This window comes from Actinomadura sp. RB99, assembly GCF_014706005.1.
Classification (GTDB): Bacteria; Actinomycetota; Actinomycetes; order Streptosporangiales; family Streptosporangiaceae; genus Spirillospora.
Genome location: NZ_JABMCA010000003.1, coordinates 113,293 through 169,854 on the forward strand (window position 1 = coordinate 113,293; position 56,562 = coordinate 169,854).

Sequence of the window (56,562 nt, forward strand, 5' to 3'; positions counted from 1 at the left end):
CGGAAGCAGCAGCCCGCGCCTCCGCGCATAGGCCCGGACCATTCTCAGCCGGCTGCCCGCATAGAGCACCGATTCCGCGGCGGACCAGCGCGGCCGCGCCAGCCGGAGCCGGGCCGTGAACATTTCCGGCCCGGCCCCGGGGTCGGCGAACACCACGACCCCACCGGCGGCGACGACGCCCAGCGCGAGGACGAGTGATTCCGGCGACGGGCGGACGGAGAACAGCACTCCGTCGCCTTCCGCGAGGCCCGCGGAAAGGAGTCCGTGGCGGACGGCGAGAACCCGGCGCCGCAATTCGCCGTACGTGAGCCGCGCGCCGTTCCCGGACACCAGGGCGACATCGCCCGGTGTGCGCGCCGCCTGGTCGAGCAATTGCCGGACGAGCGTCATGCGACGGCCTCCGAACGGACGGCGAGATGGCGGTAGGTCGGGATCAGGACGCCGCGGGCGGCGGCGCGGCTCGTGATGCGCAAGGGGGCGGCGTCCAGGAGCGTCCGGGCGACCCGCCGGATCTGCGCCATGGCGAGGGGGTAGCCGATGCAGAAATGCGGGCCGGCGCCGAACCAGAGGCGCCGGAGTTCCGGCGGGTGCGGGCGTTCGAGGTCGAAGGGCCCATGGTCGCGGCAGCAGTTGTGCGTGGCGATGAGCACCCGGTCCCCCGGGCGGATCGCGACGCCGCCGACGACCGCGGGGCGGTGCACGCTCCGCAGCATCACCGGCGTCGGCGTGGTCACGCGCATCGCCTCGTCGATCGCCCGGTCGAGCAGCCCGCGCGCGGCGGCGACCCTCGGCAGCTGCCCCGAGTCGGCGAGCAGCGCGATCAGGCGGGGCAGCAGGGTCGCGACGGTCTCGGTGCCGGTGAGGAAGAAGGCGCCGGCGGCGCCGCGCGCCTCGTCCTCGGAGAGGCCGAGGGTCCGCATGCGCCCCATGACCGTGGACTCGTCGCCGCCGGCGTAGGACTTGACGGCGATGGCGCCGAGCGGGTCGAGGACGGCGCGGGCCCGTTCGACCTGCGCCGGGGTGAGGCGCCGCGTCCGCAGCGACACCATCGACACGATCCGCTCGCCCTGCTCGAACAGGTGCCGCCAGTCCGCCTCCGTGCCCGCGTCCAGGCCGATGACCTCGCTGATGACGGCGCCCGCCATGACGCGCGCGGCGTCCACGAGGTCGACGGTCGCGCCGCGCGCGAGGCGGTCGGCGAGCCGCGCCAGCGGGTCCGCGAGCACGCGCGCGCACAGCGCGTCGGTGTAGGACGGGGTGAACAGGTCGGTGAGGCGGCCGCGGAGGGCGCGGTGCGCGTCGCCCTCCATGTTCAGCAGGACGGACGGGCCGAGCACGGGCGTCCACAGGTCGCCCGGCGAGCCGGGGCCGTCCTTGCGGAACGTCTCGCCGTCCATCAGCACCTCGCGGGCGAGCGGCGCCGCGTTCACGACGACGCCGAGCCCCGGCACGCGGACGATCGGCCCGCGCCGGGCGAGCCCTCTCAGCAGCGGATACGCGAAGGGATGCGCGGTCAGGTAGAGCCGCCGCTCCCAGTCCGGGAACCTCATCGGATGTCCACGACCTCGGGCATGTAGCGGTGATCGGCGTACCAGCCGAGGGTCTTGACCAGGCCGAACGCGCGCAGCCGCCGCACCGACCCGTACACGGCGACGTCCTTGCGGAGGCCGTAGGCGTCGGTCAGGTAGCGGACGCGGTTGACGAGGGCGCGGTCCTCGTGGACGTCCTCGATGCGGGTGCGCGGGAACCCGCCGGCCCGCTTGTACAGGTCGGCGGTGATGGCGACGTTGCAGCCCGGCATCATCACGTACGGGCCGAGGTACAGCGGGTCCTGGTTGCCGGGGCGGAACCGGCCGAACGTGGCCGCGATCCCGATGACGGCGGGAAGCAGCCGGCGCTCCCAGAGCTTCAGCGGGAACTCGTCGGTGCGGGGGCGCAGCGGGCCGGACACCATCTCGAGCCCGTCCGCGAACGCCCGCTTCACCGCGGCGATCCAGCCGGGAGCGGGCAGGCAGTCGGCGTCGGTGCGGGCGATGTGCGTGGCGCCGGCGGTGATGGCGTGCCGGAAGCCGGTGTCGGCGGCGGCGCCCGTCCCCTTCTCCGGTTCCGGGACGATCCGGACGTCCATCGCCGGATGCTCCTCGGCGAACGCCCGGACGGCGGCGGCGGTCCCGTCGCGGCTGCCGTTGTCGACGACGGCGAGCGTGAAGCCGGGGTCGGTCTGCGCGGCGAGCCGGTGCAGGGTCGCGCCGATCGAGCGCTCCTCGTCGAACGCGGGGACGACGACCCACAGGTTCATGACGCCCGGCTCGGCGGCCGGTGTGGTCGGGGGTGTGGCCGGCGGCGTGGTCGGGGGCGTGGTCGGAGGCATGCCGGTCACAGCTCCGCGAACATGACGCCGAGGCTGACGCCGCCGGCGAGGCCGATGAGGGCGACGCGGTCGCCGGGACGGCAGCGTCCCTCCGCGATCGCGGTGTCGAGCTGGAGCGGCAGGCTCGCGGACGCGACGTTGCCGTGCTCGGGCAGCGTGACGACGAGCCGGTCGGGCGGGACGCCGAGCGTCGCCCGCAGCACCTCCAGATACGGCAGGGTCACCTGGTGGACGGCCACGACCGCGAAGTCGTCCCAGGTCAGGCCGGTCTTGGTGAGGGCGTTGGCGAAGATCTCCGGGCCGGCCGCGAGGAACGCCTCCTTGAGCCGCCGCCCGTCGCCGCTGAAGTAGGCGTACTCGGGGTCGCGCGGGTGCATCGACCCGCCGGCGGGGAGGGTGCCGATCCCCCAGGCGCTGGAGACGGCGGCGAAGTCGCGGTAGAAGATGCCGCCGTCGGGCGCGGCCTCGACGAGCATCGCGGCGCCGCCGTCGGAGAGGGTGTAGCCCGCGAACGCGTCCGCGAACTGGGCGCGGTCGCGCACCGTCCAGCGGATCGCGCGGGACGGGCTCTCGCCGGTGCAGACCAGCACCCGCTCGTGCTGGCCGGTGCGGATCAGGGCGTCCGCCGTCTGGAGGGCGTTGAGGAAGCTGTTGCAGGCGTTCTTGACGTCGAACACCGGGCAGGACGCGCCGAGCTTGGCGGCGGCGATGTGCGCGGTGGCGGGTTCGATCAGGTCCTGCGACGCGGAGCCGAAGATGAGCAGGTCGAGGGCGTCGGCGCCGAGGCCGCGCCGGTCGAGCGCCTTGCGGGCGGCGGCGACGGCCAGGTCGGACGCCTGCTCGCCGTCGGCCATGACATGGCGAGCCCGGATCCCGGTCATCCGCTCGACGATCGTGGGGTGCGGCCGGTAGCCGGGGCTCTCGGCGGCGACGCGGGCCTCGACCTCGGCGCTGGTGACCACGCGCGGCGGCAGGTGCGCGGCGACGGCGGTGATGCGGGCTCTCATGGGCTGGTCCCCCGGTCCTCGTCCTGTGTGGGAAAGCCAGGTTCGCGGGCCCCGGCCGCGTCCGGACAGGGAGACCCTACGGAAGACCGACCAGGCGTTCTAGCCTGATTCGCGGTGAGTAGTCGCGCTCATCCCGAATGAGTACTTTGCCGGACCAGCCGGTTCCGGCCACGGCGGCACGGCGTCGGGTACAGGGCATGACGTCAGACGAGGCAGGACGCCAGGCACAGGGCGGGACGTCGGATACCGGGCGGGACGTCAGCCGGCGGGCACGTCCGGCATGCTCGGCACGGCGGGCGCCGCGGCGCGCGGTATCTCCGACACGGCGGGCGGGGCCGAGGGCAGCGGGGAGACGATGATGGTCGCCGCCGGGCCGACCGGGTTCCCGTCGTCGCTCCGGCGCGAGCCCGACTGCCACCACCACAGCGCGATCGAGATGGCCACCAGGACGAGCACGCCGCCGATCACCTGGATGACCGCCCGGCGGTGGCTCGGCTCGCCGCGGTACCGCCGCCGGGCCCGCCAGGCCCGGACGCCGAGGCGGCCGCGCAGGCGTCCGGCGGGGCGCCCGGCGCCGCGCCACCGCCGCGTGCGGCGGGGCGGCTGAGCGCGCTCGCGTGCGGAGGGTTCGGTGAACGCGGCGTTCCTGACGAACTCCTCGTCGAACACGGGCTCGTCGAATTCAGCGGGCATGGACGTCTCCGGCGCGGGGGGAGTGCACGCCCCAGGCTAATGGACGGCCGCGGCACCCGAACGCCCCGGTCCGGAGCATCGAACTAGAACACGTTCTCAATTCAAGGCCGCGTGGCGGTGAGGAAGGTCACCACGGCGAGATCTTGAGTTCCGGCACGGGACCATGGCAATAGAAGCGCCACTGGATTTCGCCTGCTGAAATGGGAGGCCAACTCCGCATCAACGGGACAATCGCCGAGCGAGACACTTGTTTAGACTTGAGTCTCATTTGCTCTTGCCGGGCCGCTGAAACGGGTTCTACGGTGAGCCGAACCGGACGTTCTCGCGCCGTGTATCGGGAGGAACCGCGCATGACCGCCACCGCACCGGAGACCGCTGTCCCCGCCGGGTTCGACTTCTGCTGCCCGGACCTGATGGCCGAGCGGGTGCCGCTCGCCGAGTTCGCCGCGCTGCGCCGCACGGCCCGCCCGTGGTGGAACGCCCAGCCCCGCGGCCGCACCGGCTTCGACGACGACGGCTTCTGGGTGATCAGCAGGCACGCCCACGTCAAGGAGATCTCGCGCGACGCCGAGCTGTTCTCCGCCAACGCCAACGGCGCGGTCATCCGGTTCAACGAGACCTTCGGGCGCGACGAGCTGGACCTGCAGCGCGAGAACCTGCTGCTGCACATGGACGCGCCGCAGCACGCCAAGCTGCGCCAGATCGTCTCCCGCGGTTTCACGCCCCGCGTCGTCAAGGGCCTGCACGACGCGCTGCGGGAGCGCGCGGAGCGGATCGTCGCCGACGCCCTGCGCAAGGGCGGCGAGGGCGACTTCGTCACCGAGGTCGCCGCGGAGCTGCCGCTGCAGGCGATCGCCGAGCTGATGGGCGTCCCGCAGGAGGACCGCCGCAGGCTGTTCGACTGGTCCAACCAGATGCTCGCCTACGACGACCCCGAGTACGACGCCGACCCGGCCTGCGCCGCCGCGGAGATCATCGGCTACTCGATGAACCTCGCCGAGCAGCGCCGCGGCTGCCCCGCGCACGACATCGTCACCAAGCTCGTGCAGGCCGACGTGGACGGCCGCGGCCTCACCGACGACGAGTTCGGCTACTTCATGATCCTGCTCTCGGTGGCCGGCAACGAGACCACCCGCAACGCGATCACCCACGGCATGATCGCCTTCCTCGACCACCCCGCGCAGTGGGAGCTGTTCAAGGCCGAGCGCCCGGAGACCGCCGCGGACGAGATCGTCCGGTGGGCGACGCCGGTGACCGCGTTCCAGCGCACCGCCGTCCGCGACACCGAGCTCGGCGGCGTCGAGATCAGGGCGGGCGACCGGGTGGCGATGTACTACTCGTCCGCGAACTTCGACGAGGAGGTGTTCGACGACCCGGGGACGTTCGACATCACCCGCTCCCCCAACCCGCACCTCGGCTTCGGCGGCACCGGCGCGCACTACTGCATCGGCGCGAACCTGGCCCGGCTGGAGATCGGCCTGATGTTCGACGCGATCGCCGACCACATGCCGGACATCGCCCGGACCGGCGAGCCCCGCCGCCTGCGCTCCGCCTGGCTGAACGGCGTCAAGGAGCTGCCGGTGCGCTACCGCCCCTGATCCCGATGGGCGGGACGGGGCTTCCGACGGAAAGTAGAACTCGTTACAGTCGGAGGCGAATCCCGTTCTAGAAGGAGACCGCATGGGTACCCCGGTGATCGTCGAGGCGGTGCGCACGCCGCTCGGGAAGCGCAACGGCTGGCTGGCGGGACTGAAGCCGATGGCCGTCCTCTCCCACACGCTGATCGCCGCCGTCGAGCGCGCCGGCATCGACGCCGCCGAGGTGGAGCAGGTCTTCGCGGGCTGCGTGACGCAGGCCGGCGAGCAGGGCTCGCACATCGGCCGCTACGCCTGGCTGTACGCGGGCCTGCCCTGGCAGACCGGGGTCACCACGATCGACGCGCAGTGCGGGTCGGCGCAGCAGGCCGTGCACCTGGCCGCCTCGCAGGTCGCCGCCGGCGTCGTCGACGTCGCGATCGGCTGCGGCGTCGAGGTGATGAGCCGCGCGCCGCTCGGCACCAACGTGCTGCCCCACAACCCGCGTCCGGACGACTGGTCGCTGGACATGCCGAACCAGTTCGAGGCGGCCGAGCGGATCGCGCAGCGGCGCGGCCTCACCCGCGACGACCTCGACGCGTTCGGCGCGCGGTCCCAGCAGCTGGCCGCGAAGGCGTGGGCGGACGGCCGGTTCGAGCGGGAGATCGTCCCGATCGAGGCGCCCGTGCTGGACGCCGAGGGCAACCCGACCGGGGAGACCCGGACCGTCACCCGGGACCAGGGCCTGCGCGAGACGACGAAGGAGGGGCTCGGCAAGCTCAAGCCCGTCCTCGGCGAGGGCGCGCTGCACACCGCCGGCACCTCGTCGCAGATCTCCGACGGCGCCGCCGCGGTGGTCGTCATGTCCGAGGAGAAGGCGTTCGAGCTCGGGCTGCGGCCGCGCGCCCGGATCCGGGCGCAGGCGCTGGTCGGCGGCGAGCCGTACTACCACCTGGACGGGCCGGTCCAGTCGACCGAGCGCGTCCTCGCGCGGGCCGGGATGACGATGGGCGACATCGACATCAGCGAGGTCAACGAAGCGTTCGCGTCGGTCGCGATGTCCTGGGCGTCGGTGCACGAGCCGGACATGGACACCGTGAACGTCAACGGCGGCGCGATCGCGATCGGCCACCCGGTCGGCGCGACGGGCGCCCGGCTGATCACCACGGCGCTGCACGAGCTGGAGCGCCGCGACGCCCAGACGGCGCTGATCACCATGTGCTGCGGCGGCGCGCTGTCGACGGCCAGCATCATCGAGCGGGTCTGACCGGCGGCTCCTTCGACGCGCGGCACCCCCGCCGCGCGGTACCTCCGACGCGCGGCACCCCCGCCGCGTGGAATCCCCGTCGCGCAGCACCTCCGACGTGTGGGGACCCCGGAGGCGGAGCGCCGTTCCGCGTTCCGCTAGGGTCCCCACAACCGACTCGCCCGACCGGATTGGGCGCGAAAGGCGGTCCCGTGGAGCCGGTACCCGAGGATCTCGGCGGGGGGCTTTGGAGCGTTCCCGTCCCCATTCCGGGCAACCCGCTGGCCTACACGCTCGTGTACGCGGTGGAGAGCCCGCAGGGCCCCGTCCTCATCGACGCGGGCTGGGAGCACGAGGACGCCTGGACCGCCCTGCGCGACGGGCTCGGCACCTTCGGGATCGACGTCGCCGACGTGCGCGGGGTCGTCGTCACGCACTTCCACCCCGACCACGCGGGGCTCGCCGGGCGGGTCCGCGAGGCGTCCGGCGGGTGGATCGCGATGCACCGCGCGGACACCGAGATCGTCCGGCTGTTCCACACGAGCCTCGGGCACGAGGAGCGCCGCTCGTTCGAGCTGACCTCGATGCGCCGCGCCGGAGCCGACGAGTCCGAGCTCGCCGCCGGGATGGACCAGCCGCGGGTGGACCCGCCGGCGATCCCGGACCGCGCGCTGGACGACGGCGAGCTGGTCGACCTGCCGGGCCGGAGGCTGCGCGTCATCTGGACGCCCGGGCACTCCCCCGGCCACATCTGCCTGCACTTGGAGGATGGCGACCGGATGTTCACCGGCGACCACGTCCTGCCGCGCATCACCCCGCACATCGGGCTCTACCCGTACGACACCCCCGACGTGGACCCGCTGTCGGACTTCCTCGGCTCGCTGGACAAGATCTCCGCGATGTCCGCGGACGAGGTGCTGCCCGCGCACCAGTACCGGTTCACGGGCCTGTCCGGGCGCGCCCAGGAGATCATCGGCCACCACGAGGAGCGCCTGGCGGAGGTGACGGCGCTGCTGTCGTCGCGCCCCGTCACGCTGTGGGACGTGACCGCCGGGCTGACCTGGCGGCACCCGTGGGAGCAGATGCCCCTCGGCGTCCGCCGCATGGCCGCCGGCGAGGCGGCCGCGCATCTGCGCACCCTGGAGAACCGCGGCGTCGTCCGCCGCGAGGGCACCGACGACCCCCTCCGCTACGTCCTCCGCTGACGAAGACGTCCGATCGTCAGGAACGCAGGCTGATGCGGCGGCTCTCCAGCCAGCGCTGATCGTCCTCGGTCCACATCAGCGACTCGGGCTCGGCGCCCGCGAGGCGTTCGAGCTCCGCCGCGGTGAGCGACTCCGGCTCCGTCCACGGCTGGGGCCGCGGCAGCGCCGCGCGCCGCGCCCTGCGTCTGCGGAGCGCCGTCTTCACGACGTCGACGGCGGCGTACACCAGGATCCCGCCGACCACCAGTGCGAGAAACATCGCGGGACCTCCCATCCCCGGAAGCGGGCGTGCGTACAAGAAGTGACATTCCCGACCAAGCGGCACTACACCGCCCCATGTAGGTAAACGTCCGGCGCGCGGACCTCGCCGCAACGTGACAGGTCGATGCGATTCGGGTCACTCCACCGTCTGGACCCTTGATGAGACTGGAGTCTCATGTTAGAACGTGTTCTATATCCGGATGCCAAGCAAGCGTTCGATCACAAGATCATCCGACCGGCGTCCGACGCCGGTGACCGGCCCCGCGCGGCGCGACACGGAGCCACCGTCCCGTCCTCGAAGTGACCAGCCCGCACCGGCTCGAAGGAAACCCATGGCCACTGAGACCCGTACCGCTCCCACCCCGGCCTTCGTCGCCCCCGAGATCGACATCATCGATCCCGGCGTGTACGAGCGGGGCGGCATCCCGCACCGCCAGTTCGCGTGGCTGCGCGACAACGACCCCGTGCACTGGCACGCCGACCCCAACGACGGGGTCGACGGCTTCTGGGCGGTGACCCGCCACGAGGACGTGGTGCGCGCCTCGCGGCGCCCCGACCTGTACTCCTCGCACGAGCGGTCGGCGATGTTCGAGGAGTTCAGCGACGAGGACATCGCGCTGTACGGGCAGATGATGCTGTTCCAGGACCCGCCGGACCACACCCGGCTGCGCAGCATGGTCAACAAGGGCTTCACGCCGCGGATGATCGGCAAGCTGCAGGACCACATCCGGGAGATCTGCAACCGGCTGATCGACGAGGCGGCCGAGCTGGGCGAGTGCGACTTCGTCGAGCACTTCGCGGCGCCGCTGCCGCTCTACACGATCTGCGAGCTGCTCGGCGCGCCGCTGGAGGACCGGGAGAAGATCTTCGCCTGGTCCAACAAGCTGGTGGCCTTCAACGACCCCGAGTACATCGGGGACCGCACCGAGTCGCAGCTGTGCGCCGCCGAGTTCGCCGGCTGGGCGGGCGAGCTGGCCGCCGCGCGCGCCTCGACGCCGCGCGACGACATCGTGACCAAGCTGCTCACCCCGGACGCGGACGGCAACCGGATCACCGACGAGGAGTTCCAGCTCTTCGTGATCATGCTGTCGATCGCCGGGAACGAGACGACCCGGACCGCGACGGCGGGCGGCATGCAGGCGTTCTTCGAGCGCCCCGACCAGTGGGAGCGGCTGAAGGCGGACCGGAGCCTGCTGCCGACGGCGGTCGAGGAGATCGTCCGCTGGGTCAGCCCGATCAACCAGTTCCGCCGGACGGCGATGGAGGACGTCGAGATGGGCGGCAAGCTGATCCGCAAGGGCGACAAGGTCGTGCTGTTCTACAGCTCGGCGAACCGGGACGAGCGGGTGTTCGAGAACCCGTTCGGCTTCGACGTGGGCCGCGACCCGAATCCGCACATCGGGTTCGGCGGCGGGGGCCCGCACTTCTGCCTGGGCACCCACCTGGCCCGGATGAACCTGAAGATGATCTTCGAGACGATCCTGGACCGGATGCCCGACATCGCGCCGGCCGGCGAGGGCCGCCGGCTGCGCTCCAACTTCGTCAACGGGCTCAAGGAACTGCCCGTCCGCTTCACCCCGTCCCCCCGCCGAGGTTGATGATCGAGGTCCCACCGGACAGAGAGGTCCTGGCGCGATGACCACCACCCCCGAGATCGACCTGGTCGCCCTCGACGCGTACGAGCGCGGCGGCGCCCCCCACGAGCAGTTGGCATGGCTGCGCGAGCACGATCCGGTGCACTGGCACCACGGCGACCCGGACCGGGACTACCCGCCCTTCTGGGCGGTCACCCGGCACGCCGACGTGGTGCACGTGTCCCGGCATCCGGAGATCTTCTCCTCCTACGAGCGGCTCGCGCTGTTCGACGAGCCGGCGGAGGAGCACCTGGCCCTGCAGCGGCTGATGATGCTGAACCAGGACCCGCCGGAGCACACGCGCAAGCGCGGCATCGTCAACAGGGGGTTCACGCCGCGCGCGATCGGCGCGCTGGCCGACCACATCAGGGAGATCTGCCGGGGGCTGGTCGAGGAGACGGTGGCGCGCGGCGAGGAGGCGGACTTCGTCCGCGACCTCGCCGCGCCGCTGCCGCTGTACGTCATCTGCGAGCTGCTGGGCGCCCCGCCGGAGGACCGGGAGAAGATCTTCACCTGGTCGAACACGCTGATCGGCGGGGACGACCCGGAGTTCCAGCGGACGCCGGAGGAGGGCCAGGAGGCGGCGACGCAGCTGTACGCGTACGCCAACGTGCTGGCCGCCGACCGGCGGGAGAACCCGCGCGACGACATCGTCACGCGGCTGCTGCAGCCGGACGCCGACGGCCAGGTGCTGGACGGCGACGAGTTCGAGCTGTTCGTGATGCTGCTGTCGGTGGCCGGGAACGAGACGACCCGCAACGCCGCGACCGGCGGGATGCTGGCGCTGCTGGAGCACCCGGAGCAGTGGGCGCGGCTGCGCGCCGACCGGTCGCTGGTCCGGACGGCGGCGGACGAGATCGTCCGCTGGGTCACGCCGGTGAACCTGTTCCGCCGGACCGCCGTACGGGACACCGAGCTGGGCGGGCGCAAGATCTCCGCCGGGGACAAGGTCGTGGTGTTCTACTCCTCGGCCAACCGGGACGGGGCGGTGTTCGCCGACCCGTACGCCTTCGACGTGGGCCGCGACCCGAACCCCCACCTCGGGTTCGGCGGCGGCGGCCCGCACTTCTGCCTGGGCTCCCATCTTGCCCGGCTCGAGCTGAGTGTGCTTTTCGAAACACTTTTGGACACTGTGCCCAATATTGAACTCGGCGGTAACGTACGGAGGCTAAGGTCTAGTTTCATCAACGGCATAAAGGAGATGCCGGTGCGTGTGCGACCGGCGTCCCGCGACTGACGGGAGTGGTGCGTGGGCAGGGGCTGGCGTGGGTGAGGCAGACGAGCCGGGCGGACCGTTGCGGGTGGCCCTGCTCTCCTACCGGAGCAAGCCGCACTGCGGCGGCCAGGGGGTCTACCTCCGGCATCTGAGCCGGGAGCTGGTCGACCTCGGGCACACGGTGGAGGTGCTGTCCGGCCAGCCGTATCCGGAGCTGGACCGCGACGAGATCACCCTCACCAAGATCCCGAGCCTGGACCTGTACCGGGACGAGGACCCGTTCCGCACGCCGGCGCGCGAGGAGTTCCGCGACTGGATCGACGTGCTGGAGTTCGCGCACATGAAGACCGGCGGGTTCCCCGAGCCGCTGACGTTCAGCATCCGCGCGCTGCGCGAGCTGAAGCGGCGCCGCCGCGACTTCGACGTCGTGCACGACAACCAGGTCCTCGGCCTCGGCAACCTCGGCATCTCCCGGCTGGGCCTGCCGCTGGTGACGAGCATCCACCACCCGATCAGCGTCGACCGGCGGATCGAGCTGGAGGCGGCGCAGGGCGTCAAGCAGAAGCTCGGCAAGCGCCGCTGGTACGGGTTCGTCACCATGCAGTCGCAGGTGTCGCGGCGCATCGGCCCCGTGCTGACGGTGTCGGAGTCGTCCAAGGTCGACATCGTCAAGGACTTCCGCGTCGACCCGCGCGACATCGAGATCCTGCCGCTCGGCGTCGACACCCGCATCTTCCACCCGCGCGGCGAGCGCGTCCCCGGCCGGATCGTCGCGATGGCCAGCGCCGACGCCCCGATCAAGGGCGTGGACGTGCTGCTGCGGGCGGTCGCCAAGGTCGCCACCGAGCGGGACGTGCACGTCATCGTGGTCAGCCGCCCGCAGAAGGACGGCCCGACCGAGAAGCTGGTGCGGGAGCTGGCGCTCGGCGACCGGGTCCGGTTCGTCAGCGGCATCAGCGACGACGAGCTCGGCGAGCTGCTGGCCTCCGCCGAGATCGCGGTCGTCCCGTCCCGCTACGAGGGCTTCTCGCTGCCCGCCGTCGAGCACATGGCGTCCGGCACGCCGCTGGTCGCGAGCCGCGCCGGGGCGCTGCCGGAGGTCGTCGGCGACGCGGGCGTGCTGGTCGCGCCCGGCGACGTCGAGGAGCTGGCCGCGACGCTGCGCCTGCTGCACGACTCCCCCGAGGAGCGGGCGCGGGTGGGCGGCGCCGGGCTGGCCCGCGTGCAGGAGCGGTTCGCCTGGCCGGCCGTGGCGAAGGCGACCGTCGAGCACTACCGCGCCGCGATCCGCGAGCGGAACTACCTGCGGCTCGCCGCGTCCAAGCGGGCGCGCCGCGGCTGAGACGGGCGGCACCCGCGAGGGGCCGCATCAGGCAAGGCTGTAGTCGAGAAGCGCTGTAGTCGAGAAGTGCTGTGGGAACCCCATCCGGGCCTCCCCGTACGGAAGGAGCACGACCCTGCTGACCGTGGATTTCCAGCGGTTCCGCGTCACCCCCGGGGACCGCATCCTCGACATGGGATGCGGGGCCGGACGGCACGCCTTCGAGCTGTACCGCCGGGGTGCGCACGTCGTGGCCTTCGACCTCGACGCGGACGAGCTGGCCGGCGTCGAGAAGATGTTCGGCGCCATGCGCATGGAGGGCGAGGTCCCCGAGGGCGCGGCGGCCGAGACCGTGCAGGGCGACGCGCTGGAGCTGCCGTTCCCCGACGACCACTTCGACAAGATCATCGCCTCCGAGGTGCTGGAGCACATCCCCGACGACATGCGGGCGATGCGCGAGCTGCTGCGGGTGCTGAAGCCGGGCGGGCAGCTCGCCGTGACGGTGCCGAGCTGGCTGCCCGAGCGGGTCTGCTGGGCCCTGTCGGAGGACTACCACACCGCCCCCGGCGGCCACGTGCGGATCTACACGCGCGCGGAGCTGGAGGCGAAGTTCAAGTCCATCGGCTTCAAGGTCGGCGGCCACCACCACGCGCACGGGCTGCACGCCCCGTACTGGTGGATCAAGTGCGCGGTCGGCGTGAACGACGACGGCAACCCGCTCGCCAAGGCCTACCACCAGATCCTGGTCTGGGACATCATGAAGCGGCCGCTGGCGACCCGGCTGGCCGAGCGCGCGCTGAACCCGGTGATCGGCAAGAGCGTCGTCGTGTACTTCGCCAAGCCGTCGGCGCCGAGCACGCCGGCGTCCCCGGCCAGGGAGACGGCGGATGCCGTCTGAGACCGCTCCCCCCTCCGTCCCGGGGGTCGTGACGGCGGACGGCATCGTCGCGACGGCCCGCAGCATCGCCCGCCAGCAGGAGGCGTCCGGCGCGATCCCGTGGTTCTCGCCGGTCGGCGGCGTGCCCGGCCACGTGGACGCGTGGAACCACGTCGAGGCGGCGATGGCGCTGACCGTCGCCGGGCTCGGCGAGGAGGCGCGCCGCGCCTACGCGTGGCTGGCGAGCGTGCAGCGGCCGGACGGGTCGTGGCCCGCGAAGTGGGTGCTGGGCGAGGTCACCGAGCCGGGCGGCGAGTCCAACCACGCCGCCTACGTCGCGGTGGGCGTCTGGCACGAGCTGGTGTGCACCGGCGACGACGACTTCGCGCGGCGGATGTGGCCGGTGGTCCGGCGGGCCGTCGACTTCACACTCGGCCTGCAGACCCGGCGCGGCGAGATCATCTGGATCCGGCACGAGAGCGGCGCCGCGTCCGACCACGCGCTGCTGACCGGCTGCTCGTCGATCTACCAGTCGCTGCGCTGCGCGGTCGCGCTGGCCGAGCACCTCGGCGAGCCGCAGCCGGAGTGGGAGCTGGCCGCCGACCAGCTCGGCCACGTGGTGGCGGCGCATCCGGAGGCGTTCGCCGACAAGAGCCGCTGGTCGATGGACTGGTACTACCCGGTGCTCGGCGGGCCGGTGCGCGGCGAGGCCGCCGCGCGGCGGCTGGCGGAGGGCTGGGACGACTTCGTCGTGCCGGGTCTCGGCTGCCGGTGCGTGTCGGACCAGCCGTGGGTGACGGCGGCGGAGAGCTGCGAGCTGGTGATGGCGCTGGACGCGGCGGGCGACCGGGACCGGGCGCTGGAGCTGTTCACCACCATCCAGCACCTGCGGCACGAGGACGGCTCGTACTGGACGGGCTGGCAGTTCGAGAACGAGCGGCACTTCCCCGGGGACCGTTCCACCTACACGGCGGCGGCGGTGGTCCTGGCGGCGGACGCGCTGGCGGACGCCTCGCCGGGGGCGCGGCTGTTCAAGGAGATCGCCGGGCGGCCGCTCGGGCCGTGCGCGGCGTCCGACCCGCTGGCGTGCGGCTGCGCGCCGGTGGCGGTCGCCAACCCGGTGCGGACGCGCCTGTGACGGCGCCTCCGCGGGCCTAGAACGGGTTCTCGCAGACGTGGGGCCGCACCGGTGCGTCCGGTGCGGCCCCACGTCCGTTACGCGGCTTATGAGGCGTCTGTGGCCTCGGCGCCATCTGCGGCCTCGGGGGCGTCCGCGGCCCCGGTGGTGGCGCCGGGCCGGGGCGCGGCGGCCGGGTCCGCGCCGGAGACGCGCTCCAGGACGCGGAGGGAGCCCTGCACGCGGCGCTCCTCGAACGCGCCGCTCGCCAGGGCCCGCAGGTAGACGTGGTAGGGGGCCTGCCCGCCGTCCTTCGGGTCGGGGAAGACGTCGTGGATCACCAGCGCGCCGCCGACCGCGACGTGCGGCGCCCAGCCCTCGTAGTCGCCCTGCGCGTGCTCCTCGGCGTGGCCCCCGTCGATGAACAGCAGCGCGAGCGGGGTGCGCCAGAACGCCGAGACCGTCCGGGACTGCCCGACGACGGCGACGACCTGGTCCTCCAGGCCCGCCGCGCCGACCGTCCTGCGGAACGCGGGCAGCGTGTCCATCCGGCCGGTGCTGGGGTCGACCAGGGACGGGTCGTGGTGCTCCCAGCCCGCCTGGTTCTCCTCGGAGCCGTGGTGGTGGTCGACGGTGACGACGACGGTGCCGGCGTGCCGGGCGGCGGCGCCGAGGTAGATCGCCGACTTGCCGCAGTAGCTGCCGACCTCCAGCAGCGGCCCCGCGGCGGCGAGCCGGGCCCCGTACTCCAGGGCCGTCTCGTAGAGGACGCGGCCCTCGTCGTCCGGCATGAAGCCCTTGGCGCAGCGGGCGGCGCGCAGCAGGTGCGCCGGCATCGCGGGAGGGCCGTCCGGGCGGTCCGCGGCCGAGGTCGTCCCCGGGACGGTGGACGCCTCGCGCAAATCAGACGGGGTTTCGGTCATCCGCGCACCTTATCCGACACCGAATGAGACTCGGGTCTCGCCCCGGTGTTGCCGCACCATACTGGAACGTGTTCTACTTTTCCGGGCGGGCGGCCGGGGCCAGAACCCGGTTCGGTAGGTTGGGCGCCGAGCACCGGGCCGGCGGGGCCGCGCCGCCGCGCGGACCTCCCCGGGACCGCACCCGCCCATCCGGGAACGCGAACGGAGAAGCCGATGAGAGTACGAGTCGACCCGCTGGTGTGCGAGGCCAACGGCGTCTGCGTCGGGCTCGCCCCCGAGGTCTTCGACCTCAACGACGACGACGAGCTGGAGATCCTCAAGCCGGACGTGCCGGCCGAGGAGGCCGACCGCGTCCGGCACGCGGTGCGCTCCTGCCCGAAGGCCGCGCTGACGCTCGAGGAGTAGCCGCACCGGCGGCCCGCCCGCGCCCGCCGCCGCGCCCGCGGCGGCAGGGGCGGGACCGCACCGGCGGTTCGTCAGCGGTCCCGTTCCCGTGCCATCCTGCTTCGTGCCCTTCGGACGACTAGACGATCGTGGAGTGCGGGTGGCGTACGCAGCTGCAGCGGGCCCTCTCCGGACGGCCCGGACGCTCGCGTCCGTGCTGGCGGCGGCGCTGGCCGTCCCCCTCGCGCTGCCGCCGGCCGCGCACGCCGCCGCGCCGCTCACCGGCCGCCGCATCCACGACGTCCAGGGCGCCGCGCACGTCTCGCCGCTGAACGGCGCCGCCGTCGCGGGCGTCCCCGGCGTCGTCACCGCCGTGACCGGCAACGGCTTCTGGATGCAGGACCCGCGCCCCGACCGCGACCCCGCGACGTCCGAGGGCGTCTTCGTCTTCACCCGCACCCGGCCGTCCGCCGTCCCCGGCGACGCGGTCCGGGTGAACGGCAGGGTCCGCGAGTACCGGCCGGGCGGCGGGTCCGCCGGGCTGACCCGCACCGAGATCGACGCGACCGCGACCAGCGTGGCCGCGCACGGCGCCGCGCTGCCCGCGCCCGTCGTGATCGGGCCGGGCGGGCGCCGCCCCCCGGCCGCCGTCATCTCGGCCCGGCGCGGGGACGTCGAGAAGGGCGGCGCGCTCGACCCGAAGCACGGCGGGCTCGACTTCTACGAGTCGCTGGAGGGGATGCGCGTCCGGATCAGCGATGCCGTCGCGGTCGGGCCGTCCAGCGACGGCCAGGTCCCCGTGCTGCCCGCCAACGGCGCCGGCGCCGGGACCCGCACCAAGCGCGGCGGCATCCTGCTGCGCGACGGCGACGCCAACCCCGAGCGGATCGTCCTGGACGACGCGCTCGCCCCGCTGCCCGCGATGAACGTCGGCGACCGGCTGCCCGGCGCCCACGACGGCGTGCTCGACTACTCCTACGGCGACTTCACGCTGCTGCTCACCGCCGCCCCACGGCGCGCCGACGGCGGACTGCCGCAGGAGGCCGCGTCCCCGCAGCGGTCCGGCGAACTCGCCGTCGGCACCGCCGGGCTGGCCGACCTCGGGCCCGACAGCCCCCCGCAGCGCTTCCGCGACCTCGCCGGCGACATCGTCCGCGGGCTGGACTCCCCCGACCTCGTCGCGGTCAGCGGGCTGCAGGACAACAGCGGCCCGCACGACGACGGCACCGTCGCCGCCGACCAGACCGTCGCACAGCTGATCACCGCGATCAGCGAGGCGGGCGGCCCCGCCTACGACTGGCGCTCGGTGAACCCGCGCGACCGCGCCGACGGCGGCGAGAAGGGCGGCAACAGCCGGATCGGGTTCCTGTTCCGCACCGACCGCGGGCTGGCGTTCGTCGACCGGCCCGCCGCCGCCGACCCGCTGGGCGACACGCCGCCCGCCGCGCAGCCCGACCCGTCCGTCACCTCGGCGAGGGCGGTGCGGCGCGCGGACGGCACGGCGTCCCTGTCGCTGTCCCCCGGCCGGATCGCGCCCCGGGACACCGCCTGGAGCGGCGCGCGCAAGCCGCTGGCCGGAGAGGTCACGTGGCGGGGGCGGCGCATCATCGTCGTCGCCGACGACTGGTACCCGCGCACCGGCGACGACCAGCCCCTCTTCGGCCGGTACCAGCCGCCGTCCAGCCCCACCGAGTGGCGCCGCGACGCGCAGGCCCGGGTGGTCGCCGGGTTCGTGAAGTCCGTGCGGGCGGCGGGCCGGAAGGCCGACGTGATCGTGACGGGCGGGCTGAACGACCGCGGGACGTCGCTGCCCGTCCAGGCGCTGACCAAGGGCGCCGGGCTCGCCGACCTGCCCGCCGCGCTGCCGCCCGGCGACCGGTACACCGCGGTGACCGGCGGGAACTCCGAGGACCTCGACCACATCCTGCTCAGCCCGTCGCTGGCCAAGAGCAGGCACCGGTTCGACGTGGTGCACCGCGCGTCGGAGTTCGCGGCGCGCGCCGGGGACCACGACCCGACCGTGGTGCGCATCGCCCTGCCCGGGAAGTGACCGCACCCGGGAAGTGACCGCGCCCGTGGGTGACCGCGCCCGTGGGTGACCGCGCCCGTGGGTGACCGCCGGTGGGTGACCGCGGTCACCCAATTCCGGCGGTACCGAAAAGATCGTCAGTGTGCGATCCGGAAACCCGCCGGTGTTTTTCTCTCAGGGGGCGGGGCAGCGATCGATCGTCACACCCCCTCCGGGAGGAGACGTCCCCCATGGCGTTCCGATATCGGTCGCACCACATCAGCCTGGTCGGCCTGATCTATCTCATCATCGGCGTGTTCGTCGCCTGGGACCGCGGCTACATCGACGTCCCGCTGCTGCGCCAGGTCGGCAGCGCGCTGCTGGCCGTGTTCCTCTGGTTCCTCATCCTGCTGGGCGTGGACCTGCACATCCACGCCTGACCCGGGACCGGCACGGGCCGCCCGCGCGTCCCCCCGCCGTCGGGCGGCCCGTGCCCCACTCCGGCGACAGGTCTCCGTGCCGCCGGGGTCATAGACCTCAAAACGCCCAAAGGGCTACGTTCCACTCATGACGAAAAAGGACTGCAGTTGCGGACATGGCGGCGGATGCTCGTGCCCGAAGGGCTGCTCCTGCGGCTGCAACGGCTAGGACTTCGCTCCCCGCACGGCACCGGCCGCCGGCACGGGCGCCCGCCACAGCAGCGGCGTCTCGGCGCCGTCGCGGACGCCGGTCCCGGTGGCCAGGACCGCGGCGCCCGCCGGCGTCATCGCGGTGAGGCGCCGCTCGGCGCGTCCGCCGAGCCCTCGCGCGGGCACCCGCGCCCACGCGCTCCCGTCCGGTGAACCGAACACGGCCGCGCCGCCCGGCGCGGTCGTGACCGCCGCCACGAAACCCTTCGGAGTCGCGGTCACCGCGGTCGCCTGCCGCGCGCCCGGCGGCGTGCGCCGCGCCCAGGTCCTGCCCGCATCGGGCGACACCATCAGGCTCGCGCCCGCACCGGCCGCGACCAGCGCGTTCCCGCGCGCCGCGACCTGCGTGAGCGGTCCGCCGCCCGGCGGCACCGCGGCCGTCGGCGTCCACTTCGCGCCGTCCGGCGACGTCCAGACGGCCGGCTTCCCGCCGCGCCCGCCGACCGCCACGTAGCCGGAGCCGGTCGACGCGACGTCCACGAGGTTGCCGCCGGCCACCGCCGCGCGCTTCCACGTCCTGAGGTCCGGCGACCGCCACACGGCACCGCCGCCGACCGCCACGTACCCGGCGGAACCGGACGCGACGGCGGCGAGCGGGCCCGCGGGTACCGTCGCGCGCGCCCAGACCGTCCCGTCCTTCGATGTCATCGCCAGCGCGCCGGGACGCGCGCCGTCCGCGCGGCCGACCGCGAGCCAGCCCTGCCCGCCGAACGCCACGTCCGACAGCCGCCCGGCGGCCGCCGGCACCCGGCCGCGCGTCCAGCCCCGGCCGTCCGGCGAGCTCCAGACCGCCGCACCGCCGTTCGTGCTGCCCACCGCGACCGCCCGGCCCGGCCCGGCGGCGAGGGACCGGATCGCCAGCTCGGTGTGCACCGCGCCGGGCACCGCCGCCAGGTTCGCGCCGGACAGGTACGCGTCGTCGCCCTGCCGTCCCGCGACCGTGACCGCGCCGCCGTCGGCGACCGCCAGGCCGCTGCTCCGCACCGGCTCCGCGACCGTCCCGGACGGCTGCCAGGTGCGCCCGTCGGCGCTGCGCAGCACGGTGCGCCGTCCCTTGGCGCCCTTCACCAGGACGCCGAAGCCCGCCTGCGAACCGCCGAACCGCTCGACGCCGCCGTACCCCGGCACGGAGATCCGGCCCGCGGCCTGCCACTTCTGCCCGTCCGGGGAGGTGAACAGCACCCCGAACCGCGTCGTCCGCCGGTGCTTCTTGCGGCCGGTCGTTCGCCGCCCCTCGCGCACGGTCGCGAACCCGCCCGGCCCCGCGACCAGGCCGATCGTCGCGCCCTGCGACCCCTGGGCCTGCGGGACGGCCACCGCCGTCCAGGTGCGGCCGCCGTCCGCGGACCGCCACAGGCCGTCGCCCCGCACCGTCCGCGTGACGGTCTTCCTGCCCTTCTTGCGCGTCACCTTCCGGCTGAACGTCCCGTGCGTCACCAGCACGCCGCCCGACGCGGCGACCCGGTCCAGCCCGGTGATCCCCGCCTGCAGCCCGTCGACGCGCTGCCACGCCCGGCCGTCGGCGGTGCTCCACACGACCGCCCGGCCGCCCGCCGAGCCCACCGCGACGAACCCGTGCACGGTCGCGACCAGCGCGTTCACCTGGTCGCCCGGCTTGAACGCGGACGTGTCGAGGTGCCGCGTCCAGGTCATGCCGCCGCCGCTCAGCCAGACGACCGTGCCCGCGGGCGACTGCCCGAGCGCCGCCCACTTCCCGGCCCCGGCCGCGACCAGCCGCGGGCGCTCCCCGGCGGGCGGCTCCGAGCCGTCCGCGCCGCGCACCTTCGCCGCCTTCCACGCGTGCCCGCCGTCCGCGGACACCAGGAACCGCGCGCGCTCCCGCCCCGGCGTGCCGTCGCCCTCCGTCCCGGCGGCGACGACCTTCCGCCCGGACGCGGTGACCACGGCGAGGTCCTGGACGAGGCCGTCCGTCGTGGCCGCCGGGTCGGTCCCGAACAGCGCGGCCGCCGGGACGGCGGCGGGCGGCCGCGGCTTCTTCGCACCGCCGCCGCCCTGGTCGAGCACGAACATCGCGCCGCCCGCGACGACCACCAGGCCGGCGGCGCCGGCAATGGCGACGCGCAGCCGCCGCGTCCCCCGGTTCGGCGCGGACTCGTCGGCCGTCGGCTGCGGCTCGGCGGTGGGCGCCGGGGGCTCGTCCTTGGGGTCGGGCGCCTCAGCGGTGCCCGTCTTCACCGGCGCCGCGGCCGGGGCCGTGGCCGCCGCGACGACGGACCCGGCGGACCTGGCCTTCGCGCCCTTCGCCTTCTTTGGCTTCGTGCCCTTCGCCTTCGGGTCTCCGGTCTTCGCGGCCGGGGCCTTCGCGTCCTTGGCCTTCGCGGGCTCGGGCTTCGCGGGCTCGGCCTTCGCGGGCTCCGGCTTCTCGGCGGGGCGGGCGGCGGCGGGCGGGGCGTCCGCGCGGATGGCGTTGCGGCTCGCGGGCGCGGCGCGCTCAGGGGCGGCGGCGCGTTCCCGGGGCGGCGCCCCGTGCCCCCAGCGGATGCCGGCGGCGCGCCACGCCTCGTAGGCGCGCTGCCAGGGCGACAGGGCCGCCGGGAGGTCGGCGAGGTCGGCGGAGACACCGAACGTCAGCCGTCGCCGGACCGCGCGCGATCCGGCGGGCCGATCATCGGCAGGGGGCTCCGCACCGGCCGGGGACGGGGTGCCGTTCCGCTCCGGGGTCCTCGCCGTCACACATGCTCCTTCACACGGTCCTGGGGACCACTATGAAACCGCGCCGCGCCGGTGCATGTCGGGACAACGGCGCGAACGGCGGCCGATCAGGCCGCTGGAGCGTTCTATCACCTCAGGCCGGACGGATCCGATCTTTCGCCACGATCTCCCCCTTATAGGCGAATCCCTGGATGTGGACGACCGGCGCGCCGGGCCCCGGGGCACCGGACAGGTCGGCGGAGACCCCCATGCCGCCGCTCTCCACCCGGACGCCCGGCGGGACGATCACCTCGACCGTCGACTTGTAGGCGAGGACGCGGATCGTGGTGACGGGCCCGTCGAGCTCGGCGGCGCGCAGGTCGAGGAGGGAGTGCCCCTTGTAGACGACGGTCGTGTACTTCTCGGGAAGGCGCCAGCGGCCGGTGCGGCGGACGGTGCTCTTGTAGGCCATCTGGAAGCGCCCGGCGGGGCCGCGCTCGGCGGGGGCGGAGCCTCCGGCGACCGGGGCGTCCGGCAGGTCGGAGGAGACCTCGGCCAGGTCGGCCTGGGTGCGGGCGGCGAGGGCGTGGTCGATGCGCTCGTCCAGCTCGGCCTCGGTGAGCCGACCTTCGGCGTAGGCGGTGTGCAGCCGGACGAGGACCCGGTCGCGGTCGCCGTCCGAGGCGCGCAGGCCCTTTCGCTGCTCGACGGTCATCTCACATCTCCTTCGCGGCGGTTCCTCCCCGCAGCCTGGACCTTCCGGCGGGTGGAGGGTCAAGCGGAGTCGCGATGTATCTTAACCCGATCTCGCTCGGTTTGCGAGAGATTCGCCGGGATCGCCTCGCGATCATGGGGTGCCGGACTCGCGGGCGTCCGGCCGGTAGATTCGGATCGGCCCGTTGATTGAGGGGGGACGGTCATGGGCGGGACGGCGGGGCGTGCGCACGGCCCGTACACGCTGTACGACCTGGACGCGATGCCCGAGGAGGGCCGGCGCTACGAGCTCGCCGACGGCTGGCTGAACGAGCTGCCGGGCGACCTGTGGCACGACCACGCGGCCGACGCGCTGAAGGCGATCCTGAAGGACGCGGCGCGGCAGGCCGACGCGGACGTCCACGTCGCGGGCGCGCCGCAGGACGTCACGACCCCGGCGGGCGTCCGCAAGCCGGACGTGTTCGCCGTCGCCCGCGACGTGGCGCGCGCCGCGCTGGAGCGGCAGACCCGCACCTACTACGGCCCCGACCTGATGCTGGTCGCCGAGGTCGTGACGCCCCGCACGGTGAACGAGCAGATCGACCGCGTCCGCAAGGTCGAGGAGTACGCGGCGACCGGCATCCCGCACTACTGGATCATCGACCTGGAGCCCCGCCCGTCGATCACCCTCCTCGAACTGGCCGGCGGCCGCTACGAGGTCGCGGGCAAGGCGCGCTCCGGCGAGACGGTGACGCTGGACGCGCCGTTCCCCATCAGCTTCGACCCCGTCCGCCTCTCCGAGATGGACTGACGCCCCGGGCAGGCGCAGGCTGCGCGCCGTCGGCCGGCACCCGGGCGTGCGCCGCCGCCGGGCGTTGGCCGGATCCTTTCAGTTGTTGGCGATCTCGCCACTTTTTGCCGCGGCGGCGGCCGGGCAGAGTGAGTGCGTCGCAACCGAGAAGAGGAGTAACGCCATGTCGGAGCGGATGCGGGCGATCAGGCAGGACGTGCTGGGCGGGCCCGAGGTGCTGCAGCTTGTCGAGATCGAGCGGCCGGAGCCGGGGCCCACCGAGGTGCTGGTCCGGGTGCGGGCCGCCGGGGTGAACCCGACCGACTGGAAGCACCGGGCGATGAAGATCTTCCTGCCGGACCCGCCGTTCACGCTGGGCTGGGACGTGTCCGGCGTGGTGGAGAAGGTCGGGTTCGGGGTGACGATCCACAAGCCGGGCGACGAGGTGTTCGGCATGCTCCGCTACCCGGGCGGCGTCGGCTCGCACGCCGAGTACGTCGTGGCGCCGTCGCGGACGTTCGTGCGCAAGCCCGCGGGGATCGACCACGTGCAGGCGGGCGCGCTGCCGCTGGCCGCGCTGACGGCGTGGCAGGCGCTGGTGGACACGGCGGGCCTCCGGGAGGGGCAGCGCGTCCTCGTCCACGCGGCGGCGGGCGGGGTCGGGCATCTCGCGGTGCAGATCGCCAAGGCGAAGGGCGCGCACGTCATCGGGACGGCGAGCGCGCCGAAGCACGGGTTCCTGCGCGACCTCGGCGTGGACGAGCCGATCGACTACCAGAACGTCGACTTCGCCGAGGCCGCGCGGGACGTGGACGTGGTGCTCGACACGATCGGCGGCGACTACGCGCCGCGCTCGCTGCGCACCCTGCGGCCCGGCGGCGTGCTGGTGGCGATCGCCGGGCGCGCGCAGCCGCCCTCGATGGCGGAGCAGGCCGCCGAGCGCGGCGTCCGCTTCGAGACGCTGCTGGTCGAGCCGGACTTCCACGCCATGACGGAGATCGCCGGGCTGGCGGCGTCCGGGAAGCTGCGCGCCGAGATCGACACGGTGCTGCCGCTGGAGGACGCCGCGAAGGCGCACGAGCGGGGCGAGACGGGCCGGGTGTCGGGCAAGATCGTCCTCACGGTGTGATCGGGGCCGTGTGATCGGGCCGTGTGGTCGGGCCGGTGGGTGATCGAGCCGGTGGTCGGGCCGGTCAGCGGCCGAGGTGGCGGAGGTAGGCGGCGCGGTCCAGGGGGTCGCCGCCGGTGCGCGGGCGCGAGGGCGGCGCGCCGGTGACCGGGCGCTCGCCGGACGGCTCGGACCACCAGGTGCCCTCGCCGCGGGTGAGCGCGGGCAGCGCCGCCTCCGCCTCCCGCGCGCGCCCTGCGGGGATCTCGCCCTTGATCGTCCAGCCGCCGGGTCCGGGGGCGGGCTCGACGGCCGCGGCGCCGAGCGTGCCGAGCGCGGCGAGGACGGGGCTGAGCGCGTCGCCGGGCACCTCCGCCTCGAACGCGTGGCACGGCTCGTACACGCGGGTGCCCGCGCGCGCGAGCGCCCCCATGAGGATCAGCGGGGTCAGGCCGCGGAAGTCGGCGGCGGTGCTGACCGGACCCGCGAACCCCGACCGGGTCAGCACCACGGCGCAGTCGGTCACCGGCCAGCCGTGAAGGCCCTGCTCCAGGGTGCGGTGGACGGTCTCCTCGATCGCGCGGTCGAAGGCGTGCGGCAGCGCGCCCGGCTCGGTCTCGCGGCGGAACGCGTTGCCCGAGCCGCGCGGCGCGGGCTCGACGCGCAGCCCGACGCTCGCCCAGAACTCGGGCACGCGGCGCCGCCAGTCCATCTCCTCGACTGCCTCGCCGGTGCCGGCCGGCCGCTCGGCGTAGACGGTGCGGCTCTCCTCGAAGACGGCCTCGACACCGGCCTCGGCGAGCAGCCGCGCCGCGATGACCTCCTTCTGCACCTCCCCGTAGAGCAGCACCGACGTCGCGCCGGACGGGGCGGGCCGCGCGCGGATCAGCGGGTCCTCGTCGGCGAGGTCGAGGAGCGCGGCGCGCAGCCGTCCCGCGTCGGCGGGGCGGCGGGCGCGGACGACCGTCTCCAGCGACGGCGGCGGGAAGGGCGGGACGTCCCGGACGGGCGGGCCGATCCGGTCGCCGACGCGGGCCGCGGCGAGGCCCCGGACGGCGGCGATGTTCCCGGCGGTCAGGGGCTCGCCGGGGGCGCCCGCGACGTCCAGCCCGGTGATCCGGCCGCCGCGTCCGCCCGCGAACGCGACGGTCTGCCGCGGGCGCAGCTCGCCGGAGAACAGCCGCAGGTAGGCGAGGCGCTCGCCGGACGCGGTGCGCTCCACGGCGAAGACGGTGCCGCGCGTCTCGCCGTCGCCGGGCCCGGCGGGAGGCAGCAGGGACGCGATGCCGCCGAGCAGGTCGCCGACGCCCGCGCCGGTCGTCGCCGAGCCGAAGTACAGCGGCTGGACGGTCCCGGCGGCGGTCTGCGCGCGCAGCGACGCCCGCACGGCGTCCGGCGGGGTGGCGCGGCCGTCCACGTAGTCGGCGAGCAGGGCGTCGTCGCCGTCCGCGAGGATCTCGGCCGACGGCGGGCAGGGCACGGCCCGCCCGTCCCGCACCCGGTTCAGCGGGACGGGCCGGACGCCCGGCCGGCGGCGGAGCGCGGCGAGCACCGCGTCCGGGTCGGCGCCGGTGCGGTCGATCTTGTTCACGAAGATCAGGGTGGGCAGCGCGAGCGCGCGCAGCGCCCGCAGCAGCACGCGGGTCCGCGCCTGCACGCCTTCGACGGCCGACAGCACCAGGACGGCGCCGTCGAGCACGCCGAGGGCCCGCTCGACCTCGGCGGCGAAGTCGGCGTGCCCGGGAGTGTCGATCAGGTTGACGCGCAGCGCGCCGAGCCGGAACGGCGCGACGGCCGACCGGATCGTGATGCCGCGGCCGCGTTCCAGCTCGCCGCGGTCGGTCTGGGTGTCGCCGGCGTCGACGCTGCCGAGCCGGGCGATCGCGCCGGTGTCGAACAGCAGCCGCTCGGTCAGGCTGGTCTTTCCCGCGTCGACGTGCGCGAGGATGCCGAGGTTGAGCGTGGGCATGGGCGGTGGGGTCCTCGAAAGCTCTCGTCCGGAATGGGCTGTGAGATTCCGAAGACCTGGCGCATCTCGCCTCCGCCGCTCGATGGTTGTCGGGCGCCATGGTGCCACCACGCCCCCCGACGCCCATACCGGTTTTCCGCCGGGCACTAGCCTGGGACGGTGCTGCTGCTGACGACGCTCGACGGCTGGCGGGACCAGCCCGGGCCCCGGTTCGTCCTGTCCGACGCGGGCGCCGTGTGGGCGCCCGACTCCGAGCCCGACCTGCTCGCCATCGCCGACGACGTGTACGGCGGCGGCGACGCCGGCCAGCTCGTCGCGGTGACGCTGGATCCGGAGCCGGGGCTGCGGCCGCCGCGCGGGGTGATCGACAAGTCGGCCGCCGCGGCGGTGCGGTACGTCCGGCGCGGGCCGGACGGGCGGCACGTCGCCCTGCTGGACCGGCCCGCCACCGCCGAGGCCCTCGACCTGCTCCCGCACCCCGAGGGCGGCTGGTACCGGGAGACGTGGCGGTCGGACGTGTCGTTCGTCCCCGGCGGCTACCCGGGCGAGCGGGCGACCGCGACCGGCATCTACTTCCTGCTGCCGCCGGGCGAGGAGTCGATGTGGCACGCGGTGCGCTCGGCGGAGATGTGGCTGTGGCACCGCGGCGGCCCGCTGACGCTGCTGCTCGGCGGGTCGGGTGACGAGCCCGCCGCGGACCCCGAGGCCGTCACGCTGGGCGCCGACGTGGCGGGCGGCGAGGTGCCGCAGGCCGTCGTCCCGCCCGGCGTCTGGCAGGCGGCGCGTCCCGCCGGGGCGGACGAGGTGCTGGTCAGCTGCGTGGTCTCCCCCGGCTTCGACTTCGCCGACTTCCGCGCCCGCCCCTAGCGGGCCGTCTTGCGGCGCGGCCGGACGGCCTGCTCGGTCCAGAACGGCTCCATCACCCGCTCGATCGCGCCGGCGACGGTGCGCAGCTCGTCCCGCGACAGCGGCCCGAACACCTCGGCGCCCACCTCGTCGGCCAGCGCACGCGCGCGCCGGTGCACCTCGCGCCCCTCGTCGGTGACGCGGACGGAGTGGCGGCGCCGGTCCTTCGGGTCGCGGGCGCGCTCGCAGAGCCCCCGCTCCTCCAGGTCGTCCACCAGCCCGACCATCAGCGTGGGGTCGAGCAGCAGGTAGCCGGCCATCTCCTGCTGCGACAGCGTGCCGGACGAGCTCAGCATCGCCAGCACCAGGAAGTGCCGGACGCGGAGGCCGAGCGGTTCGAGGGCCTCCTCCAGCCGCTGCTCCATCCACCAGCCGCACTTGGACAGCTGGAAGCCGGTCACGGACGCGAGCCCGGCCGGCAGCCCGCCGCGCATGGGCCTCTCCTCCGCCATCCCGCCAGGCTATAGCAGTTCGAGGATCACGCCCATCGACCATCGCTTGACTGGATAATCGAAAAGTTCAACTATTGGCCCATGGCATTGACTCTCGGGCTCTACGGGCTCAACCTGCACGCCTGCGCCGACCCGCGCGGCTCCGCGCGGATCGCCGCGCTGGCCGAGGAGCTCGGATACGACTCGCTGTGGGCCGGGGACCACGTCGTCCTGCCGAGCCCGCGCACCGACCCCTCGCCGCTCGACCCGCGGGCGCCGTTCCTCGACGCGGTCGTCTCCCTCACCCACCTCGCCGCGGCCACGGACCGGATAGCGCTCGGCACGGGCGTCATCGTCCTGCCGCAGCGCAACCCGCTGATCCTGGCCAAGCAGCTGGCGAGCGTCGACGTGCTGAGCGGCGGGCGGCTGGTCTTCGGCCTGGCGGCGGGGTACCTGGAGCCCGAACTGCGGGCCCTCGGCGTCCCGCCCGGCGAGCGCGGGGCGCGCACCGACGAGCATCTCGCCGCGATGCGGTCGCTCTGGTACGACGACGCGCCCGCCTTCCACGGCCGGCACGCCGACTTCGCCGGCGTGGACGCGCACCCGCGCCCCGTGCAGCGCCCGGTGCCGGTGGTCATGGGCGGGCACGGCCCGGCGGCGCTCCGCCGCACCGCCCGCGAGGCCGACGGGTGGTACGGCTGGATGCTCGGCCGCCGCGCCGCCGCCGACGCGGTCGCGCGGCTCCGGGAGGCGGCTCGGGAGGCGGGCCGCGACCGGCCCCTGCACATCTCGGTGTCGCCGCCGCGCCCGCCGGACGCCGGGTCCGTCCGGGACTACGCGGAGGCGGGCGTCGACCGGCTGATCGTCGTCCCGCCCATGGGCGTCCCGCTCGGCGACCTCGAACGGTTCGTCCGGGCCCACGCGCCCGCCGAGGTCGGCGCCGAACCGGCCGGGTGAGGGGAGCGGCGCGCCGTCCCCGTGCGTGGCCTCAGGGGGACGGCGCGCCGCAGGCCGAGCGAGCGGGCGGGGGCGCGCGGGGCGCGGGATCAGTCGGAGGAGAAGGCGGCGTCGAAGGCGGCGGACGGGGGTTCCATCGCGTTCAGCGCCCGGACGAACTCCAGCGCCTCGGGGGCGCCCTGGAGGCGGTCCATGCCGGCGTCCTCCCACTCGACCGAGATCGGACCGTCGTAGCCGATCGCGTTGAGCGCGCGGAACACGTCCTCCCAGGGAACGTCGCCGCGGCCGGTGGAGATGAAGTCCCAGCCGCGCCGCAGGTCCGCCCACGGCAGGTGCGAGGAGAGCCGCCCGCGCCGCCCGTCGCCGGTGCGGACCTTGGTGTCCTTGCAGTCGACGTGGTAGATCCGGTCGCGGAAGTCGAACAGGAACCCGATGGGGTCGAGCTCCTGCCAGACGAAGTGCGACGGGTCGAAGTTCAGCCCGAACGCGGGCCGGTGCCCGATCGCCTCCAGGGTCCGGACGGTCGTCCAGTAGTCGTAGGCGATCTCGCTCGGGTGGACCTCGTGCGCGAACCGCACGCCGACCTCGTCGAACACGTCCAGGATCGGGTTCCAGCGGTCGGCGAAGTCGGCGTACCCGCGCTCCACCATCGCCTCGGGGGTGGGCGGGAACATCGCGACGGTGTGCCAGATCGAGGAGCCGGTGAAGCCGACGACGGTGCCGACGCTGAGGCGGGCGGCGGCGCGGGCGGTGTCCTTGATCTCCTCGGCGGCGCGGCGGCGGACGCCCTCGGGCTCGCCGTCGCCCCAGATCCGCTCCGGCAGGATCGCCTGGTGGCGCTCGTCGGGGATGTCGCAGACGGCCTGCCCGACGAGGTGGTTGGAGATCGCGAACACCTTGAGGTCGTGCTTGGCGAGCGTCTCCAGCTTGCGCGGGACGTAGCCGTCGTCGGCGAGGGCCTTGTCGACCTCGAAGTGGTCCCCCCAGCAGGCGATCTCCAGGCCCTCGTAGCCCCAGCCGGACGCCAGCCGGCAGACCTCCTCGAACGGCAGGTCGGCCCACTGGCCGGTGAACAGCGTGATCGGTCGTGCCATGTCAGCTCCCCTCGACGTCGGTCCAGCCGCCGGACGCCGCGCTCGCGGCGACCGCGTCGAGCACCCGCTGCACCCGCAGGCCGTCGGCGAACGACGGGCTCGGGTCCGCGCCGTCCGCGATCGCGGTGAGGAAGTCGGCCGCCTGGTGGGTGAAGGTGTGCTCGTACCCCAGCATGTGACCGGGCGGCCACCACTGCCGGGCGTAGGTGTGGACGGGTTCGGTGACGACGATCCGGCGGAAGCCCGCCGTCGCGGCGTCCTCGGTGCCGTCGTAGAACCACAGCTCGTTCATCGACTCCAGGTCGAAGGACAGCGCGCCGGACGAGCCGCTGACCTCGATCCTTAGCGCGTTCTTGCGCCCGGTCGCCATCCGGGTGGCCTCGAAGGAGGCGAGCGCGCCGCCGTCGGTGCGGCCGACGAACAGCGCCGCGTCGTCCACCGTGACCGCGGCGGTGCCACCGCCCGGCATCGGGCGCTCCCCGACGAAGGTGTCCAGCACCGCCGACACCCCGACGAGCGCGTGCCCGGTGATGAACTGCGCGGTGTCGATGATGTGCGCGCCGATGTCGCCGAGCGCGCCCGTCCCGGCCCTGTCGCGGTCCAGCCGCCAGCTGAACGGCGCCTCCGGGTCCGTCAGCCAGTCCTGCAGGTACTGCGCGCGGACGTGCCGGACGGTCCCGATGCGCCCGGCCGCCACGAGGTCGCGGGCGAGCGTGACCGCCGGGACGCGCCGGTAGTTGAACCCGACCATCGATCGGATGCCGTGCTCGCGCGCGCGCTCGGCCGCCGCGACCATCGCCTCCGCCTCCGCGGACGAGTTCGCGAGCGGCTTCTCGCACAGGACGTGCTTGCCCGCCTCCAGCGCCGCGACGGCGATCTCAGCGTGCGCGTCGCCCGGCGTGCAGATGTCCACGATCTGCACGTCGTCGCGGCGCAGCAGCTGCTTCCAGTCGCCCTCCGGCGACGCCCACCCGAGCGTGCGGGCGGCCGCGGCGGCCCGCCCGGCGTCGCGTCCGGCGAGAGCGGCCATCACCGGGGTCAGCGGCGGGCCGAAGAACGGCCCGACGGTGCGCCATGCCTGGGAGTGGGCGCGCCCCATGAACGCGTGCCCGACCATCCCGACTCCGACGGTGGTCAATGTGCTCACCTCTCTGTACTGCGCCCGCCGGCGTCGCCGGCGGGCGCGCGGTCCGCGCTCAGGACTCGAAGCCGAGCGGCAGGTAGCGGCTCACGTTGTCCCGGGTGACGGTCTCGGACGCCAGCGTGATCGACTGCGGCGGCTCCAGCTCCACCAGGTCGGCCATGCCCTTGCCCTGCGCCAGCAACCGGGCCAGCCGGACCGCGGACGCGGCCATCGTCGGCGGGTAGGTGACGGTCGCCTCCAGCACCCCGTTCCCCGCCTTGATCTCCCGCATGGCGTTGGCGGACCCGGCGCCGCCGACCATGAAGAACTCCTTGCGGCCGGACTGCTTGATCGCGGCGAGCACGCCGACGCCCTGGTCGTCGTCGTGGTTCCACAGCGCGTCGATCTTCTTGTGCGCCTGCAGCAGGTTGGACGCGACCTGGTTGCCGGTCTCCACGGTGAACTTCGCGTCCTGCTTGGCGGTGACGGAGTACCCGTAGGACTTCAGCGCGTCCGCGAAGCCCTTGCTGCGGTCCTGCGTGAGCGGCAGCGTCGCGATCCCCTGGATCTCCACGATCACCGGGTTCGAGACGCCCTTGGCCTTGAGCTTCTTGCCGATGTAGTGCCCGGCGGACACGCCCATGCCGTAGTTGTCGCCGCCGATCCACGTCCGGTACGACAGCTTGTCGGGGAACACCCGGTCCAGGTTGATCACCGGGATGCCGGCGTCCATCGCCTTGCGCGCGACCTGGTTGAGCTGCTCGCCGTCGTTCGGCAGCATCACCAGCACGTTCACCTTCTCCGAGATCAGCGACTCGACCGCGGAGATCTGCTGGTTGATGTCGTTGGTCGGCTGGACGGGCTTGAACGTCACGTCCTTGTACTTCTTGGCCTGCGCCTCGGCGTTCTTGGCGATCGCGGCGGTCCAGCCGTGGTCGGCGGCGGGCGCGGAGAACCCGATGGTCACCTGCTTGCCGGGCTTGTCGTTGTCGCCGCCGAGCGCGCCGGCCTGCGCGGCCGGGGCGGGGTCGTCCTTCTCGTTGTTGCTGGTGCAGGCGGTGGCGAGGGCGCCGGCCGCGACTGCGGCGCCGCCGAACAGGACGCCTCTGCGGGTGGGGCGGGTGCTCTGGTCGCGCATGACGTGCTCCTGGTTTCCGGGGGTGGGGCGGCGGGGGGCGCGCCGCGGGGGCGGGCAGGTCAGGTCGGATGAGCGGGCCGGGTGGGCCGGGGCGAGCGGGTCAGGTGGGCGAGCGCAGGCCGCGGCGCTGCAGCAGCACCGCGATCCCGATGATCACGCCCTTGGCGATGAGCTGGTCGCTGGTCTGCAGGCCGTTCAGGATGAACAGGTTCGTGATGACGGTGAACACCAGCACGCCGAGGATCGACCCGGCGACGGTGCCGCGCCCGCCGGTCAGCAGCGTCCCGCCGATGATCACGGCGGCGATCGCGTCCAGCTCGTACAGGTCGCCGTGGGTGCTGGAGCCGGTGGTGGTGCGGGCCATGATGATGATCGCGGCGACGCCGCAGCAGAACCCCGACAGCGCGTACAGCAGCAGCGTGTGCCGCCGGACGTCGATGCCGGCGAGCCGCGCCGCCTCCGGGTTGCCGCCGACCGCGAACGTGCGGCGGCCGAACGTGGTGCGGTTCAGCAGCACCCATCCGGCGACCGCGACGGCCGCGAAGATGTAGACGACCAGCGGCAGCCCGAGCACCTTCGTGGTGGACAGCGACTCGATCGCGTCGTTCTCCGGCCGGATCAGCTGCGTCTTGCGGTCCGACATCCGCTGCGCCAGGCCGCGCGCCGACACCAGCATCGCCAGCGTCGCGATGAACGGGACCATCCGGCCGTAGGAGATCAGCAGGCCGCTGACGACTCCCGCGCCCGTCCCGACGAGGATCGCGCACAGCGCCATCACCGCCGGTCCGTACGACTGCGTCGCGACGGTCGTCGCCCACACCGAGGCGAGCGCCATCACCGACCCGACCGACAGGTCGATCCCGCCGCCGATGATCACGAACGTCTGGCCGACCGTGATCACCCCGATGGTGGCGGCCAGCGCCAGGATGCCGACCAGGTTCCCCGAGGTCGGGAAGTTGTCGGGCTCGGTGACGACGCCGACCACCGCCAGCAGCGCCAGCGCGGCGACCAGCCCCAGGTGCCGGAACTCGCCGGGCCCGCGGCCCGCGCCGTCGCGCCGCAGCGGCCGGAGCGGCCCCTTCGCCCACGTTCCGCGTGCCGGGCCGCCGCGCACACCCGCGTCCGTCTCGGTCACAGCGCGCTCCCTTCCATGATCATGTTGAGTACGGCGGCCTCGTCCAGGGCGGCGGCGTCGCCGCTGTGCACCACCCGGCCCTCGCGCACGACCAGCACCCGGTCGGCGAGGCCGAGCACCTCGGGCACCTCGCTGGACACCAGCAGCACCCCGATCCCGCGCGCCGCCAGGGCGCGGATCACCGCGTACAGCTCCGCGCGCGCGCCGACGTCGACGCCGCGGGTCGGCTCGTCCAGGATCAGCAGCCGCAGGTTCCGCGCGCCCGCCAGCCACCGGGCCAGCACGACCTTCTGCTGGTTGCCGCCCGACAGCGTCACCACCGGGCGGCGCGGATCGGGCGGCCGGATGTCGAGCGCCTCGATCTGCTCCCGGACGTCCGCCAGCTCGCGGCGCCGGTTCAGCCAGCCGAGCCGCGAGTACCGGCGCAGGCCCGCGACCGTCACGTTCCCGGCGACGGAGTCGTTCAGCAGCAGCGCCTGGCTCTTGCGCTCCTCCGGCGCCATGCCCATCCCGCGCCGCACCGCCGCGCCCGTGTCGCCCGGACGCACCGGGCGGCCGTCCACGAGGACCCGCCCGCGCGCCGGGCGCCGCGCCCCGTAGACCGCCTCGAGGATCTCCGAGCGGCCCGACCCGACGAGCCCGGCCAGCCCGACGATCTCGCCCGCGCGGACGGAGAACGACACGTCCGCGAACGCGCCGGGCAGCGTGAGCCCCTCGACCCGCAGCACCTCGGCCGCGCCGCCGGGGGCGTCGCCGTCGCCGTCCGGCGCGGGCCGGTCCGGGAAGACGTACTCGATGTCGCGGCCGGTCATCAGCGACACGATGTGGTCGGTCTTCGTCGTCTTGGCGGGAAGGCCGTTCGCGACGGACCGGCCGTCCTTGAGGACGGTCACCCGGTCGCCGATCTCGCGGATCTCCTCCAGCCGGTGCGAGATGTAGACGACGGCCACGCCGGACGCGGTCAGCTCCCGGATGATGCGGAACAGGTTCGCCACCTCGTCGTGCGCGAGGGCGGCGGACGGCTCGTCCATCACGATGAGCCGGGCGTCGTGCGACAGCGCGCGGGCCATGCTGACGACCTGCTTGCCCGCCGCGGGCAGCCGGCCCGCCTCGCGGCGCGGCGGGATCTCGCCGTGCCCGAGCCGGCCGAGCAGCTCCCGCGCGGCCCGCTCGGCGTCGCCGCGCCGGGTGAACCCGAGCGTCGCGCGCTCGTGGCCGAGGAAGATGTTGTCGGCGACCGACAGCCCGTCCACCAGGTCGAGTTCCTGGTAGATGGTCGCGATGCCGGCCCGCATCGCGGCGGTCGGCCCGGCGAGCCGCGCCGGCCGCCCGGCGAAGGCGATCTCGCCCTCGTCCGGCTGGTGCGCGCCGGCGAGCACCTTGATGAGCGTCGACTTCCCGGCGCCGTTCTGGCCGAGCAGGCAGTGCACCTCGCCGGCCCGGACGTCGAGGTCGACGCCGTCCAGCGCGCGGACGCCGGGGAACTGCTTGACGATGCCGCGCATGCGCAGCAGCGGTTCGGGTTCGGACGGGCCCATCGGGCCTCCTCGGGGGTCAGGAGGGACGCGTGACGGGAGGAACGCGGGTCGGGGACGGAGGTCGGGCGGGGCGCGGGCCGGGCGGGCGGAGCGTCAGGCGGGGCGGGCGGAGCGTCAGGCGGGCGGGCGGAGGGTCAGGCGGGGCGGGCGGAGGGTCAGGCGGGGCGCGGGTCGGGCGGCGGGGAGAACACGTGGTCGCTGATCAGCCGCGCGCCGCCCACCACCCCGGCGGCGCCGGCCAGCTCGGACAGCACGATCGGCAGGTTGCCGGTCGCCAGCGGCGCCGACCGGCGGTAGACGACGCTGCGGATCTCCGCGAGCAGGGTGTGGCCGAGCCCGGCGACGCCGCCGGCGATGATCACCAGGCCCGGGTTGAAGAAGCTGACCAGCCCGGCGAGGACCTGCCCGACGTGCCGGCCGCCCTCCCGGATGATCCGCACCGACGCCGGGTCGCCGGCCGCGGCGGCCTGCGCGACGTACTCGCCGGACAGCTCCCCGTGGCTGTCCAGCAGCGCGGCGAGCTGCGGCGACTCCCCCGAGCGCGCCGCCGCCTCCGCGTCCCGCGCGAGCGCCGCGCCGCCGAAGTACGCCTCCAGGCAGCCGGCGTTGCCGCACGCGCACATGGGCCCGTCGTCGTCGATCCGGATGTGCCCGATGTCGCCCGCGCTGCCCGACACGCCCCGGTAGATCGCGCCGTCCACGACGATGCCGCAGCCGATGCCGGTGCCGATCTTGACGAGCAGGAAGTCGTCCACCGACCGCGCGAGGCCCGCGTGCAGCTCGCCGAGCGCCATCAGGTTCACGTCGTTGTCCACCAGGACGGGGCAGCCGAGCTCGGCGCCGATCGCGTCGCGCACCGGGAACCGGTCCCAGCCCGGCATGATCGGCGGGACGACCGGCATCCCGTCCCGGAAGCTCACCGGCCCCGGGACGCCGATCCCGGTGCCGTGCACGCGCGGGATCAGGCCCTCGTCGCGGAGCTTGCCGAGCAGGTCCAGGGCCCGGTCCAGCACCGCCGTCGCGCCCTGCCGGACGTCGCACGCCTCGCTGACGTGGCCGAGCACCTCCAGGGCGCCGTCCGTCACCGCGACGTCGATCGAGGTGGCACCGATGTCGAACGCGACGAACCGCAGGCTCGGCGACAGCCGGACGATCCCGGACCGCCGCCCGCCGCGCGACGCCGCGAGCCCGGCGCCCTCCACCAGCCCGAGCTCGACCAGCCGGTCCAGCTCGACGGCCAGCTTCGAGCGCGACAGCCGGACGACGTCGCCCAGCTCGGCGCGCGACCGCGGGCCCTCGTCGCGCAGCAGCCGCAGCAGGCGTGCCTGATGCACGTTCTGCGGACGAGCCGGCATGCGCATCACGCCGTCCTCTCGGGTGCCGTTCGGGGCGCCGGGGCCGTGTGACCCCGGTCTCATGCGGAGACCGTAACCGGCTTTTGTCGACTTGAGAAGACCTTTCACCCAACTCTTTCGAACTTTCTCCTGTCACAGGACAAAGTCGGCCGCGAAAAAGCCCCGGACCGGAACGTGCCGGGTCCGGGGCTCTCTGCCCGCAGGGGTCAGGACGTCACGAGAAGGGGCGCCCGCGCGCCCCTGCCCGTCAGCCCGCCCGTCAGTAGGTGACGGCCTGGCGGCTGCCGCTCATCGTGCGCATGATGTGCTCGACGAGCGTGATGAGCACGCGCTTGGCGTCCTCGCGGTCGCGGACGTCGCAGTCGATCACCGGGATGTCGGGCGACAGGTCGAGGGCGTCGCGCACCTGGTCGGGGGTGTGCCGACCGGCGCCGTCGAACCGGTTGACCCCGATGATGAACGGCACGCCGCGCCGCTCGAAGTAGTCCACCGAGGCGAAGCAGTCGGCCAGCCGGCGGGTGTCGACCAGCACCACCGCGCCGAGCGCGCCCTTGGCCAGCTCGTCCCACATGAACCAGAAGCGGTCCTGGCCGGGCGTGCCGAACACGAACAGCACCAGGCCGTTCGGCAGGGTGATCCGCCCGAAGTCCATCGCCACGGTCGTCGTGGTCTTCGACGACACCGCCGTGGTGTCGTCGATGCCGATGCTCTTCTCGGTCAGCGCCTCCTCGGTGCGCAGCGGACGGATCTCGCTGACCGCGCTCACCAGGGTGGTCTTGCCGACTCCGAAGCCACCGGCCACGAGGATCTTGACGGTCAGCGCGGAATCGCCCGCCTGGGCGGCCGCGTCAGAGCGCACGGATTCCATCGATCACTTCCTTGAGTACGCGCTCGCTCGGGAACTGCGCCACCGGCGCGGGGCGCCGGACCTGTATCAGCGAACGGTCGAGCAGGTCGCCGAGCAGGACCCGGACGACCCCGAGGGGAAGTTCCAGATCCGACGCTATCTCGACGACGGACAACGGGGTGCGGCAAAGCTCCAGGATCATGTCATGTTCCGGCTCCGGCGACCACGGAGATGCCGGAATCGCCGGGTTCGAGTCCGCGCCGCCCGGCGGCTCGACGGCCTCGATCAGCGCGACGAGGTCGAACTCGACGCCCTCGTAGTGGGTGCGGCCGCCGGTGAGCGCGTAGGGGCGCACGACGGGCCCGGCGGCGTCGTCGAACCACGCCGTCCCGCCCGCTCCGCCCGCGGCGCCGCCCTGAGCGCCGCCCGGGGCGCCCGCGACGCTCCCCGCGGCGTTCCCCGGCGGGCCGCCGGCGGCGCCCGCCGTGGCGCCCGCCGCGTGCCGGTGCGGCCATTCGGGCACGGAACCCTCGGTCCCGTCCACCGTCACACGCCGCCCTCGGCCGCGGCCACCCGCGGGTTGGCCGACAGGTGCTGGCCGACCCGCGTGACGAGCATCGCCATCTCGTAGGCGATCATGCCGAGGTCGGCGTCGGCGTCGGCGAGCACCGCGAGGCACGCGCCGCGCCCGGCCGCGGTGACGAACAGGAACGCCGACTCCATCTCCACGATGGTCTGCCGGACCGGGCCGCCGCCGAACGACTCGCCCGCGCCGCGGGCCAGGCTCTGGAAGCTGGCGGCGACGGCCGCGAGGTGGTCCGAGGCCTCCTGGCCGAGACCGCGGGAGGCCGCCATGCGCAGGCCGTCGCTCGACAGGACCACCGCGTTCTGCACCTGGGCGACGCGCTGCACGAGGCTGTCCAGCAGCCAGTTCAGCTCGCCGCCGGCACCGCCCGCGGCCTCCGCGCCGGAGTGCTGGGCTTCTGTCATGGGGCGTCGTCCTCCTGGTCACCTCGGTTGGGGTGGTCGTCGCGGCCGGGCGGGGCCTGCGCCTCGGCGTCGGCCGCCTCCCGCCTGCCGCGCTGCCACCCGCGCTGCATGGCGGACATCATCGACCGCATGGTCTCGGGCGAGCGCGCCGCGTCCGGGACGTCCGGTGGAGCGCTCCCGCCGCCGGGCGGGACGTCCGCCGGCCCGGCGGGCGCGCCCGCGTCCCCGGGCGGGGACGCGTCGGCGGGGACGGGGGCGGCCAGCGGCATCGACGGCTCCGGCTGCGCGGGCTGCTGCTGCGCGGGCGGCGTCGCGGCGGCGGGCGGCGGTGCCTGCCCCTGCGCGGCCAGATGGGCGTCCACCCGCTCCTTCAGCTGGGGCGCGAGATGCGTCTGCCGGCGGCGCTTGGGAAGCCCGCCGTCCGCCGTCGCCCCCGCGGGCTCCGCGTCCGCCGGGGCGGGCTCGGGTGCGGGCTGCGGCCGGTCGGCCTGCCGGGAACGCCTGCGCTCCGGCAGTGGCGTCAGCCCGGACGCCTCCTCCCGCGCCTGCTCGCCCGCCTGCTCGGACTCGGCCTGCTCCGACTGTGCCTGCTCGGACTGGGCCTGCTCGGGGAGCCCGGATTCCGCCCGGACCGGTTCCGTCCGGACGGGATCGGCGCGCAGCGGCTCGGCCTCCGCGACCAGCCGCACGACGCCGCCCTGCTCCACCGCCGGGCGCGCGGACGCCGACAGCGCGCCCGCGGGCGCGGCGGGCAGCCGCATCGGCCCGGTGTTGCGGCGCGCGGGCGGCTCCTGCTCCGCGGTGTCCACGATGAGGGATCCTGGGATCAGCGCGATCGCGGTGGTACCGCCGTACGGCGACTGCCGCAGCGTCACCTTGATGTCGTGCCGTTCGGCGAGCCGCGCCACGACGAACAGGCCGAGCTGCGCGCTGTCGGACGGGTCGAACTCCGGCGGGTCGTCCAGCCGGGCGTTCGCGGTGCGCAGCGCCTCCTCGGTCATGCCGAGGCCGCGGTCCTCCACCTCGATGGCGAAGCCGTTGGCGACCGGGTGCCCGCTGACCCGCACCGGCGACTGCGGCGGGGAGAACGTGGTGGCGTTCTCCACCACCTCGGCGAGCAGGTGGATGACGTCGGCGACGGCGGAGCCGAGCAGCGCGATCCGCGGCAGCGGCTGCACCCGGACCCGCGGGTAGTCCTCGACCTCGGCGACCGCGCCGCGCACCACGTCCACCAGCGGGACGGGCCGCCGCCAGCCGCGCCCGGCGGTCTTGCCGGCCAGGATGACCAGGCCCTCGGCGTGCCGCCGCATGCGGGTCGCGAGGTGGTCGAGGCGGAACAGGTCGGACAGCTCCGACGGGTCCTCGGTGCGGCGCTCCATGGTGTCGAGCAGGCTGAGCTGGCGGTGCAGCAGCGCCTGGTTGCGGCGGGCGAGGTTGACGAACACCTCGCTGATCCCGCGCCGCGCCGCGACCTCGCCGGCCGCGGCCACCAGCACCGCCTCGCGGGCCCGGTCGAAGGAGTCGGCGATCTGCCGGATCTCCCTGATCCGGAAGTCGACGGCGGGCTCCGGCTCGGGCTCGGCGGGGCGCCCGGCGCGGACCTGCTCGGCCAGCAGCGGGAGCCGCTTGCGGGTGAAGTCCACGACGGCGCCGGCGAGCGTGCGGCACTCGCGCAGCAGCCGCCGCGACACCCGGATCGCGATCATGGCGGACAGCACGACGGCGACCAGGCCGAGGCCGCCCGCGATGCCCAGCCGGACGAACACGCCGACCGCGATGTGCTGCGCCCGGCCGGTGATGTCGTCGAGGGTGCGGTTCTCGAAGTGGTAGAGGTCCTCGTCAGCGTCGTCGGCGACCGTCCGCCACTGGGACGGGTCGACGATCGGGGCCCGCGCGGCGCGGGAGGCCCCCGCGGCGGTCCCGCCGCGAGCGCCCGTCGCGGACGCGGCGCCCTGCCCGGTCGCCGTGCCCGTCGCCGTCCGGCCCTGGACCTGCTTCTTCTTCGAGACCGTCCGGACCTGCTCGGACCCCCGGATGACCTCGTCCTCCAGCTTGCGCAGCTGCGCGAACTGCGGGGTGGCGACGAGGCGCTCGTAGCGGCCGCGGTCGGCGGCCGGCAGGTTCGGGACGTTGTCCGCGTACGCCATCCGCTGCGCGCCGACGAGCTGCGCGAACTCGCCGCGCTCGGCGGCGCTCAGGTGCCCGGCGGCGAGCGCGCCGGTCAGCAGCGCGTCCTCGCGGGACAGGAACTCCCGGCCGCGGCCGACGGAGGTGAGCGTGCGCGCGTCGGCGGTGATGGTGCCGTTCGCGGGCGTCGTCGCGCTGTAGATCGCGAAGCCGGCGTCGATGATGCCGCTGTAGTCGGCGAGCACGTCCGCGCGGCTGGAGGCGCGGTCGTCGACGCCGCGGCGAGTCGTCTCCAGCGTGCCGAGCCTGGCCAGCAGGTCGTCCATCCGCTTGACGACGCCGGGCAGGATCGAGTCGCGCAGGGCGCCGTCCCCGAAGCCCTTGCGCAGCTCCCTGACGGCGCCGTCGGTCACCTGCCGCTGCGTGCGCAGCACGTCGGGGTTCACCGAGCGGGGCGACCCGGCGTCCGCCATCGACAGCCGGCGCTCCTTCTGCAGCGCGTTCATCAGCCGCTGCGTGGGCAGCACCGCCTCCTGCTGGAACTTGCGGCTCTGCAGCAGCTGGTGCGCGTCGCCGTAGGTGATCCCGGTGAGGAACATCCACAGCGCGGCCAGCGCGAGGAGCGGCACGAGGACCAGGAGCGTGATCCTCGCCCGGATGGAGGAGAAGCGGGAGGCCATCACGGCAGGTGGACCATGCTCACATCGATGGCTTTCGGCGATGGGGGATGCGACATGCGGGGGGAACCTCCCGATGCGGGATGTACGGGGGTCTGCGGGACTCTACTACGTCGCGGGACGGCGACGATCAGGTGACCGAGCGTCATGTCCGGGGTCGTCGGCGTCCGGCCAGCTCAGCACGTGCTCCATCAGCGCGATGAGGACCTCCTTGGCCGATTCGCGGCGGCGGGCGTCGCACAGCAGCACCGGGACGCCGGGGTCCAGGTCCAGCGCGATCGCGACGTCCCGGGGGTCGTGCCGCCGCGCGCCGTCGAAGCAGTTGACGGCGACGACGAACGGCAGGCGGCGCCGCTCGAAGTAGTCGATCGCGGGGAAGCAGCCGGTCAGCCGGCGGGTGTCGGCGAGCACGACCGCGCCGATCGCGCCGGCGGCCAGCTCGTCCCACATGAACCAGAACCGGTCCTGGCCGGGCGTGCCGAACAGGTAGAGCAGCAGCTGGTCGGAGAGCGTGATGCGGCCGAAGTCCATCGCGACGGTCGTGGTCGACTTGGCGCGGACGCCGGTCACGTCGTCCACGCCGACGCCGCGGTCGGTCAGCGGCTCCTCGGTGCGCAGCGGCCGGATCTCGCTGATCGACCCGACGAGGGTGGTCTTGCCGGCGCCGAACCCGCCCGCGATGAGGATCTTGGTGGTGACCAGCGGGCGGGCGGCGAGCCCGGCGCCGGGACCGCCGCCGGGACCCGGGCCGGGGTCAGAGGGCGCGTAGGCCATTGAGGACCTCCCTCAGGACGCCCCGTCCGGGCCGCCCGTCCGCGGGGGCGGCGGAGTCCACCACCCGGATCAGCCCCTCGTCGCGCAGGTCGCCGAGCAGCACCCGGACGACCCCGAGCGGCAGCCCGAACTCCGAGGCCAGGTCGACCACGGCGACCGGGCGGGCGCAGCCGCGCAGGATCCGCACGTGGTCGGGGCTGTAGCGCAGCCGGTCGCCCGGCTGCGCGCCGGTGGCCGCGACGACCGCGATCAGTTCGAAGCCCTCACCCGCGGGACGGGTGCGGCCCCGGGTCCGCGCGTAGGGGCGGACGAGCGGGCCGGCCTCCCGGTCCAGCCACCGCTCCGCCGACGGGTTCATCGGTCATTACCCCCACATCTCCCCCGGGACGGGCTCCGTCCGGGTCACCGGCCCTGCGGGACCGCTCCCCCGGCGCCGTAGCCGCCGGTGTAACCGCCGCCGAAGCCGCCGCCCGCCTGCTCGTGCCGCGGGGCGGCCTGCAGGTGCTGCCCGACCCGCTTGACCAGCACCGCCATCTCGTAGGCGACCAGGCCCGCGTCGGCCTCCGCCTCGGCGATCACCGCCAGGCAGGTGCCGTCGCCGGCGGCGGTGACGAACAGCAGCAGCGCGTCCATCTCGATGATGGTCTGGCGGACGTTGCCGCCCGCGAAGTGCCGGCCGGCGCCGCGCGCGAGGCTCTGCACGCCGGACGCCAGCGCGGACAGGTGCTCGGCGTCCTCGCGGCCGAGCTCGCTGGACGCGGCGACCGCGAGGCCGTCGCGGGACAGGATCACCGCCTGCCGCACGCTCGCGACGCGCTCGGCGAAGTCGTTGAGCAGCCAGTTGAGCTCGCCGGTGACCGTGTTGTGCATCATCGGGTCCCCTCATCCTCCCCATCGGACGCGCGGCCGCGCCGCCATCCCTGCTGTACCGAGGCCATCAGCGAGCGCGCCTCCTCCGGGGACCGCGCGACCCCGCCGGCGGGACCGCCGGCGACCGGCGGAGGCAGCGGCGGCGGCTCCTTGCGCAACTGCGGCGCGAGGTTCTCCTGCCGGACCCTGCGGGGCAGGCCCGCGTGGGTCCCGGCGGGAGAGCCGCCCTCCGCGCCCCGAGGGCGCTCGCCGCCGACGACGGTACCGCGATCTTCCACGCCGTCCCACGCCGTGTCACCGGCCGGATGCGCACCGCGCTCCGTTCCCGGGTCTCCGTCCCGCTCGGGGGCGCCCGCCGGTGGGCCGCCGGGCGTGCGCGCGCCGGGCGCGTAGACCGGCGCGGGCGTCCAGCCGTCGGCGTCGGACGGATCGTCCGACGCGTACGCCGGCACGGCGTCCGCGTCGTCAGACCAGGGGTTCACGGAGCCGCCGCGCGGCCCGCGGAACGGCGCGGCGGGCGCCTGGTCCTCGGGGTCGCCCCACGGGGCGGCCGGGCCGGCGAGCTGCGGCAGCACGGGCGGCGTCTCGCGCAGCGGCACGGGCTCCGGCCACGCCGTGCCGGGCCGCCGCATGCCGGGCCGCTCCATTCCGGGCTGCTCCATTCCGGGCTGGGGCGCGTCGCCGGACGCGGGCTCCCGGCGCGCGAACACCCCGACGTCGGGGACGACCTCGGCGCGCGTCACGACCTCCGGCCGCGGCGTCCCGCCGAACGGGACGTCGGTGTACGGGGTGCCCATGAACGTCGGCCCGGCGCCGGCCGGCGCCGGCCGCACGGGGGCCGGCTCGACGGGCTCGGCGCCGCCCGGCCCGCCGCCGGCGCGGTCCGGGGACGGGGCGTCCGCGCCGCCGGCCGTAGCGGGCTCGCCGGCGTCCGCCGGGGCCTCGACCGCGGGGACCTCGGCCGCGGCGGCGTCCGGACCGCCCTCCAGCGGGACGACCTCCTCGTCCATCCGGTCGGCGGGCACCACGAGCTCGTGCGGCATCAGCACGATGGCCGTCACGCCCCCGTACGGGGAGCGGTGCAGCGACACGTCGATGCCGTGCCGGGCCGCGAGCCGGGCGACCACGAACAGCCCCAGCCGGTCGGTGTCGACCAGGTCGAACTCCGGCGGCTCGGCGAGCCGCCGGTTGATCTCGGCGAGCGTCTCCGGCTTCACGCCGAGCCCGCGGTCCTCGATCTCCACGCAGAAGCCGTTGCCGACCCGCTCGGCCATCACCCGCACCTCGGTGTTGGGCGGGGAGAACGACGCCGCGTTCTCCAGCAACTCGGCCAGCAGGTGCACGACGTCGGTGACGGCGGCGCCGACCAGGCCGTCCTCGGACTCGGTCAGCACGACCGCGCGGGTGTAGTCCTCGATCTCGGCGACGGCGGCGCGCAGCACGTCGGCGATGAGCACCGGGCGCCGCCAGCCGCGGCCCGGGGTGGCGCCGGACAGGATGATCAGGCTCTCGGCGTGCCGCCGCATGCGGGTGGTGAGGTGGTCGATCCGGAACAGCGCCTCCAGGTCGTCGGCCTCGGCGCGGCTCTCCAGCCCGTCCAGCATCGTCAGCTGGCGGTGCAGCAGCGACTGGTTGCGGCGGGCGATGTTGAGGAAGATCCGGCTGACGCCGGCGCGCAGCTCGGCCTGCCCGACGGCGGCGTCCACCGCGGTGCGCTGCACCTTGGCGAACGACTCGGCGAGCCGGGTGACCTCGCTGGTGCGGCCGCGCGGCAGCGCGGGCGCCTCCGCCTCGACGTCCACGGGCTCGTTGCGGCGCAGCCGGTCGACCAGCCGCGGCAGCCGCTCGTCGGCCAGCTCCTCGGCGGAGCCGCGCAGCCCGACCAGCTCGCGGACGACGCCGCGGCCGAACCGCAGCGCGAGCAGCACCGACACGGCGATCACCAGCAGGCCGGCGCCGCCGACGACGCCGAGCCGGATGTAGGCGTCGCGGCCCAGCCGGTCGGCGCGCGCGGCGGCCTGATCGGTGTTCGCCATGATCATCTGGTTGACGGACAGGACCAGCGGCTGCGCGGTCGCCTGCCACTGCCAGGCGCTGATCGGCAGCGGCCCGCGGTCGTGCGCGGCGATCCGGTCCTCGAGGTCCTTGTACGCGTGGTACTGCGTCGAGGCGAACACCGGCGCGGTGAGCCGCGCGTAGACCTTCGGGTCGGCCAGCGACCGCTGCCGCTGCCACTGCCAGCGCTGCTCGCCGAGCATCTCCAGGAACGTGCGGTGCTCGGCGGCGGACATCTGGCCGTGCGTGACGAGCGCGCCCGCGACCAGCGCGTTCTCCCGCTGCAGCAGTTCCATCGCGCGCCCGGCGGCGCGGTCGGACAGCGTCCAGTTGTAGAGGGACGCGTCGTTGATGACGATCAGGCTGTCGTACAGCCGGTGCATCACGTCGACCATGCTGCTGTAGTCGTTGACGGCCGTCAGCCGGTCGACCGCGCGGGCGTCGACGGCGGCGCGCAGCTGGCCGAGGCCGCCGAGCGCCTTCAGCACGTCCGAGACCCGCGACCGCATCTCGGCCGTGGTGGCGCCGCGCGCGGCGTCGGAGGTGGACGTGCGGCGGAAGGTGGCCACGGCCTTGTCCAGGCGCGCGCGCTGGGCGGTGAGGGCCGCGGGCGTCGACGCCGGCTTGCGCGGGCCGCTCAGGTACACGACCGACGCCTGCCGCTCCTTGCCCAGCTCGACGAGCAGCCCCTGGCCGGACGCGGCGAACTGCTCGTTCAGCGTGTGGTACTTCCGCTGGGCGAGGGCGGCGCGGCCGGTGATGTCGGCGGCGTAGGCCCAGATCGCGACCAGCGAGACGAGCGGAACGAGAAGGAGCGCGGCGACCTTGGACCGGATCGGGCGCGTGCGTGCGGTTCTCATGGGACCTCGAACGTTCCGGCACGTAGGGTGGCCCGATCATAGGGGCGGCCTGTCACGCCTCCGCAACCCCTTCTCCCCCTTTCGTCCGTATTCGGATCCGGAATCGGTTATCGACAATCAGGACATTTGCTTCATTTCCCCCTGTTGCCGGGCGGCGATGGGCCATACTCTGCTGTTTCGCCCGCCGATCCCGGCCCGGCACGGGAGGGAGACCGACGATCAGTACAGGCAGCCACGGCGCGGCCGGCCCGCTCGGCCGGAGCGGGAGCCCGCCCTCCGCGCCCGGGAGCGTTACCATTCCCGCCGTGAGTCCCGAAAGCCAGGCATCCGAGGCACTTCCGTCGCGACGCCGCCGCACACCCCGCGGCGGCCGACATCGCGGCGACGAGTCCTTCCTGCTGCCCCAAGGATCCCCCGCTCTCGTCCTGGCCGTGCCCGGCCCCGCCCGGCAACAGGGCGGCACCGAGATCGCCGCCGAGCTCGCCCGGCTCGTGGAGATCGAGCACACCGGCCAGCCCGCCTACGTCGGGCACTTCGACGGCGGCGAGGGCGACCTGCACGCCGTCCTCGCCGGCCTCGGCCACCCCCAGGACGAGCTCGCGGCCGTCGTCGTGCCGATGTCCACCGGGCCCGACCCGGCCCTGGACGCCGCCGTCCGCGCCGCCGTCGCGGCCGCCCCGGTCCGGGCCGTCGCCGCCGAGCCGCTCGGCCCGCATCCCCTCATCGCCGAGGCGCTGCACGACCGGCTCGCCGACGCCGGCCTCGCCCGCGCCGACCGCATCCGGATGATGACGATGGTCACCGCCGCCACCGGCGTCATCGTCGCCACCCCCGGCGACGCCACCGCCGTCCGGCAGGCCGAGGTGACCAGCGTGCTGCTCGCCTCCCGGCTCGCCGCGCCCGTCTTCACCGCCTCGCTCGCCGACGAGGCCGGCATCCGGGCCGCCGGCGAGCAGCTGCGCGCCGCCGGCGCCGCGTCCGTCGCCCTCGCGCCGCACGTCATCGGCCCCGAGCCGGAGGCCCGCCTGGTCCCCGCCGCGGCCGCCGCCGTCGGCGCCGCGTACGCGGCCCCCCTCGGCCCCCACCCGGCCCTGGCCCGCCTCGCCGCCCTCCGCTACGTCGAAGCCCTCTCACTGGCCCTGGCCGATTAGCCCAGGGGGGCGACCCCCTGGAACCCCCGTCACGGTTGAGGGGCTGTTTCACGCTCCGCTAGCGCTCCGCGTGAAACAGCCCCTCAACCGTCGGGCATGCCCGCTGCGCTCGCTGCACTCGCTCCGCGTGCCTGCCCGTGAGGTGGCCGAGGCTCATACGCGTGCGGCCGGGACCCCGAGGTCGGGGTCCCGGCCGCTGTCGCTCGCGGGCGGCGCTAGCGGTTCTTGAACCGCGGGGGGCGTTTCTGCATGGTGGCGGCCATGCCCTCGGCCAGGTCCTCGGTGAAGAAGGCGAGGGCCTGGACGCCGGTCTCCGCCGCGATCTGCCGGCGCAGGCCGGGGACGTCCAGGGACATGTTGAGCAGTTCCTTCGTGCGGCTCAGCCCGTACGGGGACGTGGCGAGCAGCTCGTCGGCGAGCGCCTGCGCGGCGTCGAGGTCGCCGCCCTCCGCGCAGACCTCGGTGACGAGCCCGAGCGCCTCCGCGCGGGCCGCGTCGAGGCGCTGCGCCCGGTAGGCGATCTCCGCGGCCTTCGCCGGGCCGACGAGGCGCGGCAGCAGCCAGGACAGCCCGCAGTCCCCCGCCGACAGGCCGAGGTTCACGAACGGGACGACGAACCGGGTGGTCGGGTCGGCGACCCGCAGGTCGCAGGCCAGCGCCCAGGAGACGCCCATGCCCGCGACCGGGCCGTGCAGCGCCGCGATCACCGGCTGCGGGATCTCCCGCAGCCGCGCGGTGACCTCGCCGCCGCGGGCGATGCCGCGGTAGAGCCGCTGCGCGCGGCCCTCCTCGGCCTCCTGGCCCGGATCGCCCTGGATGTCCATGCCGGAGCAGAAGCCGCGGCCGTCCCCGGTGAGCACCACGACCCGGGTGGACGGGTCGCGCGGCAGCTCGTTGAGGACGTCCAGCATCCGCTCGGTCAGCGCGCCGTCGACGGCGTTCAGCCGCTCCGGGCGGGACAGGGCGATGGTGAGCACCCCGTCCCGCCGGTCGAGCCTGATCCCGTCCAAGGGCTCAGGAGGTCAGCTGCTGGATGAGCGGCCCCATCTGCTCCATCGGGTTCTTGAACACCGCGAGCGGCTCGCTCGCGTTGATCGCGGCCCAGTTGTCGCGGACGGCCTCGACGGAGAGGGTCTCCTTCTGGCCGTAGCCGGGGCCCTCCGCGACGAAGATCTTGGCGATCCGGCCGCCGCCGACGGTGTAGACCTCGCCGGTGTCCTGGTTGGACTCGTGCACCAGGAACGCGACGAGGGGGGTGACCTGGTCGACGCCGAGCTTGTCGGCGAAGTCGGCGGGCAGCAGGTCCTCGGTCATCCGGGTCCAGGCGACCGGCGCGATGGCGTTGGCCTTGATGTCGTACTTGGCGCCCTCCTGCGCGAGGGTCTTGGTGAAGCCGACCAGGCCCATCTTCGCGGTGGCGTAGTTGGCCTGGCCGAAGTTGCCGAACAGGCCGGCGGGCGACGAGGTGTTGACGATGCGGCCGTAGCCGTTCTCGCGCAGGTGCGGCCAGGCGGCGCTGGAGACCAGGAACGAGCCGCGCAGGTGCACGGCGATGACGGCGTCGAACTCCTCGACGGTCATGTTCTTGAACGACCGGTCGCGCAGGATGCCGGCGTTGTTGACCACGATGTCGACCTTGCCGAACGCATCGAGCGCGGTCTGCACGATCGCCTGCGCGCCCTCGGGGGTCGCGACGTTGTCGGGGTTGGCGACGGCCTCGCCGCCGTTCTTCTTGATCTCGTCCACGACCTCCTGGGCGGGGCCGGCGGAGGCGCCGACACCGGAGCGGTCGCCGCCGAGGTCGTTGACGACGACCTTCGCACCGCGCGCGGCGAGCTCCAGCGCGTGCTGGCGGCCGAGGCCGTGGCCCGCCCCGGTCACGACCGCGACACGGCCGTCGTAGCGCAGTTCCGACATCTCTGTCTCCTCACATCGCACCGACTACGCCCCCAGGTAATCATCCGGGGGTTACCCAGTGGTACCACTGAACCGAATCCCGCTCGGCCGCGGCCCCCTCCGATGCCTCCCCGGCGCGCCGCGCGGGCAAGCACCGTGCTTCGTGGGACTTCAGTGAAACTTGCGGCAAATGCCGCATTCCCCGGGACGTACGGCGTAGTGTCCACACCCACCCGCGCAACCCGGCCCGGTCCGCACAGGTGCCGCCTCGACTTCGGAGGTCCCGTCTCGATGAGCCCTGCCGACGCGTCCAGCGCCCCCCGCCCGTACCGCGTCGTGCAGTGGGCGACCGGCGCGCTCGGCCGCGCGGTGATCCGCGGCGTCCTCGACCGGCCCGGCCTGGAGCTCGCCGGCGTCTGGGTGCACTCGCCCGCCAAGGACGGCGCCGACGCGGGCCTGCTCAGCGGCCGCGCCCCCACCGGCGTCACCGCCACCCGCGACGCCGCCGCCATCCTCGCCCTGGACGCCGACTGCGTCGTCTACGCGCCGGGGCGCACCGGCGACCCGCTCGCCGACCTCGACACCGTCTGCGCGCTGCTGGCCTCCGGCAAGAACGTGATCTCGATGAACGGCCTGGTCTACCCGCAGGCGCACGGCCCCTCCCTGGTCAACGAGCTGGAGCAGGCGTGCAAGCGGGGCTGCTCGTCGGTGCACGGGACCGGCTTCAACACCGGGTTCATGGCGGACGTGATGCCGCTGGTGTTATCCCGGCTGTCGCGCCGGATCACCCACGTCTACTCCCGCGAGTGCTCCGACTTCGCGCGGCACCCGTCCTGGCGGATGGTGCACCACATGGTCGGGTTCGGCCGCGACGAGGAGGCGTTCCTGCGCTCGCTGCGCCCCACCCGCACCGCGATGCGGTCGCTGTACACCGAGAGCCTGCACCTCGTCGCCGCCGGGCTCGGCGTCGACCTCGACGAGATCGACGTGGACGTGGACTACCGGCTCGCCGGCACCGACCTGGAGATCACCGCGGGCCTGATCCCGCGCGGCACGGTCGCCGCGGCGCGCTGGACGTTCAGCGGGCTGGCCGGCGGGCGGCCGGTGATCAGCGTCGAGGTGATCCACAAGGCGGACGCCGCGCGGATCCCCGACTGGGGCGACCCCGGCCACTCGGTGCGGGTGCACGGCCGCCCGTCGATCACGCTGACCACCGACGACGAGTGGGTGTCCGACGAGATCTCCGCCGCCGCGGCGCACGCGCTGAACTCGATCCCCGTCGTGTGCGCGGCCGAGCCCGGCATCCGCACCTACCTGGACCTTCCGCCGGTCACCGGGCGGATGGAGGCCGCCGTTCCGGACGGCCTGTGACCCGGAGGCGGGACGGCTAGGGGAGGGTCTGCTCGACGCGGGACTCCGCGCCGCCGTCGCCCGACTCCGCCTCGGCCGGGTCATCGGCCTCGACCTCGGCCTCCTCCTGGGCCTCCCGGCGGTGCTTGCGGACGCTCCACACCACGATCGCGGCGACCGCGATCACCGCGAGCCCGATCGCGAGGCCGCGCCCGGCCCACTGCGCCGCGCGGTCGAACGCCTCGCCCGCGAAGTAGCCGCCGAGCGTGAACGTGACGACCCAGGTCAGGCCGCCGAGGAAGTTGAACAGCAGGAACTTCGGATACGGCAGCCGGGAGCTGCCCGCCAGCGCGGGCATCAGCGCCCGCAGCAGCGCGGTGAACCGGCCGATGAACACCGCGACGGCGCCGCGCCGCCGGATCAGGTCCTGCGCGCCCTCCACCTTCGCGCGGTGCTTGGACACCGCGCGGATGTCCAGCAGCCGCGGCCCGTACTTCTTGCCGATCTCGTAGCCGACCGAGTCGCCGGCGACGGCCGCGACGACGCCGATGACCAGCAGGAGCGGCAGCGAGAGCGTGCCCTGGCTGGCCAGCACGCCGCCGACCACCACCGCCGTCTCGCCGGGGAACACGAACCCGACGAACAGCGCCGCCTCCGCGAACACCAGCGCGGCGATCAGCCCGTAGACCAGGCCGGGCGGCAGGCCGTCCACCAGGGTGTTGAAAGTCTCGAGCATGGTCCCCCGCCATCTCGTCCGTCCGGGACCGCCTCCGGCTGCCGGCCCCTGCTGCGTGCCATGCGATCGTGCGAGCCCGTTTGGCGCGGGCCGCCGACGGTTATCGTATGCGCGGGGCCGGTGGTCCAGGATCCCCCGGAAGGACGACTTGCCGGTGGCCGGGAAGGCGTGCCGGCCGGCGGCCGCCTCCTCCCAGGGTCCCGGCCGCCTCCCCCGGACGGTCGCACCGCACGGTTGACTTTCGGAAGGAACCGGACATGACCGCACAGGAAGTCGAGCGGGGCCGCTTCGTCCGGCAGCCGAACCGGTTCACGGAGCGGATCACCGCGGACGGTTCGAGCGGATACCCCGTGGAGCCGGGCCGCTACCGGCTGTTCGTCTCCTACGCCTGCCCGTGGGCGCACCGCTCGCTGATCGTCCGGCAGCTGCTGGGCCTTGAGGACGCGCTGCCCGTGGCCGTCGTCGACCCGATCAGGGACGAGCGGGGCTGGCGGTTCCCCGACCGCGACCCCGTCACCGGCGCCGTGTTCCTGTCCGAGCTGTACCTGGCGAGCGACCCGTCCTTCGAGGGCCGCTACACCGTCCCGTGCATCTGGGACACCGTCACGGAACGGCTGGTCACCAACGACTTCCCCAACATCACCACGATGCTGGAGACGGAGTTCACCGCGCTCCACGCCCCCGGCGCCCCCGACCTGTACCCGGAGGAGCTGCGCCCGGAGATCGACGAGCTGAACGACCTCGTCTACAACACGGTCAACAACGGCGTCTACAAGGCCGGTTTCGCCACCGCGCAGGACGCCTACGAGGACGCGTTCGACGCCCTCTTCGCCACCTTCGACCGGCTCGAAGAACGGCTCGCGGACCGCCGCTACCTGTTCGGCGACCGGATCACCGAGGCCGACGTCCGCCTCTACCCGACGCTCGCCCGCTTCGACGCCGTCTACTACTCGCACTTCAAGTGCAACCAGCGCCGCCTCGTCGACCATCCCCACCTGTGGGCCTACGCCCGCGACCTTTACTCGATCCCGGCGTTCGGCGGGACGACGAACTTCGACCACATCAAGCGGCACTACTACGTGACGCAGCGCAACATCAACCCGTCCGGGGTCGTCCCGAAGGGCCCGCTCGTCGACTGGACGGCCCCGCACGGCCGCGACGCGCGCACCGGGGGCTGACACCGGGAACCGAACGCCGCTCGCTTCACGTCGTACCGGTCGGATCCCGTCGTTATGCTGGCGGATCTCCGGAACGATCACGACGTGAGAGGCAGTACCCCCGACAATGCGCAGCCAGTTCTTCGGAAACATGGACCAGGGACAGCAGCTCCCCGGCCACTTCGCCCTCCAGAACTCCAAGATGCTCCGCGTCCACCTCAACGGTGACGTCCTCGCCCGGCAGGGCTCCATGGTCGCCTTCCAGGGCCAGATGGAGTTCGACTACGAGGGCGCCGGAGGCATCGGCAAGTTCATCAAGAAGGCCGTCACCGGCGAGGGCGTCCCGCTGATGCGCGTCCGCGGCCAGGGCCTGCTCTTCGTCGCGCACGACGCCGCCGACATCCACCTCTTCTACCTGGAGAACGAGGGCCTGACCGTCAACGGCGCCAACATCCTGGCCTACGACTCGCACCTGCAGTCCGACATCCAGCGCGTCCAGGGCGCCGGCATCGCCGCGGGCGGCCTGTTCAACACCACCCTCCAGGGCACCGGCTTCGTCGCGCTCACCACGCACGGCACCCCGGTCATGCTCGACTGCGGCCGCGCCCCGACGTTCGCCGACGGCCAGTCCGCGGTGGCGTGGAGCACCAGCCTCCAGGTCGGCGTCAACCGCACCTTCAAGGCCGCCGCGCTCATCGGCCGCGGCAGCGGCGAGGCCATGCAGCTGGCCTACCAGGGCCAGGGCTTCGTCCTCGTCCAGGCCAGCGAGGGCCCCACCGTCCCGCCGCACACCCACTGAGCCGGGCCGGCGGCGGGTGACCTCCGTCACCTTTCGGACGGCGGATCTTGTCGGAGGCGCGGCCTCGGCTTCGGCAAGATCCCTGTGGCCGTGGGGGAATGGGGTGCAATCGCAACGCGCTGGCATGGGAAGAGGTCAAGTGCGAGTAGCCTTGATAGGTCTCTTATCTCACCTGCGAGCTGCGGAAGAGGGCGATCTCCGCCGTGTCGACAGAGTCGTCGCAAACTAGTGCCGACCCAAAGATCACAGATTTCGGTGCCAACGAGTGGCTGGTCGACGAGCTGTACCAGAAGTACCTCGAAGACCCCAACTCGGTTGACGAAGCCTGGTGGAACTTCTTCGCGGACTACCAGCCGGGCACCCGGCCCGGGTCCGTGACCCCCGCGTCCCCCGGCGCACCCCAGACGAGCACCGGAACGGCGGCCGGCGCGGCCGCCAACGGCACCGCGGCCGCCCCGCCGACACCGCAGCCTCCGGTGTCGCCGCCGAAGGCCCCCGCCAAGCCGGCCGACAAGGCCGCCAAGCCGGCGCCGAAGGCGGACAAGCCGGCGCCGCCGCCGGTCCCGGCGGGCGCCGAGGAGGTCCGGCTGCGCGGCGTCGCCGCCCGGACGGCCACCAACATGGAGGCCAGCCTCGCGGTGCCGACCGCGACCAGCGTGCGCGCCGTCCCGGCCAAGCTGCTGATCGACAACCGCATCGTCATCAACAACCACCTCAAGCGCGGCCGCGGCGGGAAGGTCTCCTTCACGCACCTGATCGGCTACGCGATCGTCAAGGCGCTCGCGGCGATGCCGGAGATGAACGCCGCGTACACCGAGGTGGACGGCAAGCCGGTGCTGGTCCGGCCCGAGCACGTCAACTTCGGGCTGGCGATCGACCTGCAGAAGCCGGACGGCTCCCGGCAGCTGGTCGTGCCGAGCATCAAGGCCGCCGAGACGCTGGACTTCCGCCAGTTCTGGGCCGCCTACGAGGAGATCGTCCGCAAGGCGCGCGGCAACAAGCTGACCATTGAGGACTACCAGGGCACCACGATCAGCCTGACGAACCCGGGCACGATCGGAACGGTGCACTCGGTGCCGCGGCTGATGCCCGGCCAGGGCACGATCATCGGCGTCGGCGCCATGGAGTACCCGGCCGAGTTCGCGGGGGCGTCCACCGACACGCTGGCCCGGATGGGGATCAGCAAGGTGATGACGCTGACCTCCACCTACGACCACCGGATCATCCAGGGCGCCCAGTCCGGCGACTTCCTGCGCCGCATCCACGAGCTGCTGCTCGGCGAGGACGGCTTCTACGACGAGATCTTCGAGGCGCTGCGCATCCCGTACGAGCCGGTGCGCTGGGTCAAGGACATCTCCGCCGGCCACGAGGACGACGTCGCCAAGATCGCCCGGGTGCACGAGCTGATCCACGCCTACCGGGTCCGCGGCCACCTGATGGCCGACACCGACCCGCTGGAGTACAAGCAGCGCCGCCACCCCGACCTCGACATCCTCAAGCACGGCCTCACCCTGTGGGACCTGGAGCGCGAGTTCGCGACCGGCGGGTTCGGCGGCAAGCCGACCATGAAGCTGCGCGACATCCTCGGCGTGCTGCGCATGGCGTACTGCCGGACGGTCGGCATCGAGTACATGCACATCCAGGACCCGGAGGAGCGCGCCTGGATCCAGGAGCGCGTCGAGGTCCCGCACGACAAGCCGTCCCGCGAGGAGCAGCTGCACGTCCTGCGCCGGCTGAACAGCGCCGAGGCGTTCGAGACGTTCCTGCAGACCAAGTTCGTCGGGCAGAAGCGGTTCTCGCTGGAGGGCGGCGAGTCCGTCATCCCGCTGCTGGACTCGGTGATCTCCGCGGCGGCGAAGGCCAGCCTGGACGAGGTCGTCATCGGGATGGCGCACCGCGGCCGGCTGAACGTGCTCGCCAACATCGTCGGCAAGTCCTACGGGCAGATCTTCGGCGAGTTCGAGGGCAACCTCGACCCGCGCAGCGCGCAGGGCTCCGGCGACGTGAAGTACCACCTGGGCGCGTCCGGCGACTTCGTCGCCGACGACGGCTCGAAGATCCACACCGAGCTGGTCGCGAACCCGTCCCACCTGGAGACGGTCGACCCGGTGCTGGAGGGCGTCGTCCGCGCCAAGCAGGACCTCCTCGACGTCGGCGAGGCCGGGTTCACGGTGCTGCCGATCCTGATCCACGGCGACGCCGCGTTCGCCGGGCAGGGCGTGGTGGCCGAGACGCTGAACCTGTCGCAGCTGCGCGGCTACCGCACCGGCGGCACCGTGCACGTGATCATCAACAACCAGGTCGGCTTCACCACCGCGCCGGAGTACTCGCGGTCCAGCGTGTACGCCACCGACGTGGCCCGGATGATCCAGGCGCCGATCTTCCACGTCAACGGCGACGACCCGGAGGCGTGCGCGCGGGTGGCGCGGCTGGCGTTCGAGTACCGGCAGACGTTCAAGAAGGACGTCGTCATCGACATGGTCTGCTACCGGCGCCGGGGCCACAACGAGGGCGAGAACCCCTCGTTCACCCAGCCGCTGATGTACGACCTGATCGACGCCAAGCGCTCGGTGCGCAAGCTGTACACCGAGGCGCTGATCGGCCGCGGCGACATCACCGTCGAGGAGGCCGAGCAGGCGCTGCGCGACTACCAGGAGCAGCTGGAGCGGGCGTTCACCGAGACCCGCGAGGCCGTGAAGAAGCCCCTGGAGCCGGGCTCGGTCGTCAAGCCGGACGTCGAGGAGCGCATCCCGATCGACCACGGCGGGGCCGGCACGGCGATCCCGCAGGAGACCGTCAAGCGGATCATCGAGACGCAGGTCAGCCTGCCGGAGGGGTTCACCCCGCACCCGCGGCTGCAGCCGATCCTGCAGCGCCGCGCGCAGATGATCGAGGACGACGCGATCGACTGGGCGACCGGCGAGCTGCTGGCGATGGGCTCGCTGCTGATGGACGGCCACCCGGTCCGGCTCGTCGGGCAGGACACCCGGCGCGGCACGTTCGGGCAGCGGCACGCGGTGCTCGTCGACCGCAAGACCGGCGAGGAGTACACCCCGCTCAAGCAGTTCGGGCAGGGCGTGTCGAAGTTCTACGTGCACGACTCGCTGCTCAGCGAGTACGCGGCGATGGGCTTCGAGTACGGCTACTCGATGACCCGCCCGGACGCGCTGGTCGCGTGGGAGGCGCAGTTCGGCGACTTCGCCAACGGCGCCCAGTCGGTGGTGGACGAGTACATCTCGTCCGGCGAGCAGAAGTGGGGCCAGCGCTCCAGCCTGGTGCTGCTGCTGCCGCACGGCTACGAGGGGCAGGGCCCCGACCACTCGTCCGCGCGGATCGAGCGGTACCTGCAGCTGTGCGCGCAGGACAACATGACGGTCGCCTACCCGACGACGCCGGCGAACTACTTCCACCTGCTGCGCTGGCAGGTGCTGTCCGGCCGGGGCAAGCCGCTCGTGGTGTTCACGCCGAAGTCGCTGCTGCGGCTGAAGGCGGCGACGTCGCCGGTCGAGCAGATCACCGACGGCGCGTTCCAGCCGGTCATCCCGGAGGCCAACCCGGCCGTGGACCCGGCGGGCGTGAAGCGGGTGCTGCTCACCACCGGCAAGATCTACTACGACGTGGCGAAGGCGCGCGACGCCGCGGGCGCCAACGACACCGCGATCGTGCGGGTCGAGCGGCTGTACCCGCCGCCGGTCGACGAGATCAGGGCGGAGCTGGCGAAGTACCCGGCCGGCGTCGAGGTGGTCTTCGTCCAGGACGAGCCGGCGAACATGGGCGCCTGGCCGTTCATGGCGCTGAAGCTGCCGCACCACATCGAGGGGCTGAAGATGTCGCGGGTGTCGCGCCCGGCGTCGTCCTCGCCCGCCGTCGGCTCGGCCAAGCTGCACCAGGCCGAGCAGGAGGCGCTGCTGTCCAGGCTGTTCTGACGCTCTGGTGAGCTGACGGGCAGGCCGTGTCGCTCCGCGTCCCGCCGCCGTGGCGGCGGGACGCGGAGCGACTGCGTTAGAGGGAACCCATCACATGTACTTCACCGATCGGGGCATCGAGGAGCTCGCCGAGCGCCGCGGGGCGGAGGAGGTCAGCCTGACGTGGCTGGCCGAGCGGCTCCGCGAGTTCGTCGACCTGAACCCCGAGTTCGAGACGCCGGTGGAACGCCTCGCCACCTGGCTGGCCCGCCTCGACGACGAGGACGAGGACTGACGCCGCGCTGACGCGCGCCGGGGCGCGGCGGGGGCGGAGCGCCGGGGTTCGCGATACATCTTGACTTTTGAGTGACGCGACATATCGTGTTACTCGAAGGAAACCCTCGGACGAAGGGCATGAGGCGATGCCGCGCTGGACGATCGACGAACCGACCACGCTCGACTTCGACGGCGTGGTCACGCTGCGCACGACGCTGATCGCCGGCACCGTCTCCGTGCTCGCCTCCGACGAGCGCCCGTCCGTCATGATCAGCGAGGTCGAGGGGCCGCCGCTGGTGATCGCGCACGAGGCCGGGATGCTGACCATCGCGCACGACCGGCTCCTGGAGGGCGTGCTCAGCTGGCTGCGCACCCGCAACGCCCGCGCCGCGATCACGGTGACCGTCCCGCACGACTGCCCCGTCACCGTCAACCTGGTGTCCGCCGACGCGATGATCACGGGGCTGACCGCCCGCACGTCCATCAAGTGCGCGTCCGGCGGCATCACGCTGGACGGGGTGACCGGCGCGGTCGACGCCAACACGGTGTCCGGCGACATCGAGGCGCAGGGCCTGGACGGCACGGTGTCGTTCACCTCCGTCTCCGGCGACCTGGCGCTGGCCGGCGGCGCGGTCGAGCAGCTCACCGCCCGCACCGTCAGCGGCCGCATCGCCGCC

The 56,562-nt window shown here is 73.9% G+C and carries 50 protein-coding genes (2 of these 50 cut by a window edge); 22 read left to right on the forward strand and 28 right to left on the reverse strand.

Annotation, left to right across the window (positions count from 1 at the left end; translation table 11 throughout):
* From amrb99_RS04120 to amrb99_RS04140, 5 genes are all read right to left on the reverse strand, one after another.
* Positions 1-390, reverse strand: partial view of a class I adenylate-forming enzyme family protein gene (locus tag amrb99_RS04120; protein WP_190852414.1) — the start only. Its footprint begins 1,137 nt before the window's first position; the window shows 390 of its 1,527 coding nt (coding positions 1-390); it begins with the start codon at positions 388-390; the stop codon falls past the left edge of the window.
* Positions 387-1,550 carry a cytochrome P450 gene (locus tag amrb99_RS04125; RefSeq protein WP_190852425.1) on the reverse strand — a complete coding sequence of 388 codons (1,164 nt, stop codon included), beginning with the start codon at positions 1,548-1,550 and terminating at the stop codon, positions 387-389. The genes amrb99_RS04120 and amrb99_RS04125 overlap by 4 nt, the downstream gene beginning before the upstream one ends.
* Entirely contained in the window at positions 1,547-2,371 is an 825-nt protein-coding gene (locus amrb99_RS04130; RefSeq protein WP_241755223.1) for a glycosyltransferase, read from the reverse strand. The genes amrb99_RS04125 and amrb99_RS04130 overlap by 4 nt, the downstream gene beginning before the upstream one ends.
* A 5-nt stretch (positions 2,372-2,376) precedes the next feature.
* Positions 2,377-3,378, reverse strand: a complete 1,002-nt coding sequence (locus tag amrb99_RS04135; protein ID WP_190852430.1) for a ketoacyl-ACP synthase III — start codon at positions 3,376-3,378, stop codon at positions 2,377-2,379.
* A gap of 258 nt (positions 3,379-3,636) precedes the next feature.
* Positions 3,637-4,071 (reverse strand): hypothetical protein, encoded by a 435-nt coding sequence (locus amrb99_RS04140; RefSeq protein ID WP_190852434.1) that lies wholly within the window; start codon positions 4,069-4,071, stop codon positions 3,637-3,639.
* 350 nt (positions 4,072-4,421) lie between these two features.
* Here amrb99_RS04140 and amrb99_RS04145 point away from each other — a divergent pair, with 350 nt between their 5' ends.
* From amrb99_RS04145 to amrb99_RS04155, 3 genes are all read left to right on the forward strand, one after another.
* On the forward strand, positions 4,422-5,669 hold the full coding sequence (locus amrb99_RS04145) for a cytochrome P450 (RefSeq protein ID WP_190852436.1): 1,248 nt from the start codon (positions 4,422-4,424) through the stop codon (positions 5,667-5,669).
* An 82-nt stretch (positions 5,670-5,751) separates the two neighbouring features.
* Entirely contained in the window at positions 5,752-6,912 is a 1,161-nt protein-coding gene (locus amrb99_RS04150) for a steroid 3-ketoacyl-CoA thiolase (protein WP_190852445.1), read from the forward strand.
* A 191-nt stretch (positions 6,913-7,103) separates the two neighbouring features.
* Positions 7,104-8,096: an MBL fold metallo-hydrolase gene (locus amrb99_RS04155; RefSeq protein WP_190852454.1), complete on the forward strand. Its 993-nt coding sequence runs from the start codon at positions 7,104-7,106 to the stop codon at positions 8,094-8,096.
* Positions 8,097-8,112: 16 nt separating this feature from the next.
* Here amrb99_RS04155 and amrb99_RS04160 read toward each other — a convergent pair whose 3' ends face one another.
* Complete coding sequence (locus amrb99_RS04160) at positions 8,113-8,355, reverse strand: hypothetical protein (protein ID WP_190852456.1); 243 nt, start codon at positions 8,353-8,355, stop codon at positions 8,113-8,115.
* 334 nt (positions 8,356-8,689) lie between these two features.
* On the opposite strand from amrb99_RS04160, the gene amrb99_RS04165 reads away from it, so the two are divergent.
* The 5 genes from amrb99_RS04165 (at position 8,690) to amrb99_RS04185 (ending at position 14,543) form a co-directional block, all read left to right on the forward strand.
* Positions 8,690-9,955, forward strand: coding sequence for a cytochrome P450 (locus amrb99_RS04165; RefSeq protein ID WP_190852458.1), 1,266 nt, complete (start codon positions 8,690-8,692; stop codon positions 9,953-9,955).
* 37 nt (positions 9,956-9,992) lie between these two features.
* A complete protein-coding gene (locus amrb99_RS04170; RefSeq protein WP_190852461.1) occupies positions 9,993-11,228 on the forward strand; it encodes a cytochrome P450 in 1,236 nt (411 codons plus the stop codon).
* Between the two features lie 28 nt (positions 11,229-11,256).
* On the forward strand, positions 11,257-12,549 hold the full coding sequence (locus amrb99_RS04175) for a glycosyltransferase family 4 protein (protein ID WP_347256522.1): 1,293 nt from the start codon (positions 11,257-11,259) through the stop codon (positions 12,547-12,549).
* 115 nt (positions 12,550-12,664) lie between these two features.
* A complete protein-coding gene (locus amrb99_RS04180; RefSeq protein WP_190852809.1) occupies positions 12,665-13,426 on the forward strand; it encodes a class I SAM-dependent methyltransferase in 762 nt (253 codons plus the stop codon).
* Positions 13,416-14,543, forward strand: coding sequence for a prenyltransferase (locus amrb99_RS04185; RefSeq protein ID WP_190852463.1), 1,128 nt, complete (start codon positions 13,416-13,418; stop codon positions 14,541-14,543). Before amrb99_RS04180 ends, amrb99_RS04185 begins: the two co-directional genes overlap by 11 nt.
* A gap of 86 nt (positions 14,544-14,629) precedes the next feature.
* Here amrb99_RS04185 and amrb99_RS04190 read toward each other — a convergent pair whose 3' ends face one another.
* Positions 14,630-15,358, reverse strand: a complete 729-nt coding sequence (locus amrb99_RS04190) for a class I SAM-dependent methyltransferase (protein ID WP_190852811.1) — start codon at positions 15,356-15,358, stop codon at positions 14,630-14,632.
* 300 nt (positions 15,359-15,658) lie between these two features.
* Between amrb99_RS04190 and amrb99_RS04195 the strand changes: the two genes are divergently transcribed.
* The 3 genes from amrb99_RS04195 to amrb99_RS04205 all read left to right on the forward strand — a co-directional run bounded on the left by amrb99_RS04195 (position 15,659) and on the right by amrb99_RS04205 (position 18,277).
* Complete coding sequence (locus amrb99_RS04195) at positions 15,659-15,850, forward strand: ferredoxin (RefSeq protein WP_151598811.1); 192 nt, start codon at positions 15,659-15,661, stop codon at positions 15,848-15,850.
* A gap of 139 nt (positions 15,851-15,989) precedes the next feature.
* A complete protein-coding gene (locus tag amrb99_RS04200; RefSeq protein ID WP_347256523.1) occupies positions 15,990-17,879 on the forward strand; it encodes an endonuclease/exonuclease/phosphatase in 1,890 nt (629 codons plus the stop codon).
* A 209-nt stretch (positions 17,880-18,088) separates the two neighbouring features.
* A complete protein-coding gene (locus tag amrb99_RS04205) occupies positions 18,089-18,277 on the forward strand; it encodes a hypothetical protein (protein WP_190852465.1) in 189 nt (62 codons plus the stop codon).
* A 204-nt stretch (positions 18,278-18,481) separates the two neighbouring features.
* Here the strand turns inward: amrb99_RS04205 and amrb99_RS04210 are convergent, their stop codons facing one another.
* Positions 18,482-21,220 (reverse strand): hypothetical protein, encoded by a 2,739-nt coding sequence (locus amrb99_RS04210; RefSeq protein WP_190852467.1) that lies wholly within the window; start codon positions 21,218-21,220, stop codon positions 18,482-18,484.
* Positions 21,221-21,332: 112 nt separating this feature from the next.
* On the reverse strand, positions 21,333-21,893 hold the full coding sequence (locus amrb99_RS04215; RefSeq protein WP_190852470.1) for a DUF1707 domain-containing protein: 561 nt from the start codon (positions 21,891-21,893) through the stop codon (positions 21,333-21,335).
* Positions 21,894-22,097: 204 nt separating this feature from the next.
* Between amrb99_RS04215 and amrb99_RS04220 the strand changes: the two genes are divergently transcribed.
* Positions 22,098-22,682 (forward strand): Uma2 family endonuclease, encoded by a 585-nt coding sequence (locus tag amrb99_RS04220; protein ID WP_190852472.1) that lies wholly within the window; start codon positions 22,098-22,100, stop codon positions 22,680-22,682.
* A gap of 163 nt (positions 22,683-22,845) precedes the next feature.
* Positions 22,846-23,790: an NADP-dependent oxidoreductase gene (locus amrb99_RS04225; protein ID WP_241755224.1), complete on the forward strand. Its 945-nt coding sequence runs from the start codon at positions 22,846-22,848 to the stop codon at positions 23,788-23,790.
* 64 nt (positions 23,791-23,854) lie between these two features.
* Here amrb99_RS04225 and amrb99_RS04230 read toward each other — a convergent pair whose 3' ends face one another.
* Positions 23,855-25,738: a TetM/TetW/TetO/TetS family tetracycline resistance ribosomal protection protein gene (locus amrb99_RS04230; RefSeq protein ID WP_190852474.1), complete on the reverse strand. Its 1,884-nt coding sequence runs from the start codon at positions 25,736-25,738 to the stop codon at positions 23,855-23,857.
* 159 nt (positions 25,739-25,897) lie between these two features.
* On the opposite strand from amrb99_RS04230, the gene amrb99_RS04235 reads away from it, so the two are divergent.
* Complete coding sequence (locus amrb99_RS04235; RefSeq protein WP_347256524.1) at positions 25,898-26,605, forward strand: cupin domain-containing protein; 708 nt, start codon at positions 25,898-25,900, stop codon at positions 26,603-26,605.
* Here the strand turns inward: amrb99_RS04235 and amrb99_RS04240 are convergent.
* On the reverse strand, positions 26,602-27,096 hold the full coding sequence (locus amrb99_RS04240) for a MarR family transcriptional regulator (protein WP_190852476.1): 495 nt from the start codon (positions 27,094-27,096) through the stop codon (positions 26,602-26,604). The two genes, amrb99_RS04235 and amrb99_RS04240, sit on opposite strands and share 4 nt — an antisense overlap.
* Before the next feature lie 81 nt (positions 27,097-27,177).
* Between amrb99_RS04240 and amrb99_RS04245 the strand changes: the two genes are divergently transcribed.
* Positions 27,178-28,032 (forward strand): LLM class F420-dependent oxidoreductase, encoded by an 855-nt coding sequence (locus amrb99_RS04245; RefSeq protein WP_190852478.1) that lies wholly within the window; start codon positions 27,178-27,180, stop codon positions 28,030-28,032.
* Positions 28,033-28,121: 89 nt separating this feature from the next.
* Here the strand turns inward: amrb99_RS04245 and amrb99_RS04250 are convergent, their stop codons facing one another.
* The 14 genes from amrb99_RS04250 to amrb99_RS04315 all read right to left on the reverse strand — a co-directional run bounded on the left by amrb99_RS04250 (position 28,122) and on the right by amrb99_RS04315 (position 44,615).
* The gene (locus tag amrb99_RS04250) at positions 28,122-29,126 is read right to left on the reverse strand and encodes a sugar phosphate isomerase/epimerase family protein (protein ID WP_190852480.1); all 1,005 of its coding nucleotides are present in this window, start codon (positions 29,124-29,126) and stop codon (positions 28,122-28,124) included.
* Position 29,127: 1 nt separating this feature from the next.
* A complete protein-coding gene (locus amrb99_RS04255) occupies positions 29,128-30,273 on the reverse strand; it encodes a Gfo/Idh/MocA family oxidoreductase (RefSeq protein WP_347256525.1) in 1,146 nt (381 codons plus the stop codon).
* Positions 30,274-30,322: 49 nt separating this feature from the next.
* On the reverse strand, positions 30,323-31,387 hold the full coding sequence (locus amrb99_RS04260; RefSeq protein ID WP_190852482.1) for an ABC transporter substrate-binding protein: 1,065 nt from the start codon (positions 31,385-31,387) through the stop codon (positions 30,323-30,325).
* Between the two features lie 100 nt (positions 31,388-31,487).
* The gene (locus tag amrb99_RS04265) at positions 31,488-32,522 is read right to left on the reverse strand and encodes an ABC transporter permease (RefSeq protein WP_190852484.1); all 1,035 of its coding nucleotides are present in this window, start codon (positions 32,520-32,522) and stop codon (positions 31,488-31,490) included.
* The gene (locus amrb99_RS04270) at positions 32,519-34,060 is read right to left on the reverse strand and encodes a sugar ABC transporter ATP-binding protein (protein WP_190852486.1); all 1,542 of its coding nucleotides are present in this window, start codon (positions 34,058-34,060) and stop codon (positions 32,519-32,521) included. Before amrb99_RS04270 ends, amrb99_RS04265 begins: the two co-directional genes overlap by 4 nt.
* Before the next feature lie 155 nt (positions 34,061-34,215).
* Positions 34,216-35,478 carry an ROK family transcriptional regulator gene (locus amrb99_RS04275; protein ID WP_241755226.1) on the reverse strand — a complete coding sequence of 421 codons (1,263 nt, stop codon included), beginning with the start codon at positions 35,476-35,478 and terminating at the stop codon, positions 34,216-34,218.
* Positions 35,479-35,674: 196 nt separating this feature from the next.
* On the reverse strand, positions 35,675-36,283 hold the full coding sequence (locus amrb99_RS04280; protein WP_190852488.1) for an ATP/GTP-binding protein: 609 nt from the start codon (positions 36,281-36,283) through the stop codon (positions 35,675-35,677).
* Complete coding sequence (locus tag amrb99_RS04285; RefSeq protein ID WP_190852823.1) at positions 36,264-36,785, reverse strand: DUF742 domain-containing protein; 522 nt, start codon at positions 36,783-36,785, stop codon at positions 36,264-36,266. The genes amrb99_RS04280 and amrb99_RS04285 overlap by 20 nt, the downstream gene beginning before the upstream one ends.
* A 23-nt stretch (positions 36,786-36,808) precedes the next feature.
* On the reverse strand, positions 36,809-37,252 hold the full coding sequence (locus amrb99_RS04290; protein WP_190852490.1) for a roadblock/LC7 domain-containing protein: 444 nt from the start codon (positions 37,250-37,252) through the stop codon (positions 36,809-36,811).
* Positions 37,249-40,059: a nitrate- and nitrite sensing domain-containing protein gene (locus amrb99_RS04295; protein ID WP_190852825.1), complete on the reverse strand. Its 2,811-nt coding sequence runs from the start codon at positions 40,057-40,059 to the stop codon at positions 37,249-37,251. The genes amrb99_RS04290 and amrb99_RS04295 overlap by 4 nt, the downstream gene beginning before the upstream one ends.
* A 105-nt stretch (positions 40,060-40,164) precedes the next feature.
* On the reverse strand, positions 40,165-40,830 hold the full coding sequence (locus tag amrb99_RS04300; RefSeq protein ID WP_190852493.1) for an ATP/GTP-binding protein: 666 nt from the start codon (positions 40,828-40,830) through the stop codon (positions 40,165-40,167).
* Positions 40,811-41,188, reverse strand: coding sequence for a DUF742 domain-containing protein (locus amrb99_RS04305; protein WP_190852495.1), 378 nt, complete (start codon positions 41,186-41,188; stop codon positions 40,811-40,813). The genes amrb99_RS04300 and amrb99_RS04305 overlap by 20 nt, the downstream gene beginning before the upstream one ends.
* Positions 41,189-41,232: 44 nt before the next feature.
* Complete coding sequence (locus amrb99_RS04310; RefSeq protein ID WP_241755227.1) at positions 41,233-41,703, reverse strand: roadblock/LC7 domain-containing protein; 471 nt, start codon at positions 41,701-41,703, stop codon at positions 41,233-41,235.
* Positions 41,700-44,615, reverse strand: coding sequence for a nitrate- and nitrite sensing domain-containing protein (locus amrb99_RS04315; RefSeq protein ID WP_190852497.1), 2,916 nt, complete (start codon positions 44,613-44,615; stop codon positions 41,700-41,702). The genes amrb99_RS04310 and amrb99_RS04315 overlap by 4 nt, the downstream gene beginning before the upstream one ends.
* 431 nt (positions 44,616-45,046) lie before the next feature.
* Here amrb99_RS04315 and amrb99_RS52215 point away from each other — a divergent pair, with 431 nt between their 5' ends.
* Complete coding sequence (locus amrb99_RS52215; RefSeq protein ID WP_347256526.1) at positions 45,047-45,766, forward strand: hypothetical protein; 720 nt, start codon at positions 45,047-45,049, stop codon at positions 45,764-45,766.
* Between the two features lie 215 nt (positions 45,767-45,981).
* Here amrb99_RS52215 and amrb99_RS04325 read toward each other — a convergent pair whose 3' ends face one another.
* A complete protein-coding gene (locus tag amrb99_RS04325; RefSeq protein WP_190852502.1) occupies positions 45,982-46,776 on the reverse strand; it encodes an enoyl-CoA hydratase-related protein in 795 nt (264 codons plus the stop codon).
* 4 nt (positions 46,777-46,780) lie between these two features.
* Positions 46,781-47,683 carry an SDR family oxidoreductase gene (locus tag amrb99_RS04330; protein ID WP_190852504.1) on the reverse strand — a complete coding sequence of 301 codons (903 nt, stop codon included), beginning with the start codon at positions 47,681-47,683 and terminating at the stop codon, positions 46,781-46,783.
* A gap of 270 nt (positions 47,684-47,953) precedes the next feature.
* Here amrb99_RS04330 and amrb99_RS04335 point away from each other — a divergent pair, with 270 nt between their 5' ends.
* Positions 47,954-49,033 carry a dihydrodipicolinate reductase gene (locus tag amrb99_RS04335; protein ID WP_190852507.1) on the forward strand — a complete coding sequence of 360 codons (1,080 nt, stop codon included), beginning with the start codon at positions 47,954-47,956 and terminating at the stop codon, positions 49,031-49,033.
* 16 nt (positions 49,034-49,049) lie between these two features.
* Here the strand turns inward: amrb99_RS04335 and amrb99_RS04340 are convergent, their stop codons facing one another.
* On the reverse strand, positions 49,050-49,748 hold the full coding sequence (locus amrb99_RS04340; RefSeq protein ID WP_190852509.1) for a DedA family protein: 699 nt from the start codon (positions 49,746-49,748) through the stop codon (positions 49,050-49,052).
* Positions 49,749-50,005: 257 nt separating this feature from the next.
* On the opposite strand from amrb99_RS04340, the gene amrb99_RS04345 reads away from it, so the two are divergent.
* The 5 genes from amrb99_RS04345 to amrb99_RS04365 all read left to right on the forward strand — a co-directional run.
* Positions 50,006-50,926, forward strand: coding sequence for a glutathione S-transferase C-terminal domain-containing protein (locus amrb99_RS04345; protein WP_190852511.1), 921 nt, complete (start codon positions 50,006-50,008; stop codon positions 50,924-50,926).
* A gap of 106 nt (positions 50,927-51,032) precedes the next feature.
* Complete coding sequence (locus amrb99_RS04350) at positions 51,033-51,704, forward strand: AIM24 family protein (RefSeq protein WP_190852513.1); 672 nt, start codon at positions 51,033-51,035, stop codon at positions 51,702-51,704.
* Between the two features lie 203 nt (positions 51,705-51,907).
* Positions 51,908-55,630 carry a multifunctional oxoglutarate decarboxylase/oxoglutarate dehydrogenase thiamine pyrophosphate-binding subunit/dihydrolipoyllysine-residue succinyltransferase subunit gene (locus amrb99_RS04355; protein ID WP_190852515.1) on the forward strand — a complete coding sequence of 1,241 codons (3,723 nt, stop codon included), beginning with the start codon at positions 51,908-51,910 and terminating at the stop codon, positions 55,628-55,630.
* A gap of 94 nt (positions 55,631-55,724) precedes the next feature.
* The gene (locus amrb99_RS04360; protein ID WP_190852518.1) at positions 55,725-55,904 is read left to right on the forward strand and encodes a DUF6104 family protein; all 180 of its coding nucleotides are present in this window, start codon (positions 55,725-55,727) and stop codon (positions 55,902-55,904) included.
* Between the two features lie 127 nt (positions 55,905-56,031).
* Positions 56,032-56,562, forward strand: the 5' portion of a protein-coding gene (locus amrb99_RS04365; RefSeq protein WP_190852520.1) for a DUF4097 family beta strand repeat-containing protein. Its footprint extends 294 nt past the window's final position; the window shows 531 of its 825 coding nt (coding positions 1-531); its start codon is at positions 56,032-56,034; its stop codon lies beyond the right edge, outside the window.

Excerpts from the sequence above, each read along its gene's own strand:
- amrb99_RS04225 (WP_241755224.1), top strand. The coding sequence starts at position 22,846 with ATGTCGGAGCGGATGCGGGCGATCAGGCAGGACGTGCTGGGCGGGCCC.
- amrb99_RS04185 (WP_190852463.1), top strand. The coding sequence starts at position 13,416 with ATGCCGTCTGAGACCGCTCCCCCCTCCGTCCCGGGGGTCGTGACGGCG.
- amrb99_RS04310 (WP_241755227.1), bottom strand. The coding sequence starts at position 41,703 with ATGATGCACAACACGGTCACCGGCGAGCTCAACTGGCTGCTCAACGAC.
- amrb99_RS04150 (WP_190852445.1), top strand. The coding sequence starts at position 5,752 with ATGGGTACCCCGGTGATCGTCGAGGCGGTGCGCACGCCGCTCGGGAAG.
- amrb99_RS04360 (WP_190852518.1), top strand. The coding sequence starts at position 55,725 with ATGTACTTCACCGATCGGGGCATCGAGGAGCTCGCCGAGCGCCGCGGG.
- amrb99_RS04205 (WP_190852465.1), top strand. The coding sequence starts at position 18,089 with ATGGCGTTCCGATATCGGTCGCACCACATCAGCCTGGTCGGCCTGATC.
- amrb99_RS04125 (WP_190852425.1), bottom strand. The coding sequence starts at position 1,550 with ATGAGGTTCCCGGACTGGGAGCGGCGGCTCTACCTGACCGCGCATCCC.
- amrb99_RS04145 (WP_190852436.1), top strand. The coding sequence starts at position 4,422 with ATGACCGCCACCGCACCGGAGACCGCTGTCCCCGCCGGGTTCGACTTC.
- amrb99_RS04195 (WP_151598811.1), top strand. The coding sequence starts at position 15,659 with ATGAGAGTACGAGTCGACCCGCTGGTGTGCGAGGCCAACGGCGTCTGC.
- amrb99_RS04160 (WP_190852456.1), bottom strand. The coding sequence starts at position 8,355 with ATGTTTCTCGCACTGGTGGTCGGCGGGATCCTGGTGTACGCCGCCGTC.
- amrb99_RS04295 (WP_190852825.1), bottom strand. The coding sequence starts at position 40,059 with ATGGCCTCCCGCTTCTCCTCCATCCGGGCGAGGATCACGCTCCTGGTC.
- amrb99_RS04250 (WP_190852480.1), bottom strand. The coding sequence starts at position 29,126 with ATGGCACGACCGATCACGCTGTTCACCGGCCAGTGGGCCGACCTGCCG.
- amrb99_RS04230 (WP_190852474.1), bottom strand. The coding sequence starts at position 25,738 with ATGCCCACGCTCAACCTCGGCATCCTCGCGCACGTCGACGCGGGAAAG.
- amrb99_RS04335 (WP_190852507.1), top strand. The coding sequence starts at position 47,954 with ATGAGCCCTGCCGACGCGTCCAGCGCCCCCCGCCCGTACCGCGTCGTG.
- amrb99_RS04350 (WP_190852513.1), top strand. The coding sequence starts at position 51,033 with ATGCGCAGCCAGTTCTTCGGAAACATGGACCAGGGACAGCAGCTCCCC.
- amrb99_RS04270 (WP_190852486.1), bottom strand. The coding sequence starts at position 34,060 with ATGGGCCCGTCCGAACCCGAACCGCTGCTGCGCATGCGCGGCATCGTC.
- amrb99_RS04315 (WP_190852497.1), bottom strand. The coding sequence starts at position 44,615 with ATGAGAACCGCACGCACGCGCCCGATCCGGTCCAAGGTCGCCGCGCTC.
- amrb99_RS04345 (WP_190852511.1), top strand. The coding sequence starts at position 50,006 with ATGACCGCACAGGAAGTCGAGCGGGGCCGCTTCGTCCGGCAGCCGAAC.
- amrb99_RS04290 (WP_190852490.1), bottom strand. The coding sequence starts at position 37,252 with ATGACAGAAGCCCAGCACTCCGGCGCGGAGGCCGCGGGCGGTGCCGGC.
- amrb99_RS04305 (WP_190852495.1), bottom strand. The coding sequence starts at position 41,188 with ATGAACCCGTCGGCGGAGCGGTGGCTGGACCGGGAGGCCGGCCCGCTC.
- amrb99_RS04280 (WP_190852488.1), bottom strand. The coding sequence starts at position 36,283 with ATGGAATCCGTGCGCTCTGACGCGGCCGCCCAGGCGGGCGATTCCGCG.
- amrb99_RS04165 (WP_190852458.1), top strand. The coding sequence starts at position 8,690 with ATGGCCACTGAGACCCGTACCGCTCCCACCCCGGCCTTCGTCGCCCCC.
- amrb99_RS04130 (WP_241755223.1), bottom strand. The coding sequence starts at position 2,371 with ATGCCTCCGACCACGCCCCCGACCACGCCGCCGGCCACACCCCCGACC.
- amrb99_RS04260 (WP_190852482.1), bottom strand. The coding sequence starts at position 31,387 with ATGCGCGACCAGAGCACCCGCCCCACCCGCAGAGGCGTCCTGTTCGGC.
- amrb99_RS04245 (WP_190852478.1), top strand. The coding sequence starts at position 27,178 with ATGGCATTGACTCTCGGGCTCTACGGGCTCAACCTGCACGCCTGCGCC.
- amrb99_RS04300 (WP_190852493.1), bottom strand. The coding sequence starts at position 40,830 with ATGGCCTACGCGCCCTCTGACCCCGGCCCGGGTCCCGGCGGCGGTCCC.
- amrb99_RS04140 (WP_190852434.1), bottom strand. The coding sequence starts at position 4,071 with ATGCCCGCTGAATTCGACGAGCCCGTGTTCGACGAGGAGTTCGTCAGG.
- amrb99_RS04240 (WP_190852476.1), bottom strand. The coding sequence starts at position 27,096 with ATGGCGGAGGAGAGGCCCATGCGCGGCGGGCTGCCGGCCGGGCTCGCG.
- amrb99_RS04135 (WP_190852430.1), bottom strand. The coding sequence starts at position 3,378 with ATGAGAGCCCGCATCACCGCCGTCGCCGCGCACCTGCCGCCGCGCGTG.
- amrb99_RS04220 (WP_190852472.1), top strand. The coding sequence starts at position 22,098 with ATGGGCGGGACGGCGGGGCGTGCGCACGGCCCGTACACGCTGTACGAC.
- amrb99_RS04190 (WP_190852811.1), bottom strand. The coding sequence starts at position 15,358 with ATGCCGGCGCACCTGCTGCGCGCCGCCCGCTGCGCCAAGGGCTTCATG.
- amrb99_RS04330 (WP_190852504.1), bottom strand. The coding sequence starts at position 47,683 with ATGTCGGAACTGCGCTACGACGGCCGTGTCGCGGTCGTGACCGGGGCG.
- amrb99_RS04275 (WP_241755226.1), bottom strand. The coding sequence starts at position 35,478 with ATGAGACCGGGGTCACACGGCCCCGGCGCCCCGAACGGCACCCGAGAG.
- amrb99_RS04170 (WP_190852461.1), top strand. The coding sequence starts at position 9,993 with ATGACCACCACCCCCGAGATCGACCTGGTCGCCCTCGACGCGTACGAG.
- amrb99_RS04215 (WP_190852470.1), bottom strand. The coding sequence starts at position 21,893 with ATGACCGTCGAGCAGCGAAAGGGCCTGCGCGCCTCGGACGGCGACCGC.
- amrb99_RS04340 (WP_190852509.1), bottom strand. The coding sequence starts at position 49,748 with ATGCTCGAGACTTTCAACACCCTGGTGGACGGCCTGCCGCCCGGCCTG.